This is a genomic window from Burkholderia sp. F1, from assembly GCF_050813845.1.
GTDB lineage: Bacteria > Pseudomonadota > Gammaproteobacteria > Burkholderiales > Burkholderiaceae > Burkholderia > Burkholderia ubonensis.
The window spans coordinates 56,930-114,600 of the sequence record NZ_CP172423.1 but is presented as its reverse complement, the minus strand read 5'-3'; the positions used below and the strand labels follow the sequence as shown (position 1 = coordinate 114,600).

Here is a 57,671-nt window from a genome sequence, read left to right as displayed (position 1 = left end):
TTTTCCGGAATCACGAGCAGGCGCGTCTCGGTGACGGCGGTGACGGTCGCGGCCTGCTCCTGCCGCAGCAGGCACGCGCGCTCGCCGAAGATCTCGCCCGCGCCGAGCGTCGCGAGCGGATAGTCGTTGCCGTCCTCGTGGCACGACACGCTCACCTCGCCCTGGCGCACGACATACAGCCGGAGGTCGCCGCCCGGCCCCTGCCGGACGATCTCCTTGCCGGCCGCGACGCGCTTCACGCCGACGCTCGACACGTACTCCTCGAGCTCGGCGCGCGTCAGCTTGCCGCGCAGGTCGAACAGCCGCGTCACGAAACCGCCGGCCGAGCTGATCGCGACATAGCTCGTCACGAACGACTGCGCGGCGGGGTTGTCGCGCAGGACCGGCTCGATCGCGCTGCGCGGGATGCACAGCACCTCGGTCTTCTTCGACGCGCGCACCGACACCTCGTGCCAGCAGTCGCGCAGCATCGCCATTTCGCCGAATACCTCGCGTTCCTTGCGCACGCCGACGCTGGTTTCCTTGCCGCGCTCGTCGGCGATCAGGCGCACGGCCCCGGATCGCAGCACATACAGGCCCTCGGCCGGTTCGCCGCGGTTGCACACGGTGTCGCCGAACGCGTAGGTGCGCACCTGCGCATGCGCGGCCATGCGATCGAGTTCGTCGCGCGAGAACAGCGACAGCGGCTCCACCGACGCGAGAAACTCCGCGAGCGACGGGATGCTGGCCGGAGCGGGGGCTTGTGCGTCCATCGGTGCGGTTCTCCGTGATCAGCGTGCCTCGATGATGTGTTCCTGCGCGCGCTCGGCGAGCCACTCCTCGCGCAGCAGGCGGCGCACTTCCGACGCGACGTCGGCGTCGAGCGCGGCCGGGTGCTTCGCGGTGACCGAGAAGATCTCGAAGAACGAGCCGTCGGGCGCCGCGAACGGCCCGAGCAGGTCGCCCACATGCGCGTTGAACACCTTGGCCTCGATATCCGTCTTCAGCGAGCCGCGCAGCACCTTGCCGATCACGCCGCCACGCTCGCTCGTGTCGGCGATCGAATGCTCGCGCGCCATGTCGCCGAAGCAGTCCGGGTCGTCCTCCAGGATCGCCATCATCTCGCGCGCCTTGCCTTCCGAATCCAGCACGATGTGGCTGACCTCGATGCTGTCGAATTTCGGCGAATTGAGCTTGAAGTACGCTTCGACGGCCGCGTCGCTGCACACCGTGTCGAACGTCTTCTCCTGATACAGCGTGTCGGTGATGAAGCGCTCGAACTCGTCGAGACTGATGCCGAACACGTCCAGGTAGCGGTTCATGTCCGCGGCGCGGTGCAGGCCGCGCACGCGGCGGAACTGGTCGGCGCGCTCCTGGATTTCTTCCGGGCTCACCTGCATGCCCATCTTCCGCGCCGCGATCACCGTCAGCCGGTCGCGAACCTGCTGTTCGACGAGGCCCTCGAACTGGCCGGTGAGCTTCAGCACGCGGATGAAGTCGTCGGTGCCGATCACGTCGTCGTCGATACGCACTATTGCCGTCATCTCGTTCCCCTTGGTCCCTTGGTCCTGCAAGCGGCGATCGCCCTGATGCGCCGCCGGCGCCTCGCATCACCGCTTCCCTGCGTTCCACACCACCGTCGTCGTCCCCGTCAGCCCGCGATCTGCCTGAACGGGTCCAGCGCGAACCCGATCAGCCGGCGCTCGCGCACCACGATTTCCGCCGTGGCCGTCATCCCGTAGCGCAGCGGATACTTCGTGCCGGCGATCATGTACGCGTCGCGCGCAAGCGCCACGCGGCCTTCGTAGACGGGTTCCTTCGTCTGCGCCTGCGGCTTCGTCGCCGGCGAGATGTATTCGAGCGTGCCGTCGATCACGCCGTAGCGCTGGTACGGAAACGCATTGAACTTGAGCTTCACGGGCAAGCCTTCGTGAAGGAACGCGCGGTCCTGCTCCGCGATCGCGACCTTCACCACCGGCCGCGCGTCGGACGGCGCGATGCTGCCGAGCGGCGTGTTGGCGAGAATCTTGTCGCCGGGCTGCGTCGTGGTCACGTCGGTGATCACGCCGGAGGCGGGCGCAAGCACGAGCAGGAAATTGTCCTTGTCGATGTTCTCGAAGCGGATGCGCGCGGCGGCATCCGCGGCGAGGCGCGCCGTCTGCACCTGCAGGCGCAGCTTCTCCTCGGTGTTCGCGATGTCGCGCACCGTCGCGTCGTACTGGATGCGCAGCCCGGTCAGCGTCTCGCCGCTGCCTTCGAGTTGCGCCTTCGCCTGCGCGAACTCGTGGCTCTGCTGCGCCTCGAGCTGCGTGAGCCGCGCCTGCGCGACGCGATAGCTGTCCTGGGCCTGCAGGTACGCGCTGCGCTTCTGCTCCACCTGGCTCTGCGACACGCCGCCGCCGCCCGGCAGCGCGAACAGGCGCGCGTACTTGTCCTGTTCGTCCTTCGCGAGATCGAGCGCATGGCGCGCGTTGTCGATGTTGCTGCGCGCTTCGTCGATCTGCGCACGCTGCGATTGCGCGAGCTTGCTGGTGCCTTCGGCGATACGGTTCTGGTGCAGGTGCTCCTCGACCTCGATCTGCTGCTTCAGCGCGTCGGCCTTGCGCTCCATCAGCAGCTTCTTGTCCGGAAACTGCTTCCATTCGCGCTCCGCGTCGTCGAGCTTGAGCCGCGCATCGAGCGCGTTGGTCGCCGCCTCGATCGCGCCGCGCGCGTTGATCCGGCCGATCACGTCGTTCTTCTCGACCGGCTGGCCTTCGGCGATATAGATGTCCACCAGCTCGCCGTCGACGGGCGCGTAGATGCGGCGCACCTCGGACTCCGGCGCGAGCGCGCCCTGCGCGGTCACGATGACGTCGGCGCGGCCGACGAACGACCACAGCAGCGCACACACGACGAGCCCGACCATCGCGATGATGGTCGCCTGCGTGAGCCGCCACGGCCGCGCCGTCAGGATCGCGATCCCTTCGGCGCTGTGATCCTCCAGCGCCTCGCCGAGCGGGCGCGGCGGCTCCGGCGGCGGCGCCTGCCGCGCGCGCTTAAGGAGACTGTCGAGCTTCACCGCGCCCTCCCGAGGAAGCGAGCCGCTCCAGCGTCACGGCGTGTGCCGCGAATGGCGGCGTCGCGAAGCGGAACTGCCTGAGGCGATCCAGTACGGCCGGCCCGCGCGCGGCCCGCGCGTCGCTCTCGAACTGCGTGTACTGCTGCAGATCGGCGCGCACGGCGTCGAGGCCACCGAGGCGCGGATAGCGCTGCTCGTAATCGGCGAGCAGCGCCGGGAGACCGTCGAGCCGGTCGTCGTCGAGCGCCGACGCGATCGCGCGCTGCAGCCGTTCGAGCGCGGCCACATAGACGGAGTTCTCGCTCTGCAGCTTGCGCACCTGGCTGAGCGCGTCGGCATACGGCACGCCGAACGCGGGAACGTATGACGAAATCCGGTCGAGCAGCCGCTGATGCGCGCCCGGGTCGTCGTTCCAGCGGCCGGTCAATGCCTTGATCGGCGCTTCGTCGCGGTAGATGCGGATCGGCGCGTCCGGCCCGCCGCGGCCGGCAACGAACGCCTGCAGCTCGCCGATCCACGCAACTTCGTCGACGAGCGGCCGTGCGTCGGCGTTGTGGCGCGCCAGCGTGCGCATGTCCTGCACGACGGCACGGGCGCGGTCGAATGCGCGCACGTTCATCGCGGCGATCCAGTCCGGTACTTTCGACCGGACGAGCGCCTCGGTACCCAGCGCGAGAAACGCCGTGTCGTCCGGATGGTTCGCGAGATAGCGGTCGGCGAGCTGCGCCGCGTGCACGGTGTCGCCGCGCGCCAGCAGCGCGCGCATCTCGCGCAGCGGCGCGTCCTGGAAATACAGCGTCGCGAGCAGCAGCACGAGCGCGGCGAGCAGCCCGCCGCTCCACCAGCCGAGCCGGCGCAGGTTGACGCGCCCGCTGCCGCCGAACGCCTCGCTCAGCTCCGACAGGAAGACCTCGAACCTGCCGCGCCGGTGGCGCGCGTCATGCGCGGTTTCGGCGGCGCCATGCGCGGCGCGCGGGTTGACCTCGTCGTCCTGCTGAACGGCCGGAACCGTGCAGAAGATGTCGAGGAACGAATGCGCGGTATCGACGAAGGTCGTCCGGTCGGCGTCCGCATTCGCGTCGGCTCCGGGCGACGCGGCCGTCACGGTGGAGTCCGGTCCCGGCTCGCGCTGCACGCCGACGCGATAGACGAAGTGATCGCCGCCGAACGCGAGCATCGCGCCGTCGCCGAGCGGCGCCGCATGCTCGTCGAGTCGCCGGCCGTCGACGAACGTGCCGTTCGTGCTGCCGAGATCTTCGACGAAGACGTCGCCGTCCTGCACATAGAGGTGCGCATGACGCCGCGACAGGTAGTTGACCTGATGCGGATACGCGCTCCGGTAGCAGGCGAACGTGTCGTCGGTCTTGCTCACGAGGAACGGAAACGCGGTAATGATGACCGGTTGCAGGCCGAGATCGCCGCGCTCCGGCGACAGCGTGACGACGGCCGGCCGCGCCGGCTGATGCGTCGCGCGCGGCACGAACGCGACGCGGTACGCCAGCGTGCCGGCGAATCGCAGTTCGTCGCCGTCGCGCAGCAGGTGCGGCTTGTCGCCGACGTCGACGCCGTTGACGGCCGTCCCGTTCTTGCTGCCGAGGTCGGCAACATAGGCCGCGCTGCCTTCGAAGAAGATGCGTGCATGCCGGCGCGACAGGTCGGCCACCAGCTCGGGCCGCGCGGACGCAAACGGCGTGTTCGTCCGCCCGACGGCGAACAGCGCCTTGTCGATCCGGATCTCGCTCAGCTCCGGATGGGAAACCGGCTTGAGCACGATGTCGAACTGCCGGTCGAGCGCGGCCTGTTTCTCGGCAATCGAAGCGGCGTCTGGAACCATGATTCGGCCAACGATCGACATGCGCCCGCCAATGGGCACGCGGCGCAGGAAACGCGACGCGCTTGCGAACCACCCTTGTGAAGCCGCTCCGCCAAGGCACATGGCAGCAAGAGCGTGAAAAAAGTTTAGGCGACGGATGACGGTAGTCAATCGGCTGGCGCCGATCGCGCGGCTGCGCAGGGCTGGCGTGTTCATTGCATTGCTTGGCCGGCCGGCTCGCTGCTTGCATTCGAGATTTCGACCGCGCGCCAGCCGCCGCCGATCGCCTTGTAGAGCGTGACCGTGTCGCTCAGAATCTGCTGATGATTGGCGAGCAGCGCGAGTTCCGCGGACGCCACCGAACGCTCCGATTCGAGCACCTCGAGCTGCGAGACGAGCCCTTCCTTGAGCTGCGCCTCGACTTGCGCGGCGACGGTGCGCAGGCGCTCGTTCTGCTGCTGAAGCTGCACGCGCTGCCGCTTGTGCGCGTCGAGATCGACGAGCGCGTTTTCCACTTCCTTGAACGCGGTGAACACGGTCTGCCGGTACTGCTGCTCGGCCACCCTGGTCTGCGCCTCGGTCGTCTTGATGTGCGCGCGCACGCCCGGGTCGAACATCGGCAGGTTGATGCTCGGCAGGAAGCTGAACGTGAACGCCTTGAACAGGTCCGACAGCGCAAACGCCGCGGTGCCGCCGCGCCCCGTCAGGCTGATCGACGGCAGTTGCGCCACCTTCGCCGCGCCTACTTCGTCATACGATTCGAGCACGCGATACTGCGCGGCGACGACATCCGGCCGGCGCGCGAGCAGTTGCGCGGGCAGCCCCATCGGCACGTCCGGCAGCCTGACGCGCTGCCGGAGATGCCCGGCGGGCATCCTGAATTCGCCGGCCGGCACGCCCAGCAGCGTCGCGAGCGCGTTCTCGGCCGTGTCGCGCGAGCGGTGCAGCTCGATCAGCTCGTTCGCCAGCCCGTTGAGCTCCGCGCTCTGCCGCAGCACTTCCGTCTGCGGCGCGACGCCGTTCGCAAACATCGACTGGTAGATCGCGAGGATCTGCCGGTTCTTGTCGAGCGTGCGCTGTTCCTGCTCGATCTGGTCGTCGAACTGGAGGATCTTGAAGTACGTGCTCGACACGTCGGCGACGAGCGTCAGGTAGCCTGCGCGCCAGTCGGCCTCGGTTGCGTGGTATTCGGCCTTCTGCGCCTGCACGCCTTTCTCGACCTTGCCCCAGATGTCGATCTCCCAGTTCACCTGGCTACCGAGGTTGTAGGTCTTCGACAGCGCCCGATGCGTGTTCTTCTCGAAGTCCACGCCCGCGCCGAGGTCGACGCTCGGCAGCGCGCCCGCCTGGACTTCGCCGACCTGCGCGCCGGCCACGCCGATGCGGGCCGCAAGCACCTTGATGTCGACGTTGCCCGCGATGGCCTTGTCGATGAGCGCGTCGAGATACGGATCGTCGAAGCTCTTCCACCATTCCGGGTTGACCGCGTCCGACGCGGATACCGGGCCGTGCGCGTGCGCCCACGTGGCCTTCGCCGGCATCTCCGGGCGCTGGTAGGCGGGCATGTTCAGGTCCATGCAGCCGGACAGCAGCGCCGCGCATGCTCCGGCGGAACCGGCAAGGCGGGCCAGCGAACGCAGGAGACCACGGCGGTTGCGCGTGGCGGTCGGCGACAGGCGGGTGTTCACGATCGACTCCTTCGGAGGAACGCGGCGACGGTGCGGGATCGGGTGGATGTGTTGGCGTTCGGGCTGCGGCGTTGCACGCTCGCGTCTCATACTGCATGGGGCGTGCCAGCCGCTCGCGGGATCGGCGGAAATCATGCCGGGCGGCTTGCCGATGCGGGTCCGGGCGATGCAGACGGTGGTTGGGGCGATGCGCGGGCGGCACACGGATCAGTGATGCGTGACGGGTCGCCACCGACAGTTCCGGCTCGGGATGTCGGGAAGGCACCGACACTCGCGCCGCTCGCGCAATGGGCGACAGCGTCGTCGCGCAAGGCACGCCCCCGCGCAGGCGTGCGCGACGTCACTTCACGTGGATCGTGATCTTCTTCGAATAGACGGGGGGATTTTGCGGCACGTGGTTGGCGTCGCCCATCAACAGCTGCAACGTGTGCTTGCCCGGAGGAAGCTCCAGCGTGGTTTCGGTCTCGCCCGCGCCGAAATGCAGGTGATTCCGGTCGGACGGAATCGGCTGGTCCATCGGCGGCAGGTCCGTATCGACCAGCAGGTGATGGTGGCCCGTGTTCGGAAACTGCACGTGCGACGGCGCGACCCCCATGTCTCGCAGGCCGAACCACACCCGGAACGGACGTCCGGCCGGCAGCACCTGGCCATCGTTGGGCCAGCCGATGTAGACGACGGCCTTCGGGGAATGCGTGCCGGTCTCTGCGGTCGTCGCACCCGTCCATAGCAGCGCCACGGCGGCGGCGAAGAGGATGAGCTTGTTCATGGCGTCTATTCCCGGTTCGTGCGGCAGGCGCGGCATGGCGCGCTACTTGACCGTGATCGTGATCTTCTTCGAATACACCGGCGGATCGTGCGGCACGTGATCGTAGTCGCCCATCAGCAGCTGCAGCGTGTGCTTGCCGGGTGGAAGCTCGATGCGCGCCTCGGTTTGACCGGCGCCGTAATGGAGGTGATTCCGGTCCGACGGTATCGGCTGGTCCAGCGGCGGGAGATCGGTATCGACGAGCAGATGATGATGGCCCACGTTGGGCCGCTCGATGCCTTTCGGGCAGATGCCCATGTTGCGCAGGCCCATGCGCACCCAGAACTTGCCGCCCGCGATCGTTGCGCCGTCCGACGGCCAGATGATGTATGCCTCGGCGCCGGGCGGCGAAGGCGTACGCCCCGCGGCAAACACGATCCTCGGCGCCAGGACGGTGGCGGCCATGACCAACAGCGTAGCCCTTCTTCGCATCTTGTTGCTCCTCGCGTTGGTGGCGGCGCGCGGCGTCGGACAGTGGAGCGTGTCTAACAGCTTAGGACGTAATCGACAGGAAGGCACATATCGATGGCCCGGGGTGATCGGCCGGCATCGATGCGTGAGCACGCATGTCTGTTTTTTTCAAAAACCGCGGGTGGTTCCGGTGATCGCGCGCTGAGTGCACGTGCTATCTTGAATGTGTCCTGGCCGCGCCCGCGCCCGCCGCAGGCCGGCATTGCGCTCGCCACGGCCGGACACCCGGCAACGGCTGCGCTCCGCCTTCGGCCATCTGATCCGACGGCGCACCATAGGGGCTGAATATGTGGCGAATACTCTTGCCCGCATGCCTGTTTGCGTCGATCTCGGTGACATCGAGCGTCTGCTCCGGCGAGAACCTGCATCCGTTTGCAGCGCCGCCGCCGGCGTCCGCGCGCGCCCCGTCCGTCGAACCGCATCGCGTCGCGCTCGTGATCGGCAATGGCGCATATCGCGACCATCCGCTCGCCAATCCGGTCCATGACGCCGATGCGATGGTCGATGCGTTGCAGGCGCTCGGCTTCGACGTCATCACGCTGCGCAACGCCACCCGGCAGCAGATGTTCGACGGGCTTGCCGCGTTCGAGCGCCGCATCGCTGCCGACGGCACCGGGCTGGTGTATTTTGCGGGCCATGGCGCCAGCGTCGGTGGAACGACGTGGCTCGCGCCGGTCGATGCCGACGTCGGCTCTCCGGCCGGCCTGGCACGAACGGGCATCGACCTGCAAACCGTGTTCGATGCGACGTCGCGGCGGTACGGTGACCGGATTGATCTGATCATTCTGGATTCCTGCCTGAGCGCGCCTCCCGGCGCCGGCAATGCGGCGGCCCGCCGGCCGCCGCCGCACACGCTCGTCGCCTACGCGACAGCGCCCGGCGAAAACGCGGCCGACGGTGCAACGCATGGTGTCTACACGGCGGCGCTGCTGCAGACGCTCGCGTTGCCGGGACTCGGCATCGCACAGGTCTTCGACCGTGCCGGCGCGATGGTCGAAAGCGCCACCGGGCATCGGCAGATGCCGTGGGTCGCCACGTCCCTTTCCGATGCGGCAACGGCGTTTGCATTCCCGGGGGCCCGTCGCGCGGGAACCCGCGCGGCGCATTCCGGCGACGGCATCGGGAAGCGATCCGACGTGCCGGCCGACCTCGGCGTCGTCGTGCTCGACAGTCGTGGCGTGATGCCGAAAGACAGCGCCGAGCAGTACGAAATCACGTTCTGGGAGTCGATCAAGGACAGCAAGGACGCGGGCGACTACGAAGCCTATCTGAAGACCTACCCGAACGGCCGCTTCGCGCAGTTGGCGCAGGCCCGTCTTTCGCGACTTCGCGCGGCCACGCCCAAGGCGCCTGCGGCGTCCGCGCCCGCACAAACGGCAAGCCCCACGCCGGCCCCGGCCCCAGTTCCTGCTCCGGCGCCAGCATCAGCGGCGGCGCAGCCTGCGCACACGCCTGCCTCGCCGGCGAAAGCACCGCCTCCCGCTGCGGCGGCGGCCCCATCGGCACCGCAGCAGAAAGGCGGCGCGACGGCCGCCAATGAAATCCGGGATTGCCCTGCGTGCCCCGCCATGCTGGCGGTCAGTCCGGGGACTTTCGCGATGGGCAGCAATTCGGGCGATCCGTCGGAAAAACCTGCGCATCGCGTCACGCTCGATCATTCCTTCGCGCTCGCGAAGTATGTGGTGACCGTCGCGCAGTGGAACACGTGCCGCGATGCGGGCGCCTGTCCGCGCCTGCCCGGCGACAGCAACACCGCGCCGAATGCGCCTGCGCGCGACCTGAGCTGGGACGATGCGCAACAGTACGTGAAGTGGCTGTCGAAAATCAGCGGCAAGTCCTACCGGCTGCCGACCGAGGCCGAATGGGAATTCGCGGCCCGCGGCGGCACCGCGACGCGCTACTGGTGGGGCAACGAGATGCGCCCGGGCAACGCGAACTGCAAGGACTGCGGTCCGCCGTGGCGCGCCGATGCACCGGATAACGTCGGGTCGTTCGCGGCCAATCCGCTCGGCTTCTACGACATGGCCGGCGGCGTATGGGAATGGGTCAGCGATTGCTGGCACAACTCGTACAAGAACGCGCCTGCCGACGGCCGCTCGTGGGACGAGCCGAGTTGCCAGGTACGCGTCATCCGCGGCGGCTCGTGGCGGGATGGGGCAAGCTACATGCCCGTCTCGACACGCTTCAAATACGACAGCAGCGTACGCTATTCGGCAAACGGGTTTCGGGTGGCCCGGGACATGAAGTAGATCTGACCCTGGCTCATGAAACTGTCCCGTCCGGAAGTGGAAAACGCCGGCATGACGTTGTTATCAAGACGAGGAGGTCATGCCGTGAAGAAGAGCAGGTTCAGCTTGCTGCGCCGCCGCCGGAAACGGCTACGCGGGTTCATCTGACAGAGGCGACATGATCGATAAACGCAAAGAAGGGGTCCACCGTATAGCCGGCCACGAAGGCGATTGCAAGTGGTGATGCCGAAATGGAACCCTCCATGAACTTGTCGAACAGCCCGATCACTGTCCCTACGATCACGGCGACAACGATGCGCGTGCAGTAAGCACATTGAGCATGTGATGCGTGATACGTCTGGTTTTTAGTCCGAGTACACAAGTCACGAAGAATAAAGGCCAAGGTGCCAAGGACCGCATAAAACACCGGCAGCAGATAGACGGCGATGGCGCTCCAGAGAAAATCGCTGGTATGTTGAGCATTCTGTGCCATCGCACGAATGTCCTGATACACCGCGAGTTTCTGGAGGCCATCGTCTATCGAGTGCTCGGGACCTTGGGCTCTTTGATCGTCCTTGCAGTCATCACCTGAATGATCGCGACGCACAAGCATCGGCAGGGTCACTTCGAGATTTTCTCTCCGGGTCGCCTCGTTCTTCATCCACGGCGATTTGTAGGGGTTCTCGTCACGACCGTGAAGCGAAAGCGTTTCCAGCCATCTTGTCTCCGCGTAGAGTTGGCGATTGTTGCGGGCGAACACCTGGAGCTGTTCCTTTATCGTGAGCGCAGGCGATGTCATCGCCTGTTCGTAGTCGATCTCGCGTCTTTCATCGGCCACGGACACCTTGCGTTGGCAAGCTGAGGGGTCCGGGTCAGGCTTTCCCCCTCGCACCAACACCCTATCGGCATCGTAGGCGCCGCGTTGCCTTGCGATTGAGACAATACGGCTTCGCTGCGTCTGAAGTGCCTCGTGGAGAGGAATCGCGATCTTGTCGTTCGCTTCGACCAGTGCTTTCCCGCTCGCGGAAAGCTTTGAGTCGACGAACATGACCATCGACGCGGGAACGATGAGCACGGCCAGGATAGATGTGAGCACGAAGTAGCGTCGGGTCGCCTTCTTCGCGTCTTCCGTCGATTTCGGATCAAGTGTCTCGGCGCTGACCGGCTTTATTACACTGGCCAGACGGCTTTGCGCGCAATACAGTTGCCCTTCGAGTTCGGCCGTCAATTTTCCGCCGGCCACGGCTTCGCGAACCACCGCAATCGTTGCGGGTATATCCGGTTCGATCATTTTTCCGGCGCGAGCCGCGTATGCCAGCATCCTTTCGGAATCCTCCAGCAGATTTCCGACAGATGACCCGACAAAGCTAAAACTAGACATGATGCCCTCCAATTCAACCAATGTTGCCAAGGTTTGCGTCTTGGACGGCTATGCCGACGCATCTATCGTGCCATCGCGCCAACACCGTTTTCCGGCGGACGCGTCAATCGCTTCGCTCAGTCTGGCGCGCGAAAGTGTTGATGCTCGACCAACATTTTCCCGGTCGGAAGTTTGATCGGCGAAGACAGCTATTCAAAAGGACGAGGCAGTCATCCGGGCCAGCCGCGATGCGAACCGAATGCGATCTGCCCGGACTATTGGGCGTCACGCGTCACCCGTACGGCGGATTTCGATGTGTTGCCAACGTTCCGGCATCGGGACCAACTGCCGTAGATGGCCGTAGCCGGAAATCGGCGCCATAACGCGCAACGCCATCTGAACAGCTGATTGGTGTTGCGCGTTACGGCGCGCGGCGAGGCATCGAGGCGACGAGACAAGCAGAGAATCCTGGCGACCTAGCTCGCTTCCGGCAGCGCGAGATCGGGAATCGTGCCGCCCGCGATACGCAGGTTGACTTCGATCTGGCGTGGTCCTTGCTCGGTATGAATGAACTCCATATGAAACATACCGATATCGAGCCCCAGCGCTCGCAGTTCGAGCCGATCCCGCTGCAACTGCTGCTTGTCCGTGGAAAGCAGGAACACGTAGCCGGGGAGATTGGTCATCGCCGTGGTGCGTGCCAGACGACCGCTATCCCGGATGCTTGCGCTATGGAAGCTGGGCAATTTCGTCCAGCTCGAGATATCCGGCGCTCGTACGATTTCGCCATTGGTGTCGCTGACAAGAAATACGCAGCTCGAATGGCATTACAGCGGCAAACGCGCTCGGGTCGTGATTGGGGTGCGGCATGGTTTTTCCGGAAGTGATGCGTCGGAAAAGAGCCCGATCTTGTACATATCCATGTTCTCTGGCAACGACAAGCATTAGAAGTACAAACCATTTTCATTGGTTAGCACGCGGTCCATGACGGGCGTAGAGGAAGATGAAGCTGTCACAACTTCGCCAATAAAGTCGTCAGCTCACGCATCAATGCTGCCGGCGGCCGCCTGCACCGCGCCGATCGCGCCGGCGCCGGCGTGGAAGTCGCGCCATTGTTCCATCGGGGATGCACGCCTGCGTTGATGCGGGCGTGCCTGTTTTCGAGCGCCCGGGCGGAGTCGGCTATCGCGCGGTCTGCTGCCGCTGGATTTCCTTCGCCTTCATCTGCAGGTAGTCCTGCCGGTCCAGCTCGTGGAGCTGCCGCGCGTACTGCTCGGTCGCGTCGAACCAGCGGGCAAGGCGCTGGTCGAGCGGCTTGTCGAGGGTCCCGAGGTAGGCGTCGATCGCAAGGTAATAACGCATCGTGTTGCGCTCCAGCAGCCCGCGCACGCCGCCGATGTACGCGGGCGGCGTCGCGGCGGGCGCGCTCGCGACGGTAAAGCCGACCTTGTCGCGCCCGATGGTGCCAAGATAGGCCTTCATCGCCATGCGGCCCATCGTGCCGAAGCCATACGCGTACGTCAGATGCAGGAACGTGCGCGTGTCGCCGACCGGGATCGCTTCCAGCGCGATGCGGTAATCCTTCGTGCTCATCGGCCCGCTGTCGGCACCGAGATCGACCTGGAAATAGCCCGGCGTCGCGGGCGCCGCACGGTAACGGAACGTCACGCGATAGGTGTCGTCCAGCTTCTGCTCGACCTTCCTGCCGAGGTTGACGTCGAGCGTCTCGCCGTCGCTGTTCGACGATGCGCGGCAATACTTGACGTTGAGGTGCAGGATCAGGACATCGCACCAGTTGGCCGGTCCACGGGCGGGGTCGTTGAGCCTGCCGTTGACCACGGCGAACGGATAGTCGACGACGGCGTAGATGTCGCCCCGCAGCGCCGACTTTCCCTCCGACGATTCGAGGTACAGCGGACGACGGAACGGATTGTGCTTCAGTTGCTCCGACAGGTCGTGGTATCGGTCGAGCAGCGTCGCGGCGGCGTCCGCGCCGAACGACAGCGCGCTCCAGGACAGACACCATGCGGCAAGGATGGCGTGGCATCCCGGCCGGAACAGCCGGAACGGTCGGTTCACTTCGGTATTTTCAGCGGTCGACATGTGCATGCTCCGGCCGGCGGCGCCGGTCGTGAACAAGCTTACCCCTTTTGCGTCAGCGCTTGCGCGGCTTGGGCGGCGGCAACTGCGCAGCCGTGATCTGGATCAGCCGCGACAACCACTCGCGCTCATCCCACCGCTCGCCCGAAATGACGAAACACGGCTTCGCGCCCGGATACGGCGGGCCTTCGTCGCATGCGCCGACAAAAGCCTTGCCTTCGGGTGTCGGCTTGACGAACAGCTGGTCGTCGCAGACGAGCGCCACCATCTTTCCGTCGCAATAGATGCCGTATTCGCCGAACATTTTCCGCGCCGACACGGCGCCGGCCGCCGCCATCTGTTCGACGATGAAATCCACGGTGCTTTGGCTCGATGCCATGCGTTTCCTCGAAAAAACAAGTCAGGTTGATGCGACGCACGATGCGCTTGCGCCGCCGTCACTTTTCCGCCGAGAACGCGTCCGACAGCTGACGCGCCCGTTTCACGTCGTCGCCGTGCAGGTAGATCGACGTGGTCGAAATCGACGCGTGACGCAGATTATCCCGCACGGTCGTCAGCTCGGCGCCGCGCGCGAGCGCGTGGGTCGCGTGCGTGTGGCGCATCCAGTGCGGGCTGGCTTGCCGCAGCTTCGCCGCAAGCGCCGGGTTGTCCGCGTCGACGAGGTCGGCCGTCTGCCCGAAGAAGCGCTGCAGCACTTTCCAGAGCCGCACGCTGGTGATCGCGGCGTCGCCGTCCTCGGCCAGGCTCGGGATCAGCGGCGTATCGGGCCGCCAGCGGCTCGGCGTGACCGGCAGGCGGCGCGCGACCAGATGGCGGTCGAGCGCCGCCCGGGCCAGCGGCGGCAACGCGACCCTGGCCGCCTTGCGCCCTTTCCCGACGACCTTGATCCACGGATCGCCGTGCGCGTCGGTCTCGATGTCGCCGAGCGTCGCGCCGACCAGTTCGCTCGCGCGCAATCCCGTCGCATAGCCGAAGTCCAGGATGAAACGCAACCGGTGCGCCGCTGCCGGCTCCCAGCCGTACGACCATTCGAGCCCGTCGCCGATCGTCCTGACGAGCAGCCATTCCCCTTCGGTAAACGCGTGCGACGTGTCGAGCACGATCGACCGGCGCGTATCGCGCACCTTGACGCCGGCGAACGGATTCGCGAGCAGATAGCGCTGCTCGATCAGCCAGCGGAACAGCGCACCGAGCACCGACAGCGTGTACGCGGCCGAACGCGCCGACAGGCCGCCGGAGAACGGGCGCCAGTCGGCCGCGCCGCGCGGCCGGACCGGCCCGATCCAGCGTTCGGCCGGCGTCGGGCGGCGCAGGAACGCGCGGTACGCGACCGCGTCCTCGGTCGTCAGCGACGACAGCGCGCGGCCGCGCTCGACGATCGCCCACAGGATCAGCCGCTCGGCTTCCTTCCGGTACGCGCGCCGGGTCGCCGTGGATTCGTGCAGCGACAGCCACGCCTGCACCGCCTGGTAGTCGTTGTCCGCGTCGAGCGTGCAGGTGGCGCGCGGCGCGCGGAAGGTCCCGGCCGACCCGTCGACTTCGTGCGGCAGCCGGAGCTGTTCCCACGGCACGATGCCGCTCGGCGGCGACACCGCGACGAGCGCCCGCGCGCGCGCCGTCAGTTCCGGGTGCGCGGCGAAGAATGCCTCGATGCGGCGCGCGCTGGCCAGGCCGAGCCCGGGAATCGCTTTCCACCACTGGCGACGGCGCGGAATCCGCACGGTGAGATCGGCCAGCGTCGCAATGCCGTGCGCCCGCAGCGCGGCAACCGCACGGGCGGGCAGCCAGTCGTCGACGGCGTCGCCGATGTGCGGCGACGGCGCGCGCGCATGCCGCAGGATCTCGATCGCTTCGGCGACAGCCTTTGCTTCCCGTAAACGCTCACCTTCGGGATGCAACAGCACGTTCGCGAGATCGGGTCGGCGCGCCGATTGCGCGGCGCGCACGAGGCGGCGACGAATGCCGCCGAGCACGCCGCGCGCCGAGCGCCGCGCGCCCAGCCGGTCCGGCAGATAGCGTTCCACCGCGTGACGGACCGTCATCCCGGCGTACCACGCGCGCAGCGCGGCAAGCTCGTCGGCATCGGGAAAGCCGGCGGAAGCGGGTTCGGTCAGGAGAGGCAGCGATGGGAGCGGGTTCATGCCGCCAGTGTGACATAGAAATGATGGCATTAAGATAACTATCATTATCTTGATGAGCCGATTCTCATCTAAAACTTACTGAAATGAAAATACGTGTCACATCGGCGCTCTCGCTCGATCCGGATCGCAACGCATCGGATGCCGACTGCCGGATGCGTCAGAATGGATCACCGGCGCGAAGCATTCGCGCTCGACGCATGCGCCGAGCACCATCTCGTCCACGGCGGTTTCGACGTTGAGTCCCTGCACGAGCCGAATGCAACCGTGGCCGTGGATCAACCGACCGCCAAGGCAGACGACACATGAAACCGGGCACTTCGATCGGAATCCTCTGGGCAGCGTTGTGCGCCGCCATCGGCTCGACATGGGTGGAACTGCTGTTGTGGTGGCTCCACGGCGACGACGCCGTTCGGAACCTGTATCGCGACGCGCACCTCACGGCCGCCATCGTCATGGGCCGACGCGCGCTTGGGCCGCCCGCCGGCTTCGAGCCGCTCGTCATGGGCGTGGCGACGCTCGTGCATCTGTTTCTCTCGCTCGCCTACACCGCCGTGCTGGCGGTGGCGATCCACCGTCTGTCGCTTCGGCCGGCGTTGCTCGCGGGGGCCGTGTTCGGGCTTCTTCTCTACGGGATCAACCTGCACGGCTTCACCGGGATCTTCCCGTGGTTCATTCCGGTTCGCGGTACCATCACGCTGGCGGCCCATCTGGCATTCGGGATCACGGCGGCGGCAACCTACCGGCTTGCAGGATGGTCAACACGGCGGCGCCTGTGACGGAGCCCCGGACGAGGACCGAAAGGTCCTGCGCCGGGCGCGTTTGTTACCCCGCTACCACTGGTACGACACACCTCCGCCGTATGTGCTGCCCTGCCCGCTGATCCCCACACCGAGCTTCGCCTTCAGGTTGTCGGAGAACCGGACAGACACGCCGATTGCCGATGCCGAATAGCCTTGATAGCTGCCGGCGCCGATCCCGACCGCAATCGTCTTGCCGGGATCGACTTCCGGGATCATCGTCAATGCGGTGGCGGCCGCCACGCCCGAATAGGCACGGCGTGCAGCTTGATCGACGCTCGATTGCACGCTCCTGAGCTGATTCATGTTCGCCGCATCGGTGCCGCCAATCCCCGGTGCGACGTTCGTGAGCCGACGTTCATGGTCCGGCGAACCGAATGACACCGTGTTCGGCTCGGACGCTACCGAGTTCGCGCCGATCGCTACCGAATTCGCCGCCGACGCCGTCGAATGGGCGCCCAGCGCGGTTGCGTTCGTACCCGAGGCGATCGCCCCCTGGCCGAATGCCGACGATCCGTCTCCCGACGCGCTCGCGCCCTGCCCCACCGCCGTGGAGCCGCTGCCGGACGCGCTCGACGCCTGCCCGAGCGCCGTCGAGTTATCGCCCGATGCATTCGATGCCTGACCGAGTGCCGTTGCGTTGGCTCCCGAGGCCGACGCCGCGCCACCCACCGCCGTGCTGTTGGCGCCCGACGCGTTCGCTACCGGCCCCACCGATACGCCACCCACGCTGTTGGCGTGGATTCCGCCGCCGGATATCGCGGTCGACAGCGACGCGAGACTGTCGTTCGTCGTGCTCAACCCCGTTGAAAGCGATGCGATCCCGCTCCGCGACGTGCTCAAGCCGGTCGAAAGCGACGAGATGTTGCTGCTCGTCGTGCTCAGCCCGGTCGACAGGGAGCTCACGCTGCTGCGCGTCGAACTCAGCCCGGTCGACAAGGAACCCAGGCCGCTTTGCGTCGTCGACAGTGCACTTGCCGTCGAGGTCGACAGCGATGCCAGCGCCTGGGTGACGGCGTTCATCTGCGATCCGTTCACGGCGTCGGTCGACGTCGCGGAAATCCGCCCCGCCGCGACGTTGATGATCTGCCGTTCGGCCCCCGGTGCGCCGACGCTCACCACGCTTGTCGGCAGACCGCCCGCGAACGAATACGTCTGACCGGCAATCGGGGCGCTGCCTGCCGGACGTGCAGCCGCGGTAACGCTGCCCGAGCCCAGCGCCACGTCATTGGCATTGCTTGCGATTGCATTGGCGCCCAACGCGATCGCACCGCCCCCTGCGGCCGTGGAGGTATCGCCGAGGGCCAGCGAGCCCGTTCCTGTCGCAACGTTCGCGTTGCCGAGCGCCACGGCGCCCTGGCCGTTCGCCGAGTTGTTCGCGCCCAATGCGACCGCGCCGGTGCCTGTTGCGACGTTCGGATCGCCGATCGCCACCGCGCCGTCCCCGCTCGCCGTATTCGCAACGCCGATCGACACCGACTGCCCGCCTGTCGCGACGGCGGTTCGGCCAATCGCGACCGCGCCGCCGGTTGACGCGTTCGCGTTATCGCCCATTGCGATGCTGCTTGCGCCCGATGCCGTGGACGCCGGGCCGACGGCGATCGCGTTCGTCCCGATCGCCTGGCTGTCAGGCTGCGACGAGTTGGTGTGGAAGTACTTGGTTCCGCCGCCGTTGACTGCGGTCGACAGCGAACTCAACCCGGTGGACAGCGAAGAGATGTTGCTGCTCGCGGTGCTCAGGCCCGTCGAGGTCGAGGTGGACAGCGAAGCGACCGAGCTGTTGGTCGACGAGAGACCTGTCGACAGTGAGCTGATGCCTGTCGAGGTCGAGGTGGACAACGACGCGACCGCGCTATTGGTCGACGAGAGACCTGTCGACAGTGAGCCAATGCCGGTCGACGTGGAAGTCGACAGCGATGCGATCGAACTGTTCGCCGAGCTGATGCCCGTCGAGGCCGACGTGGACAGCGACGCAACCGAACTGTTCGTCGACGACAGACCGGTGGACAGCGAATTGACGCCGCTTTGCGCGGTGCTGATGCCCGTCGACGTGGAAGTCGACAGCGATGCGATCGAACTGTTCGCCGAGCTGATGCCCGTCGAGGCCGACGTGGACAGCGACGCAACCGAACTGTTCGTCGACGACAGCCCCGTCGAAAGCGACGATATCGAAGTCGTAGCCGAATCGAGCTTCGACGCGACCGCGTACAACTGGCTACCGTTGATCGCGTCGGTGCTGGCGGCCGTGACCTGACCGGCTGCGACGTTGGTGATCTGGCGTTCCGCGCCCGGCGCGCCGACGCTCACGACCCCCACGGGCGCGCTGCCGGCGAATGCGCCGAACGTGGTCGAGCCGACTGCCGCGCTGCCGGTCGGGTTAGCCACGGCCGTTGCCGAGTTCGCGCCGAGCGCGACCGAGTCGTTGGTCGAGGCGACCGCGCCCTTGCCGATCGCGACGGCGTCGGCACCCGTCGCGACGCTGTCCGCGCCCGTCGAGTTCGTGTGGACGTACTTGATGCCGTTCGCGTTGATGTTGTCGATCGCCGAGCCGACGCTGTTGTTTGCCGTCGTCGTGCCGTTCGCGTTGTACGTCGTGTACGACGGCGCGGAGATCGCGCCCGTCGCCGGGTTGTAGGCTGCGCCGCCGCCGAGCGCCGCAGCGGTGCTGCTGCCGAGGTTGTTGGTCGTGGTCGTGATCGTCGACAGACCAGTCGACAACGAGCTGATTCCGGTCGACGTGGAAGTCGACAACGATGCGATCGAGCTATTGGTCGAACTGATGCCGGTCGAAGCCGAGGTGGACAGCGATGCAACCGTGCTATTGGTCGACGACAGACCAGTGGACAGCGAGTTGACACCGCTTTGTGCCGTGCTGATACCGGTCGACGTGGAAGTCGACAACGACGCGATCGAGCTGTTGGCCGAGCTGACGCCTGTCGAGGCCGAGGTGGACAGCGACGCAACCGAACTATTGGTCGACGAGAGACCGGTGGACAGCGAGTTGACGCCGCTTTGCGCCGTGCTGATGCCCGTCGACGCGGAAGTCGACAGCGAAGCAACCGTGCTATTGGTCGACGACAGACCGGTAGACAGCGAGTTGACACCGCTTTGTGCCGTGCTGATACCGGTCGACGTGGAAGTCGACAACGACGCGATCGAACTGTTCGCCGAGCTGATGCCTGTCGAAGCCGATGTGGACAGCGATGCGACCGAACTGTTGGTCGACGACAAGCCAGTGGACAGCGAGTTCACACCGCTTTGCGCCGTGCTGATGCCCGTCGACGTGGAAGATGACAGCGATGTGATCGAGCTGTTGGCCAAACTGATGCCGGTCGAGGCCGACGTGGACAGCGAAGCAACCGCGCTATTGGTCGACGACAGACCGGTGGACAGCGAGTTGACACCGCTTTGTGCCGTGCTGATACCGGTCGACGTGGAAGTCGACAACGACGCGATCGAACTGTTCGCCGAGCTGATGCCTGTCGAAGCCGATGTGGACAGCGATGCGACCGAACTGTTGGTCGACGACAAGCCAGTGGACAGCGAGTTCACACCGCTTTGCCCCGTGCTGATGCCCGTCGACGTGGAAGATGACAGCGATGTGATCGAGCTGTTCGCCGAGCTGATGCCCGTCGAGGCCGACGTGGACAGCGAAGCAACCGTGCTATTGGTCGACGACAAGCCCGTCGACGTCGAAGTCGACAACGACGCAACCGAACTGTTGGTCGACGACAGTCCAGTGGACAGCGAATTGACACCGCTTTGCGCCGTGCTGATACCGGTCGACGTAGAGGTCGACAGAGTATTGATCGCCTGAACGGTTGCAAAAAGCTGCGAGCCGTTCACTGCGTCGGTGCTCGACGCCGTCAGGCTTCCGGCCGCAACGTTCGTGATCTGTCGCTCGGCCCCCGCAGCGCCGACGCTCACGACACTGGCCGGTGAAGTGCCGGCGAACGTATAGGACGTTCCACCGATCGTTGCGCCCGGCGTCGCATTGGGCGCTGCAGTCACGGAGCTCGAACCCAGCGATACGTCATTCGCGTTATACGCGACTGCGCCGGCGCCGAGTGCCACACCGCCATTGGCCACCGCGGTCGAAGCATTGCCAAGCGCAATCGCGCCGGTGCCGGTTGCCATGTTCGAATTGCCGAGCGCGACCGCGCCCTGCCCGTTCGCCACGTTGCTCGCCCCGATCGCAACCGCCCCGGTCCCGGTTGCCGTGTTGGGATCGCCGATCGCAACCGCACCGTTGCCGCTCGCGGTCTGCTGGCTGCCGATCGCGACCGCGCCGGTGCCGCTGCTGGCGCTCGACTGGTAGCCGATCGCGGTCGCACCCGTGCCGGCGGACGCAGCGACCACGTTCGAATCGCCGATCGCGACCGAAGACGACGTGCTGGCGGACGCGCCCGATCCCAGCGCGACCGCCTTGACGGCCGAGCTCGCCGCCCCGCCGATCGCGATCGAGCCGGCGCCGTTCGCGACCGCCGCGTTGCCGACCGACACCGTGTTCTGGCCGCTCGCCGTCGCGGCATGCCCGAACGCCACGGCCGACTGCTCGGACGTCCCGGATGTGATGCCCGAGTTGGCCGCCGATTGCGCGCCGATTGCAACGTCGCCCTGCCCGCTGGCCTTCGCAAGCGCGCCCACCGCATAGGTGTCCATCGCCGACGCGACCGCGCCGATCCCGAACGCGATCGCACCTTGACCCGACGCGGTCGCATACACCCCAACCGCGACCGCCCCGGCTCCACTCGCATTCGCGCCCCATCCGAATGCCTGCGACGCCCAGCCGTTCGCATGCGCGTCGCAGCCCATCGCCGTCGTTTGCAGCCCGTATGCAGTCGTGCCTGCAATTCCGTTGGCGCTCTGCTGGACATTGCCCGTCACGCTGTTGTTCGCGGTCCAGCCTTGCATTCCGGTCGTTTGTCCCGCACCGGCGTTCGTAGGATCGTTGTAACTCGTTGCGGTGTTCTGAACGCCGAAACCGTAGATGCCGCCGGTGAAATTCGCCCCCGTACCGTAAACGCCGGCTACGGTGAATGGCCCTGAAGTCAACCTGTTGCAATCCCCGTCGCCCACCATCGCGATCGAGTTTGCCGATGCCGTCGCGCCAAGCCCTCCGGCACTCCCCCCCGCATGCGCGGTACCGCTAGCGTTCGACACGAAACCGTTATCCGACGCCGTGACCGACGCGTAGGCACTGGACGACAGCACCAACGTCGCAAGCAGCGACACCGCGCTCCCGACGGCCGCCACCAAGCCGGTTCCGCGCGACGCGCCGCCAGGCGAGTTTCCGGATGACCGTTCGGAAACGACCACAATCTGGCCCCGCGACCTGTTCCAGACTTTTCTATATATCTTGTTCATAATCAGTCACCCATCAAACAAACGATACGCAGTCCAAATCAAATGACAAACGACATCTCTTCGGATTTATATATTTCACCGGAACCAGGCTCCCGAAACATCAACAACGGAATCGGCGCACGCTATCCGCGGATTTCCTCGCAAGAAGAATTCCGCAAAGTGGATGCCAATGAGTCAGATCAATCCCCAGCTTGAAATTGACCTCACCAACCTCATCGCATTTTTCTGACGAGAGACTGACCGGAAATCGCCGTGACAAGAAAAATCAGTGATCGCCGACTCAACTGCTTCTGCATCGTCGCCTTAAAACAAGTCAACAAGCTAGCCGACCAAGACTGATCATTAAAAGAGCACCTCTTTTGCGCAACACACCCGATCTTCGACTCGGCCGCCGCACATCACCAACCGGTTCACACAGTCTATATTCGATTTCAAAAAAATGACGCGAATCGACACCACGACAGTGTTAATTTTATATAAATCAATATCGCCAGATAAAACACGAAATCCGTTTTTTATTCACCAAAACAAAACCCGTAATTCATATGATTATCCGTATTGGCAAATGAAACATCTCGCCCTGCGAAACCGAATGATTGAAATGCAGGCGTCTTTCCTGAAGTGTTTTCGCAGGATCGTGTCGGCCGTCCTCGAGCCGTTGTCTCCGCCAGTACAAAGCGCGCACGTCGCTGCCAACGGCAGGAACGTCGAGTCGGGCCTGGTCCGACTCGACGCGAAGGCAACCGCCCAATTGCCGGTATGCGCGTCGAGGTTGCCGGCGCACGTGCGTGCATCCGCTACTGCTCGTCGTCCGGGCTCGGAATCAGAAATTGACGCAGGTCCTGGCCGACCAGCCACTTGGGCACACGCCCCCGTCCCGACCACGTGGCGCCCGTCTGCGGGTTCCAGTATTTCGGCGAGACTTTCCGCCCGCGGAGCGGCGACTTCGCCATGTCCCGAACGTCCACACCGCTTTCGGCCAACAGTTCAAGCACTCGCTGGGCGATGCGTCGAGCCTCGTGCTCCCTCGCGATTTCGATCTCTTTCTTCAGAAAATCGAATTGCATCATGAGTTCGCTATACGTCTTCATTACGTTCCCCCGCTCCCAGCTTCTCGCCAATCGTCGATGCTCAATCTCGCCGCTGCGGTCGATTCTTCCGATTCGCATCGACGCGTCGCGTGGCTACGACTGGCGCCGAAAGACGAAGCGTCAAAGTGATGCGGATGATCGGCCGTCATCAGGCATCGAATCGAAGTCCATTACGTCGCGGCACGCGTCGAGATCTGGCTGAGTTCGACAGAGATCGCATGGCTGCAAGCCTGCAGCCGCGCGAGATAGTCTTGAACGTTGACGCGACTGATCCGTGCCTCCGGCCCCGTCACGCTGAGGGACGCGATCGCCGTGCCTGTCCGGTCGCAAACCGGCACCGCGATCGCGACGACCCCCGCCGTCACTTCGCCGACGCTCACCGCGTAGCCTTTGCGCGCGATCGCGTCGAGTTCCTCGGCAAGCTTGAACGGATCGCCCTGCGCAGTTCTTCGCACTTTCGCGAAATAGGTGTCGCGCACCTCGCCGGGCGCGAACGCGAGCAGCACCTTGCCCGATGCGCCCAGGCTGACCGGCCGTCGATTGCCGACGGCGCCGATCGTCCGGATCTCGCGGGTCGTCTCGCAGCGCATGATACAGACGGTTTCGAATCCCTCTCGCACGCGCAGCACGACGGTCTCGTTGATCGCCTGGCTGAGCGCAAGCATGTGGCACTGTGCGGCGTGCACGAGCGCGGTCTGTCGCAACGCGGCGACACCGATGACAAACGCCTGCGTTCCAAGCGCATAAGTCGACGTGCGCTCGTCCTGCACGACGTAGCGATGGATCTCGAGCGTGCAAAGCATGCGGTACGCGCGCGATTTGTTGATGCCGAGCTTCAACGCAAGCCGGGTCACACCGAGATGTGGATGCTCGGCCACGCAGTTCAAAAGCTTCAGCGCGCTGTCAACCGCGTCGACGATGTAGTTCATTACAGTTCCCCCACCCTGGGCAACTCAGATAATTTCGAATGCATGGCAGGCGAGCAGGCATTGGCGCAAACATCCGGCAACGCATGTCAATGCATTGAACGACGACGAAATTGCTGCTTCGCACCGCAATCACGCGCTCAGAACGAGCCCCTCAAGTCTGCGCCGTGTTTGATGCCGATATGGCGCAGACTTTCCAGCTGATCGCATGTCCATTTTGAATTTCCCACCGGACAGAGCGGCGACATCGATGATATTTCCACCAGGTCGTAATAGCTCAACGCAACGGACGATCCGTAAATACTCTTCGCCTGTACATCCCCGGGCGTGATTTCATTGGATGCGCAGCGCTCGATGATCATGTTGCCACGCAGCACGCACCGCTGCGCCCAGACAACAGGGGGAAGATATTGATCGATCGGAAGCGGGCAATTTGCGAGCAGCCACAGACATAACCGTGGCGTCCGCCAACGTTCCGGCAACCAGCGCAGAATGCTCACCACAACCCCCGATCCCCGAACCAATGCCAACAATACCGTTATCTCCCCGACTTCCCGCGAAAATGTTATTTCAGCGCAAGACACCTGCTTTCACCACACGAATTCGCCACCTCGTTTTATCAGGCGACACACGGACAGCATCACATATCGTCACACAATAAACCGCCCGCACATCATTATTTCGAGACGCAGTCTAACTCGACTCTTTATTGATTTATCAATGCGCGTGACACGAATTTGTTAAACTTGTAAAAACTGTTTTACCTATCGAAAATCGCTTCATTTTGTTTTTCCTGTCGAAACACCAAATGGATTTCCGCCGGCCATATATCGACAGGTAAAACATTTCGTCGGGCGAGCTTGATGCCGGCAGGTGAATCGCGTTGCCGACTGAAGTTTTCCTGATGCCCTGACGCGGTGTTCTTCGGAAAAACCGGCAGCGTGCAGAGCGGGATTGTCAGGTAGTGGTCAATCCGCCGCCCGCCTGGCAACTTGTCCGACGAGACGATTGCGTTCAACCGTTCGCGCGCCGCGTGTTGAATTCGACGTCGGCCTGCACTAGCTTGTTTAAATGCCCGAATGATGCTGCGACGCCTCGCCGGACGCGAATCGACGCGCTATGGCGCGAAAGTTCCGGCCGCGCTCGCGCGTGTCGATCGTCACCGGGCAATCCGATGGAGCACCTGCGATGCGCTGCCGCGCAGCATCCCTCTTGATCCCGCTGCTCTGCACCGCCGGATTGGCGGCGCAGGGCGTCGCCGAGGAGCACGCCATGACCTTGACCCTGACTTCGCCGGTCTTTCGCGAAGGGGGCGAGATTCCCCGCCGCCACACCTGCATGGGCGCGGACGTGTCGCCGCCGCTCGCGTGGTCCGGGGTGCCCGCCAACGCAAAGAGCCTCGCGCTGATCGTCGACGACCCTGACGCGCCGGACCCGGCCGCGCCACAGATGACATGGGTCCACTGGGTGCTATACAACATCCCGCCCACGGCGCCCGGGCTGCAGGAGGCGCTCACCGGCAGCGCGCTGCCGCCGGGCACGCTCGAAGGCATCAACGACTTCCGGCGCGTCGCGTATGGCGGCCCCTGCCCGCCTGTCGGCCGCCACCGTTATTTCCACAAGCTGTACGCGCTCGATACGGTGCTGCCCGATCTCCACAAGCCAACCAAGGCCGCGCTGGAGAAGGCGATGCAAGGGCATGTGGTTGCGCACGCGGAACTGCTCGGCACGTTTCGGAAGTAAAGGAACAAGGCAGGCAGACGAACCCGGCCGCGACGAACACATGAAGCATCGCGCGATCGGGTCGCGCAGGCCCGGCCCTGCGCCCGATCGCGCGCGTCGCTTCACGCAAGCGTCACGTCGACGCGAAACCGCTCCGATTCGACCATTTCGAACTCGCCGATATGCCCGGCGTCGCGCAGATCCCTTTGCGCTTGCCGCAGCAGCGCAAGGCGCTGCGCCGCATCACCGACCGTCACGATCGAAGCGGCCGCCTTCATCGACACCTTCGCGTCCGACTTTGCGCGACGAATCTCGCGCAGCACATCGGAAGCGACGACGCTCATCGCGCTGTCCGCCTCCGCTCCGGCAAGCATCCGCAGCGATGCGACGTCGGGCCACGCCGAACGATGGATCGACCCCGTTTGCCACCATGACCAGCACTCTTCCGCGGCAAACGGCAGGAATGGCGCGAACAAGCGCTGCAACACGGACAGGGACGCGGCCAGCGCGCGGTGCGCGGAGAAGGCGCGCGCATCGCCTCCCCGCGCGCGGTTTTTCACCAGTTCCACATAGTCGTCGCAATACCACCAGAAAAACGCCTCGACATGCTCGATTGCCTTGCTGTAGTCGAGCGACTCGAATGCCGTGGTCGCCAGCGTCACGACCTGCGCGAGACGCGCGATCATCGCGCGATCGAGCGCCTCGCAGAGCGGCGCGGCGGGCGCATGCGCGAAGCCGAGCGCAAGCTTCGAGACGTTCAGCAGCTTCAGTGCGAGACGGCGGCCGTTGCGCATCTGCGTTTCGTCGAAGGCCGTGTCCGTGCCCGGGCGTCCGAGCGCCGCCCAATAGCGCACGCCGTCCGAGCCGTGCGCGTCCAGCAATGCGGCGGGCGTCACCACGTTGCCTTTCGATTTGGACATCTTCTTGCGGTCCGGATCGAGAATCCAGCCCGACAGCATCGCGTGCGTCCACGGCAAGCACGCGCTCTCCAGATGCGAACGCGCGACCGTCGAGAACAGCCATGTGCGGATGATGTCGTGCCCCTGCGGGCGCAGGTCCATCGGGAACACACGCTCGCAGCATTCGTCCGGCTCACCCCATGCGGCGGCGATTTGCGGCGTCAGCGAACTGGTCGCCCAGGTATCCATGATGTCGCTTTCGCCGGTGAAGCCGCCGGGCTTGCCGCGCTGCTCCTCGCCATAGCCGGGCGGAACGTCGGTTTGCGGATCGACCGGCAGCGCCGGCTCGGCGGGCTGGATCGGCGTGCGGTAATCGGGCTGCCCAGCCGCGTCGAGCGGGTACCACAGCGGAATCGGCACGCCAAATATTCGCTGGCGGCTGATCAGCCAGTCGCCATTCAGGCCGCCCACCCAGTTCGCATACCGGCTGCCCATGAATGGCGGATGCCAATGGAGCTCGGCGCCGCGCGCCAGCAATTCGCCGCGCAGCGATGGATCGCGTCCACCGTTGCGCAGATACCATTGGCGCGTCGCGACGATTTCCAGCGGCCGATCGCCCTTTTCGAAGAACTTGACGGCGTGACGGGTCGGTCGGGGCGCGCCCATTAGGGCGCCCGCCGACGCAAGTTGAGCCACGACCTCGCGGCGCGCGTGGGGTAGCGGCGCTCCCGCAATGCGCGCATAAGCGGTTCTGCTTTCATCCGACGGAAGCCATTCGGGCGTCTCGTCGCGCAAGCAGCCGTCCTTGCCGACGATCGCGCGCGTCGGCAATTCAAGTTCGCGCCACCAGATCACGTCGGTCAGATCGCCGAACGTGCAGATCATCGCGATGCCCGTCCCCTTGCCGGGATCGGCAAGCGCATGCGTCATCACGGGAATGTCGATGTCGTACAGCGGGCAGCGCACGCGCGTGCCTGCGAGTGCGCGAAAGCGCGCATCGTCGGGATGGACGACGAGCGCCACGCATGCGGCAAGCAGTTCGGGCCTCGTCGTGGACACGATGACGTCGTTTCCCGCGTTATCCAGGAAGCGGAGATCGTGCCATGCACCGTCGATCTCGCGGTCTTCGAGCTCGGCCTGGGCGACCGCGGTCTGGAACGTGATGTCCCACAGGCAGGGCGCTTCCTGCTGGTAGAGTTCGCCGCGCCGCAGGTTGCGGAGCAACGCCCGCTGGCTGACGCGCTGCGCGCGTGCGCCGATGGTCGCGTAGTTGAGCTCCCAGTCGACCGAGATGCCGAGCCGCACGAACAATTCGCGAAACGCGGTTTCGTCGATGGCGGTCAATCGATGGCACAACTCGATGAAATTGCGCCGGCTGATCCGCTTGAACGATGCACGCTGCGTCGGCACCGCGTCCGGCGCGCGAAAGCCGGGATCGTATGGCGCATGCGGATCGCAGACGACGCCATGGAAATTCTCGACGCGACGCTCGGTCGGCAGGCCGTTGTCGTCCCAGCCCATCGGATAGAAAACCGTCTTCCCCGTCATGCGCTGATAGCGGGCGATGATGTCCGCGTGCGTGTAGCTGAACACGTGACCGACATGCAGCGAGCCGGAGACGGTCGGCGGCGGCGTGTCGATCGAGTACACCGCGTCGCGCGCGGCGGCGCGGTCAAAAGCGTAAATACGCTGCGTTTCCCATCGGGTGCTCCATTTCGCTTCGAGTCCGTCGAGACCCGGTTTCTCCGGGACGGAGCGGTTGATGGGCTGTGTCGTTTGTTGAGACATGGTGGCGCTTCCCTGTCGTCGTCATGATGTGTGGAAACCGGATGGCACGGAATGGGTGCAAAACGGGCGCGAGCGCGGTCCGTCCGCGGGCCATGCGGATGCTTGATGAGAATCGCCGCGTTCAACGGCGATGCCGGCGGCTGGATGAAGTGTCGCGGCGGCTGCCCGATGGGCGCGCGAGACGGAGCCGGTTTCCTCGCAGGTCGTCGGGGGCTGGCGACGTGGGAACGCGCCATCCGAGCGGACGGACTGCATCAAATCCGGGAATGCGTTCGGGGGAAGCGTGACGAGGGTGCGCGCAATGGCGCAAGCGCTTGAGGCGGGATACAGCGATTGAACGGATTGCCGTTGCGGCGATCAGCGCGGCGTTACGTTTAACGGTGACATAGCATCCTCCATGGATAAGGGGAATGGAATTCCGGACTCGTAGCCCGGACAGCAATTTATAGACGAATATCGGAGCGCTCGCAATAGCTGCCTGGAGGTTCGGGCGAGAGCGTGCACGCCGGATCGCAAACTGCCGGTCGTGCAATGGAAACACGCATGGCTCGTCCGGCGCCGATGGCGTATTTTGAGCGTGGATGCGACCTTGCTGGCCGGTCACGTTCCGTTGATCCGACGAGTATCGGCGACACCGTGGTTACGGGATCGACACATCGTGCAACTTGATGATTCAAGGAGAGTGTGATGCGAACTCATCTCATTGCCCGCGGCCTGGTGATTTCCGGCTTGATAGCCGGCGGCGCGGCGAAGGCCCAGCAACCGGCCGCCGACACCCGCACGTCAATCGAATACATCCGTCCGGGCGGACAGTTCGTCAACCCCGTACCGTACTCGCCGGCCGTCAAAGCCGGCCATTTTTTATTCGTCGCAGGCACCCCGGCCCTGGACAAGGATGGGAAGGTCGCCGTCAACGACTTCACCGCCCAGATGAATCAGGTAATGGAAAACATCGGTGGCGTGCTGAAGGCTGCGGGTGTGGGCTGGGATCGTGTCGTCAAGGTGACCGTATTGCTCGTGCGGCGTCAGGATTTCAAGGAGATGAACCGCATTTACGCAACACATTTCGCGCCGGGGAAATATCCGGCCCGCACCACTGCGATCGTGAGTTCGTTGCCGAATCCGGACTTCCTGCTGGAAATCGATTGCGAAGCCGTCGTTGAATAGCCTGGAAGTCGATGTCGGCTTTGGCATCGTGTGACGGACGCGATCCGTCATGCCGCGGCACGCGCCCCCGCGACGCGACGCAGCACCGCCATCGGGCCGAGCGTTCTGATGACCTGCATCTGCGCGGCGTCGCGCACGAAGAGCGATCCGGCAAAGCCCAACGCGTTGATCGAAATGCCGTCGACGCACTCCATCGATCTTGGAACGAGCAGCATGCCTTGCGGCATCACGAGCAGGTTATAGGGCGCAGACTGATGCGCTGCGCCGGCGACATCGATCGCATGCAGCCCCGTGGCGTCCAGCAGATCGCGATAGACGCCGAGCGCGCGCTGCGCGCAGTCGCTCGGCGGCGCACCCGGCGACAACGCCAGCCTTGCGAACGCGTGCGGAAACGCGAGACCCGCAATGGCGCAGACCGAACCGTCGTCGCGCGCGGAAGCGAGAAGCGGCGCGATCGGCGGCATGGGTTCGCCTTGCGCAAACGGCAGCGGCACGATCTGCAGATGTTTGTGCGGCTGGCTCGCACCGGCCGCCGCCCCGCCGTTGTAGAAACCGAGGCCCTGGAATTCGGCCATGCAGGCGAACAACGCGGTGAAGTCCGCCAGGTTCAACAGCGCTTCCTGCGACTCGAAGCGACGTGTGACGACCAGCAGATGACGATCGATCACGTTGAACTTGTTGAGCAACGCGAGATGGGTGTCCGTGATGTCGGCAACGAAGAGGTCCGGATCGTAGGGCAGGAACGGATCGATCGACGCGTGTTGCGGGGGCTGCCCGGCTTCCCGCTTCCGCCCCTCTTCGTCCTTGCGCACCAGGCTCGAAACCTGGCGCACGAGAAAGCGTACGCCGCCGTCTTCGATCGTAGTCCGGATGGTTTCCACCGGTCTCAGCGCACCGCAGGCCAATGCGTGTTCGGTCTGGCGCAGGACGGCAGGCCAGAGCATGCCGGGCTGAAGACACACGGAGTCGCACATGGGAATGCCTCGCCACTTGACCGGCCTCATCGAGCCGGCAGTCCCGGACCGCTTCTTGCGGGCGTGTCACGCACGGACATATTCACGGTGCTCACCGCCACATACTAGTCTCTTTGGCAGGCATTCGTCGTACTCCCGCCTCATCGCGCTTCGCCACTCCCTCCGATGGTCGAACCCGTCGTGCAAACAGTGCCGTGAATCTACCGAGCCGTTCGAGCGGGCGGCAGATGGAATATTCGAGATGGCGCGAACGTTTAGCTTCCTCGGGCGCTCACGCACGGAGCGATTTCTCACCAGTCAGGCTGAGGAGCACATCATGTCCCAGGTCTCGTGGGGTCTCAAGGCGGCGGCCGTCATTGTCCTCGCCGCCGGTTACACCATTGCGCATGCCGCAGACAATGATGCTTACGTCGTCACGCCACTCGTGTCCAATCTGGCTGGCTCGGCCCCGAAGGTCGACCCCGTGCTGCAGAACGCTTGGGGTGTTGCCTTCAGTCCGGCAGGCAGCCCATTCTGGGTCAACGACAATGCCACCGGCTGCTCCACGCTGTATGACGGCCAGGGAACCAAGGTGGCGCTGCAGGTTTCCATCCCGCTGCCAGGCAATGTGATACCGGCCAGCGCCTGTCATCCCGTCTCTTCCATCAATCCACCGAATCCCGCGCCCGCGGCGCCGACCGGAATAGTGTGGAATCCATCGTCGGCATTTCTCGTGCCCGGTACCAGGATTCAGGCCGCATTCATCTTCGCGACCGAGGACGGCACGCTTTCCGCCTGGGCCGGTGGGTTGAATCCGGCGGACCACGCCGTGCTCGCGGCCGATAACTCGTCCACGCCATCCGCGGCCAGCGGGGCCGTCTACAAGGGTCTCGTCTTCGGCGTGAACGCGAAAGGTCCCTTCCTGTTTGCGACGAACTTCCGCTCGGGGCGGATCGATGTATTCGGGCCTAACGGTGCGAACGGCCTGTTCACGCCCGCGACAACGGACGGCGGCTTCATCGACCCGCACATCCCGGCCGGCTACGCGCCGTTTGGCATCGCGAACATCGATGGCGATCTTTTCGTCACCTATGCGCAACAGAACGATCAGAAACATGACGACGTTGCGGGCAACGGTCATGGATTCGTCGACGTATTCGATACGGACGGCCACCTGCTGCGCCGCTTCGCCAGTCACGGCACGCTCAACTCGCCGTGGGGAATCACGCGCGCTTCGTTTGCATTCGGCCGCTTCAGCGGCAAGATCCTGATCGGCAACTTCGGCGATGGCCGAATCGGCGTCTTCGACGATAACGGCAGGTTCGTCGAGCAGCTGGAGAACGCGTCCGGCAATCCGCTGGCGATCGACGGCCTGTGGATGCTGACACTCGGTGGCGGCCGCAACTCGAGCCCGGACACGCTGTACTTCACTGCAGGCCCTAACAGGGAGACCAATGGTCTGTTCGGCACCATCGCGCCATTGAATGGCGCCAAGGGACGAAGGTCCGATCAGAACGAGCAATAGCCGGCAGTCGCGCGTGGCCGGTGGCGTGGTCTGCCGGCCCGCCCTCAACGATCGACGCGCTGCTGCAGATGCGCCGGATAACGTTCCCCCACGATCCTGATCTGCGTCAGCGCCGCCTCGATCGCCGCGAGATCATCGGTCGTCAGTTCGACCGCGGCCGCGCCCACGTTTTCATCGAGCCGATGCAGCTTCGTCGTGCCCGGAATCGGCACGATCCACGGCTTGCGCGCAAGCAGCCACGCGAGCGCCACCTGCGCGCGCGTCGCGCCCTTGCTGTCGGCGATCCGGCCGAGCAATTCGACGAGGCCCGCATTTGCCTTCCGGTTCTCCTCCGAGAAGCGCGGCACGACATTGCGGAAATCGCTCTTGTCGAACGTCGTGCGCTCGTCGATCGCGCCCGTCAGGAAGCCCTTGCCGAGCGGGCTGAACGGCACGAAGCCGATGCCGAGCTCGTCGAGCACGGGGAGGATCGAGTCCTCCGGCTCGCGCCACCACAGAGAGTATTCGCTCTGCAATGCGGCCACCGGCTGGACCGCGTGCGCACGTCGGATCGATCGCTCGCCGGCCTCGGACAGGCCGAAGTGCAGCACCTTGCCTTCGCGGATCAGCTCCTTGACCGTGCCCGCCACGTCCTCGATCGGCACGTCCGGATCGACGCGATGCTGATAGAACAGATCGATGCGATCGGTCTTCAGCCGCTTGAGTGCCGCCTCCGCGACCGCGCGAATGCGCTCCGGCCGACTGTCGAGCGGCTTCGTCGCGTCGCCGTCGCGGAAGCCGAACTTGGTGGCGATCACGACCTGATCCCGGAACGGCATCACGGCCTCGCCGACCAGCGCTTCATTGACGAATGGCCCATAGGCCTCGGCCGTATCGAAGAATGTGACGCCGCGCTCGAACGCGGCGCGAATCAGTGCGACGCCGCTTGCGTTGTCGGTCGCGGGGCCGTATCCGTAGCTCAATCCCATGCAGCCGAAGCCGATCGCCGACACTTCTGGACCGCTCTTGCCGAGTTTGCGTGTTTGCATGCCGCTCTCCTTTCGCTCGTTCATCGCCGGCTGGGCCGACATCGACGGAAAACAGTTTAGGTTGCTGTCGTCGACTCAACAATCGGCGTACGATTGCATGCGGTATTGAGGAAAATTCACCAATGTCGCGCGCAGGCCTGACCGAACTGACGACTTTCATCACGATCGCGGAGCAGCGCAGCTTCAGCGGCGCGGCACGCATCCTGGGCGTATCGCCGTCCGCGCTCAGTCACGCGATGCGCAATCTCGAGGCGCGGCTCGGTGTGAGACTGTTCAACCGCACGACGCGCTCGGTGGCGTTGACCGAGGCCGGCGAACAATTGCTGCGCCGCGTCCGGCCGGCTGTCGCCGACCTCGAAGACGCGGTCAACGAGGTCACGTCGAGCCGTAACCGTCCTTCCGGGACGATACGGATCAGCGCGTCGGAGAGTGCGGCGAAGCCGCTGGTGCGTTACGTGCTGCCCGCGTTTCTCGCGCAGTATCCGGACATTCACGTCGAATTCGTCACGGATTCGCGGCTCGTCGACATCGTCGCGGAGGGGTTCGATGCAGGCATTCGCGTGCTCGACGACGTTCCGCGCGACATGATCGCCGTCCGCTTCGGGCCCGACATGCGGTTCGTCGCGGTCGCTTCGCCAGCCTATCTGGAACAGCATGACGCTCCGCAAACGCCGAACGATCTCGCAAAACATCGGTGCATCCGCTTTCGCTTCGACAGCGGCACCCTGTTTCGCTGGGAACTGACGCGCAGGGGCAAGAGCGCGAGCCTCGACGTCGCAGGCCCGCTGACGCTCGGCAATCTGAACCTGATGGTCGACGCGGCATTGGCCGGCGTCGGCATCGCGTGGGTGCCGGACACGCATGTCGCCGCGAAACGGCTGATCCCGTTGCTGCAGGCTTGGAGCCCGACGTATCCGGGGCTGTGCCTCTATTACCCCGCGAACCGGCATCCGCCGACGGCGCTCAGGCTATTTGCCACGGCAGTGCGGGAATGGGCCGAGCGGGAAGCGGGCCGGTCGGTCGCGGCAAGTGGCCCGCCAAGCGACGAGCAGCCGGTTGCGCGGTCAAGGCGTTCGACGAAGAAGGACGTGCGGCGCTGATCGTCCGGCGCATGGGCATCTGCAGGCCGTATGTCGTTCTTCAAGGCGGATCGCGTTTGCGATCAGGCAACCGGGGGAAAAAACAGACAGGCTAACGTGCGAATTGAGACGACGACTACTGAAAGCCGGGGACACGATGCACGAAGATGATCGAGCAGTGGTGATCGCCGCCATGCGCCATGAATTGCATTGTCATGCGGCTGCCCGGCACATTCGTCCACGCCGGGCTTCCGCAAGACTCCCCCGTCAGAACCGATGCCGCAGCCCCAACGCGACAATCACCTGGTTGTCGTTCGCGGACGGCGCCAGCGTCCATACCGTCGCGTTGAATGCCGGATTGCCCCGGCCTCCGCTCACGCTCTGGTAAACGCCTTCGAGATACACGTCCGTCCGCTTCGTGAACGCGTAATCGGCCTGCGCGACCACCTGATTCCACTTCGGCCGGGTTTCGCCCGCACGCGATTCGAAGCGGCCCATCGTGTACGTATACGCGGCGGCAAGGCTGAACGCCCGCGTGACGAAGTAGCGCCCGTCGATCGAGAAGTTGTCGAACACCAGCGAATTGCCCTTGAGCGCGGCGATGCTGCCGCCCTGCAGCACGCCGGTCACGCCATCGGTCGCCGAATGCGACCACCCGAGGCCGACCGAGTGCAGGCCGAACGCGTAGCGTCCCGCGAGGGACCAGATCTGCTGGCTGCCGCCGGTGATCGTCGCCGAGCCGTCCACCGTGCTCAGCGCGCCGTTCGGGTTGGCCAGGTTCCGGTCCCGGTTGATCTTCAGATACCCCGCGCCGAGCTTGAGCGGCCCGTTCGCATAGGACACGCCCGCGCTCCACGCCGCGTTGTTGCCGAACTGGCCGGCCGTGTTCGAGAAGCCGTACATCAGGCCGAACGTCAGCCCGTGGTACGTCGGGCTCGTGTACTTGACCGAGTTGTTGATGCGGATGTTGCGGTTGGAATCGTCGTTGTCGTACGGATGGACGGCGAGGTTCCCGCCCCAGCCGGGACCCGACGCGCCCAGCGGCGTCACGAAATCCAGGATGAGGTCGTACTGGCGGCCGAACGTGAGCGACCCGGCCGTCTTCGAATTCAGCCCGACCCACGCCTGGCGGCCGAACATGTCGACGCCCTTCTGCGACAGCGCGCCGGTGGTGCCCGAAAAACCGTTCTCGAGCGCGAAGATCGCCGACATCCCGCCGCCGAGGTTCTCGGTGCCCCGGATCCCCCAGCGCGACGCGTTCTGTGCGCCGCTCGTCATCGACCAGTTGCTGCTGCCCGGCGAACCTGCGCCGTGAGTGCGCTGGTTGTTCGCGTAGGTGATCGACGTATCGATCAGGCCATACAGCGTCACGCTGCTTTGCGCGTGGGCCGCGCCCGCGCCGAAGCCCGCCAGGCAAGCCGCCACGACGGTCCCGGCGAGGCCGGACGCCCGCCGGCCACCGAAAGTTGCTCCATGCGCGCTGGCGCGGGTCTTGTCGCGCGTGTTCTTGTTTCTATCGCAGTACATATATTATTTTTTCAGGTTGCTTTGGCGAGAACGCCGGCGTGTCACCGCGGTGGGTCGACCGACGGATGGGCGGCCATTATTGGAGATGGCACGACAGTCGATTAACGCGTTGCACAGGAAAGGTCTTCTGCAAAATCCGGACTAATCTCGCTATGCCCCGGCTCGGCCCGTCTCCTCGCCGCGCGTCCGCTCCCCGGTGCGGTTGCGCGCACAACTTTCATCGCACTGTGTGCCGCGTGCGAGCAAGTACAGACATTTCGAACATCCCAGGTTTCGCCGCCCCCAAAACGAAAAAGCCCGGTGCAGTTCAGCACCGGGCTCGTTGCATCGCCGACGACGCGGCGAGACCTTACTTCCTGTCGAGCGAATACTTGCCCGGACCGGTCAGCGCGAGCAGCAACAGGCCGCCCACGATGCTGACGTTCTTGTAGAAGTGGATCATCGCCATGTACTGATCCATCCCTTGCAGCGCCCAGTAGCGATGTCCGATGAACGCGGTGGCTACCGTATAGGCCGCGAACAGCAACGCGATCGGCCGCGTGTAGAAGCCAATCGCGATCAGCAGGCCGCCGACCAGCTCGACCGCGACCGCGATCACCGCCGACAGTTCGGGCGAAGGCGCCCCGGTCGACGCCATGTAGGCGACGGTGCCCGAGAAGCCGGTCAGCTTCTGCCATCCGAACAGGATGAACAGCACCATCATCAGCACGCGGGCGGCGAGCAGCAGCCCATCCTTCTTCGATTCCAGTGATACGTATCGCATGGCAAGCCTCTTTCAATTGACGGGTCGATGCGTCCGTCGACGGCCGCGTCCCGATGCGGCGGGACACGTGGACGGCGGACTGCTTCTTCGCTCGATCGACCGGCAAACCGGAGCGGATCTCGCGAAGCACAGGTGCAGTTTACTGTCTCATCGAGATTCATCAATCTACTGAAATCGGATTTGCTGTCACATTATGGTGGACAATTGCTGCGCACCGAACCGTGACCGGGGCCCGCTGGCTCATCGCCGACGGGCCCGCCGGCAGCTCTACGCCGTGCCGGCCTCGCGCGCCGAGCGCGCTTCGTAGGTCTTCAGATGGTTGTATGCGATGCGCAGCAGCGAGATCCCGGCGTTCGCCGCCGGCGCGTCGCCGCCGCGCGCGAGCAGATCGCCGATCACGTGGTCCGCTTCGACACGCGCGCCCTGCTCGACATCGCGCAGCATCGACGCAGTCAGGCTGGACGGCGTGAACAGCATCTTCTGCGTGCGGGCATCGAATTCGCCGCTCGGCGCGTAGCCGTTGTGCCGGGCGATCGCCACGCATTCGCCCAGCAGGGTTTCGAGCAGGCGCCTGCCGTCCGGCGCGGCCAGGATGTCGCCCACCGAGCCGCGAAACAGCGACGTGCCCGCCGCGAGCGTGGCCAGAAACACCCATTTCTCCCACATGCGCGCAACGATCGCGTCGCTCAACGTGACGTCGAAACCGGCATCGCCGAGCACGTCGGCGACCGCCTGCGTGCGGGCGGACACGCCACCGCCCAGTTCGCCGAACGACACGCCGTGCGTGTCGTTCAGGTGCACGACGTGCTGCTGCACATCGAGCGTCGCGGCGATCACGCACAACCCGCCCAGCACGCGGGACGGCCCGAACTTCGCCTGCAGCACGTCCAGGTGACGCATCCCGTTGAGCACCGGAAGGATCAGCGTGGCCGGGCCGACGAACGGCGCGATGGCAGCGATCGCGTCATCGAGGCTGTACGCCTTGCAACTCAGGAAAATCAGGTCGAACGGCTCGGCCGGATCGCTCGCGCTGACGGTATTCACGTCGGTAAGCGTCAGATCGCCCCGCGGGCTGCGGATGACCAGGCCGTCGCGGTCGAGCGTCCGCGCGCGGGAATCGCGCACGAGGAACGTCACGTCGCGCCCCGCCGCCGCGAGGCGACCGCCGAAATAGCCGCCCGTCGCGCCTGCTCCAAGTATCAGAATTCTCATCGTCGCCTCATCCTCTCCGTATCGTCATTGCATCGACGACGTCGACGTCGCGATGCACGTGAGCGCAAAGGTAGCGCAAATTGCGATGGCGTGCCGACGGCCCGGCGCGCCGCGTCGGGCTATCGGAGTCGCGCCGCCCGATTCACGGCGCGCGCACGCGTGCCGCGGCGCGCGGAGACCGCCTCGATGCCGCGCCCGACGATCCGCGCAGTAGCGTCGCGCATCTCGCGCGGCGCCGCATGAAATGCGCGCAGCCGCGCGTGCCCGACCAGCAACGCCTGGAGGAAATAGGCGTCGACCTCGGTTTCGCCCGCCGACGCCTTCGCGCCGTGTTCGCCGGCGTCGTCGGGTTTGTTCAGGATCGCGACGAGCGTCTCATGCATCTCCTGAAACAGTTCGATCGCAAGGTTCGCCGTCAACGGCTCGGCGAGGAAAATCTCGTCGTGCGGGGACAGCTTGCCGCCGGGCGGGCAGATCGCCTTCGCTTCGACACCGCGTGCCCCGCCCGACAATAACAGGCGGCAAAACGCCCTGATGCTCCCGCGCCGGCTGCCGCGCCGCGCGAGCGCAAGCAACTGGTCGCGAAACGACTCGCGCGCGCGGACAAAGAGCGCCAGCAGCAAATCGCTCTTGTCCTTGAAGTGCCAATACACCGCGCCGCGCGTGACACCGGCTGCCTCGGCGATGTCCTCGAGCGACGCGGCGCCATAGCCGCATGCGTCGAAAAGGCGCTCGCTTGCATCGAGAATGGCTTCCCGGGTCAAGAGCGCCGCTTCCCTAGTCTTGCGAACCATTCTTCGGCATGCTTGCGGTCAATTCGCTCGCGCTGACGCGGCTGATGCAACCGGTGCGCCAACCTTGCCGTAGTCGACCGGCTGGTCGGCCGGACGCGGCGTCTCGCCGGCCCGCTCGATCCAGCCGCCGCCCAGCGCGCGGTACAGGTCGACGAGGCTGGTCCAGCGCGCGAGCCGCGCGGTGATCAGCGTCTGCTGCGCCGAGTACAGGTCGGTCTGCGCGGTCAGCACCGACAGGTAGCTGTCCACGCCGTTCTTGTAGCGCAGGTCCGACAGGTCGTAGCGACGCTGCTGCGCATGCTCGTTGCGCTGCAACGCGGCGATCTGCTGGTCGTACGTGCCGCGCGCGGCCAGGCCATCAGACACATCCCGGAACGCCGACTGGATCGCCTTCTCGTAGCTCGCGATCTCGATGCGCTTCTGCACGTGCGCGAGATCGAGATTGGCGAGATTCGCGCCGCCCTCGAAGATCGGCATCGCGATCTGCGGCGCGAACGACCATGCTGCGGTGCCGGCCTTGAACAGCCCGCCGAGCGTCGGGCTCGCGGTGCCGAACGCGCCCGTCAGCGAGATCTTCGGGAAGAACGCCGCGCGCGCCGCGCCGATGTTCGCGTTGGCCGCGAGCAGGTTCTGCTCCGCTTCCATGATGTCCGGACGGCGCGTCAGCAGGTCCGACGGCAGCCCGGCCGGGATGTCGGTCAGGAAGTTCTGCGCGTCGAGCGGCATGCCCGGCGGCAGGTCGTCCGGCAACGGCTGGCCGATCAGCAGCACCAGCGCGTTCACCGCCTGCGCGCGTGCACGCGCCTGCGCCTGCTGGTTCGCGAGCGCCGTCTCGACCACGGTCTGCGCCTGGCGCAGGTCGAGCTCCGAGCCCGTGCCGTTGTCGAACTTCAGCTTCGTCAGGTCGTACGATGCCTGCGCGGACTTCAGCGTGTTTTCCGTAACCTTCAGCAGGTCGTCGGTCGACAGCACCGTCAGGTACTGGTCCGCGACCTGCGCGACGAGGGTGATCTCCGTCGCCTTGCGCGCCTGCGCGGTCGCGAAATATTTCGCGAGCGCCTGGTCCTTCAGGCTCTGGATCCGGCCGAACAGGTCGAGCTCCCATGACGCCTGCAGCCCGACGTTGTAGGTCGTCGAGATGTTGCGTCCCGGGATCGCCGTCAGCGCGTTCGGCGTACGCGTGCGGTTGCCGGTGCCGACCGCATCGAGCGACGGCATCAGGTCCGCGCGCGTGATCTGGTACTGCGCGCGCGCGGCCGCGACGTTCAGCACCGCGACCCGCAGGTCGCGGTTGTTCGTCAACGCGATCTCGATCAGCCGCTGCAGGCGCGGATCGACGAAGAACTCGCGCCAGCCGATGTCGGTCGCCGCCTGGCCGTTCGCACTGCGCGCGCCGGCCTTCACGGCCGGCTGCGTCGCATAGACGCCGCTCGACGGGAACGCCTGCGCGACGGGCGCATCGGGCCGCTTGTAGTGCGGCGCCATCGTGCAGCCCGTGGCGAAGAGCGCGACCGCGATTGCAGTCAAAGCATGTTTTTGCATCATCACTGCCCCTTCTTCTCGTCGTCGCCGTGGTCGCCCTTCTCCGCCTGGTGCATGTGATCCTGCGCAAGACGCAGCGCGACATCGACATCCTCCTGCTCGCCGCTGAAGATCTGGCGTACCTTCACGAAGAACATCGGGATCATGAAGATCGCGAGGAACGTCGCGGTGATCATCCCGCCGATCACGCCGGTGCCGATCGCGTGCTGGCTCGCCGAGCCCGCGCCGTTGCTGATCGCGAGCGGCAGCACGCCGAGAATGAACGCGAGCGACGTCATCATGATTGGCCGCAGCCGCAGGCGCGCCGCTTCCAGCGCGGCCTCGATCGGCCCCATCTTCTCCGTCACCTGCAGCTCGCGCGCGAACTCGACGATCAGGATCGCGTTCTTCGCGGACAGGCCCACCGTCGTCAGCAGGCCGACCTGGAAGAACACGTCGTTCTCGAGGCCGCGCAGCGTTGTCGCGAGCAGCGCGCCGATCACGCCGAGCGGCACGACCATGATCACCGAGAACGGAATCGACCAGCTTTCATACAGCGCCGCGAGACACAGGAACACGACGAGGATCGAGACCGCATACAGGATCGGCGCCTGCGAACCCGACTGGATTTCCTGGAACGACAGCCCCGTCCACGAGTAGCCGACGCCTTCCGGCAGCTTCTTCGCGAGCGCTTCCATCGCCGCCATCGCCTGGCCGGTCGACTTGCCCGGCGACGCCTGCCCCAGAATCTCGAACGACGAGACGCCGTTGTAGCGCTCCAGCTTCGGCGAACCGTAGGTCCAGTGACCGGTCGCGAACGCGCTGAACGGCACCATCCCGCCCGAGCCGTTGCGCACGTACCAGACGTTCAGGTCTTCCGGCGTCGTCCGGAACGGCGCATCGGACTGCACGTAGACCTTCTTGATCCGGCCGTCGGTGTCGAGGAAGTTGTTCACGTACTTCGACGCCCACGCGATCGAGAACGTCTGGTCGATCGCATCCGGCGTCACGCCGAGCGCATCCGCCTTCTCCCGGTCGATGTCCACCTTGTACTGCGGCGTGTCGTTCAGGCCGTTCGGGCGCACCAGCGCGAGCAGGGGGTCCTTCGACGCCATCTCGAGCAGCTGGTTGCGTGCGGCGATCAGCGCGTCGTGGCCGAGACCGCCGTTGTCGGTCAGCTGGAAGTCGAAGCCCGACGCGTTGCCGAGTTCCCGGATCGACGGCGGGTTGAACGGAATCACCATCGCATCCTTGTACTTCGCGTAATGCGCGGCAGTCCTTCGCAGCAGCGCCTGCACCTTCTGGTCCGAACGCTGGCGCTCCGAGAAGTCCTTCAGCTTCACGAACACGAGACCCGAGTTCTGGCCGCGGCCCGCAAAGCTGAAGCCGTTCACGGTGAACACCGCGCCGACCACGTCCTTTTCCTGGTTCGTCAGGTAGTCGTTGATGTTCGCGAGCGTCTTCGCGGTGGTTTCCTGCGTCGAGCCGGACGGCGTCTGCACGATCACGAACATGTAGCCCTGGTCTTCGTCCGGCAGGAACGATTTCGGCAGGCGCGCGAACAGCAGGCCGACCGCGACGAGCACGGCCAGATAGATGACGAGCCAGCGGCCCGAACGCTTGATCACGTGGTGCACGCCGACGTGGTACTGGTCGCGGCTCTTGTCGAAGGTCCGGTTGAACCAGCCGAAGAAGCCTTTCTTCTCTTCGTGGTGGCCCTTCGGGATCGGCTTGAGGATCGTCGCGCACAGCGCCGGCGTCAGGATCAGCGCGACGAGCACCGACAGCACCATCGCCGACACGATCGTCAGCGAGAACTGCCGATAGATCGCGCCGACCGAGCCGCCCGAGAACGCCACCGGCACGAACACCGCCGACAGCACGAGCGCGACGCCCACCAGCGCGCCGGTGATCTGGCCCATCGCCTTCTTGGTCGCCTCCTTCGGCGACAGGCCCTCCTCGACCATCACCCGCTCGACGTTCTCCACCACCACGATCGCATCGTCGACCAGCAGGCCGATCGCCAGCACGAGACCGAACATCGACAGCGTGTTGATCGAGAAGCCGACCGCCGCCATGATCGCGAACGTGCCGAGCAGCACCACCGGCACCGCGATCGTCGGGATGATCGTCGCCCGCAGGTTCTGCAGGAACAGGTACATCACGAGGAACACCAGCACGATGCCTTCGAGCAGCGTCTTGACCACTTCCTCGATCGACAGGCGCACGAACGGCGTCGTGTCGAACGGATAGTGGACGACCAGCCCGTGCGGGAAGTATCGCGACAGCTCCGCCACCTTCGCCTGGATCGCGTTCACGGTCGCCAGCGCGTTGGCGCCGGTCGCGAGCTGGATGCCGAGCCCGGCCGTGGGTTGCCCCATGTACTTCGTGTCGAAGTTGTAGTTTTCCGTCCCCAGGGACACCTTGGCGACGTCCTTGACCCGCACCTGCGAACCGTCCGGGTTGACCTTCAGCAGGATCTTGCCGAACTGCTCGGGCGTGCGCAGCAGCGTCGCCTCGGTGATGGTCGCCTGCAGCACGGTGCCCGGCTTCGCCGGCGTGCCGCCGAGCTGGCCGCCCGCGACCTGCACGTTCTGCGCGAGGATCGCGGCCGTGACGTCGGACGGCGTGAGGCCGTAGTTCGTCAGCTTCGTCGCGTCGAGCCAGACGCGCATCGCATATTGCGAACCGAGCAGCAGCGTCTGCCCGACGCCGTTGATGCGGCTGATCGGATCGAGGACGTGCGACGCGACGTAGTTCGTCAGGTCGTCCTTCGACATGCTGCCGTCTTCCGAGTTGAACGCAATCCACAGCAGCCAGTTGCTGCTCGATTTCGTCACCGACATGCCGAGCTGCTGCACGACCTGCGGCAGGTTCGGCGTCGCGAGCGACAGCTTGTTCTGCACCTGGACCTGCGCGATGTCCGGGTTCGTGCCCGGCGCGAACGTGATCGTGATGGTTGCGTTGCCCGAGTCGTCGCTCGTCGACGACATGTACAGGAAGTTGTCGAGACCGCTCATCTGCTGCTCGATCACCTGCGTCACCGTGTCTTCCACCGTCTTCGCGGAAGCGCCCGGATAGTTCGCGGTGATCTGCACGGCCGGCGGCGCGATCGTCGGATACTGCGCGATCGGCAGCGTGAAGATCGACGCGACGCCGGCCAGCATCAGCACGATGGCGATCACCCACGCGAAGATCGGGCGATCGATGAAAAACTTTGCCATGAAACGGACTCCCTGTTAGTGCGCGCTCGACGCGGCTGCGGCGCCCTGCGCCTGCGCGAGCTGGGCCGCGACGGTCTTCACGGTCGCGCCCGGACGCACCTTGTCGATGCCCTGCACGATCACGCGGTCGCCCCCCTGCAGGCCGCCTTCGACGATCCAGTTCTGGCCCCGCATGCCGGTCGTCGTCAGCGGACGCGGCGCGACCTTGTTGTCCGCGCCGACCACCAGCGCGACCGCCTGACCCTTCTGGTCATGCGTGACGCCGATCTGCGGCACCAGGAACGCGTTCTCGTTCACCCCTTCCTCGATGCGCGCGCGCACGAACATCCCCGGCAGCAGCACCTTGTTCGGGTTCGGGAAGATCGCGCGGATCGTCACCGAGCCCGTCGCCTGATCCACCGTCACGTCCGAGAACTGCAGCCTGCCCGGCTCCGAGTACGTCTTGCCGTCCTCCAGGATCAGCGACACCTTCGCCGCGCCCGGGCCGCTCGTCTTGATCCGGCCGCTCTGCACGTCCTGGCGCAGCTTCAGCCCTTCCAGGCTCGACTGCGTCAGGTCCACGTACACCGGATCGAGCTGCTGCACGGTCGACATCAGCGTCGCCTGGCTCGCCTGCACGTACGCGCCCGGCGTGACCTGCGAGATGCCGACGCGGCCGGTGATCGGCGACACCACGTCCGTATAGCCGAGGTTGATCTGCGCGGTGTCCACCGCCGCCTTGCCGGCCGCCACGTCCGCCGCCGCCTGCCCTTGCGCGGCGACCGCGTTGTCGTAGTCCTGCTTGCTGATCGCGTTCGCGCCGACCAGCACCTTGTAGCGCGCGACCAGTGCGTTCTGCGTCGCGAGGTTCGCCTGCGCCTTCGCGAGCGATGCCTTCGCGCTGTTCAGCTGGGCGATATACGGTGCGGGGTCGATCTTGTAGAGGCGCTGGCCGGCCTTGACGTCGGTGCCTTCGGTGAATTCACGGCGCAGCACGATGCCGTCGACCCGCGCGCGCACTTGCGCGACGAGGAACGCGTTGGTGCGGCCCGGCAGTTCGGTGAAGACCGGTACGGTTTCCGGCTGGACGGTGACGACGCCGACTTCCGGCGTTTGCGGCGGCGGTGCCGATTCTTTTTTCCCGCACGCGGCCAGGAAAACGGCGGCCGTCGCGACAGTGATTAAGCGGTATGGAACCCGTTCGACGCGCATGGAGCAACCCCTCACAAACAATGAATAACAACCAATCGGTTCTAGCTTTTCTTCAACAACGCCTATGCCTGCCGGTTCCGTCCGGAACCCTGCATGCGAATTTCCCTCTGGCACATCCCTTTCCGGAGCGCATTGCTCACGCGACCCGGCCAATTCCGTCGCGGAACCGGGCGAGTCCAATCACGTCTCTTATGTTTTTAGTAATCCTGATGTAATAATCAGCGTCGCTTCAGTTGCCTTACTCACGAGCATTCGTCTGTCGGAGTCGACGCGTTTCGATATCGGCGTATGAAGCAGCCGTCGCGTGTCTTTGCCCGGGCACCGGGCCTTCGCGTAATCGCTTCTGCTTAGTCAGGTTGCACCGCAGCATTTTGACTGATGTGAACCGATTGATAAATGGGGCACGCTGAGCACAGAATTCGGCCAGAACGAACAATTCATCCGGATGACGCCTGCCTCCACCCGGTGTGCCGAAGCAACGTGATGACCGGTGCTGCCGGCACCAGCGAAATCACCACGTAGCGCACCATGAAATACAGCGACGTCACTTCGCCGCGCAGACCAGCAGCCGATGCGCCGCCGCGTAGGGCACGCGCATCGGCCATGGCAGCCATTCGACGGGCGGGCTGCATCGCCCGGCATCGCTCAGCCCCGCTTCATCTGCTCGAGCAACGCATGCGCAACGCAGCGAAAATTGACGTTGCCGAAACGACGGTGCTACAGTTGCCACACCTCGAAAGGACGCAACACGACACGTCCTCGCCCATCACACAGGCAGCGCCCGAACTGCCTCTCCCCGCATCCGTTCCCGTTGCCCGGCACGCCGGGTATCCGCACGTCGCCCGGCCGATGCATCAACGCCCGCGCCGGCCGCACGTTGCACCGTCAATTTTCACGGAGACGCGATGACACGCCGAATCGACCGACGAGCCTTTCTGATGTACGGCGCATGCAGCGCGGTATTGCCGCTTCTCGCCGCCTGCGGCGACGACGCCGGCGCACCGGCGGCGGGACCGCGGGCCGCGGCGGCCGGGTTCGCGAAGAGCATGTCGCCGCCTCACGCGTTCGACGCAAACGATCTGCTGGTCCCCGGTTTCAAGATGAAGCTCGGCGACATCAGCGCGCAAATCGAGCAGTACCAGCCGGCGACGATCGCGATCGTGAATGTCGTCAATGCGGCGCTGTCGGCGGATACGCTGCCGGGGCTCATCGCGTTCGGCGAAGTCACGGTCAAGGCGCTCGCATCGTTCATTCCGGTCGCCGGCCCGCTCGTCGGCGAAGTGCTGAGCCTGCTGTTCAGCCGGCTCAACACGCTGTTCGAGCGCGCGCCGGACGAAGACGCGATGATCCGGCGCATCGCGACGGAAGAGATTTCGAAGAACAACGTCGAGATCATGCGACAGGTTCTGACGGGCATCCATCGCGTGCTGCAGGACCTCACCGCATTCGTGCGAAGCGCGACCCCGCCCTATTCCACCTCGATGATCGACAACGTCACGGCGAAGTTCGAAGCGTTCGCGAGCATCTGCACCGCGCAGATTCCGCTGTTCCTGATCAAGGGCTCCGAGCATCAAGGGCTGACGATGCACGCGCTCGCGGCGAGCGCACAACTGTCGATGTACAGCGCGTACTTGTCGATGCGCCGCGAGCTCGCGCTCGCACCCGACACGATCACCGCACTGCTGCGCGAAATGCACGCGAAGATCTTCCAGTACCAGAACGACATGCAGGCGGTGCTCGTGAAACACCTGGGCACGCTGTCCGATCCGGCGAAGAAGAACGATTATGTTCGCAATTTCTATACGCTCGGTCATGCGAAATTTCTCGCGGCGGCGAAGACCTACTTCACGACGCTGCATGAGACGAAGATCGACTTTCGCAACTCGATGGAGATCTACACGAACGACGTCGTTCGAAAAACGGCCGACGCGACGCTCGCGTCACGGACGTCGTACCTGACCGACCTGCTTGCAATTTGCCACTGCGGCTACGGCGGCGATCCACTCGTCGTCCGACTGAATCAGGCCTTCGTCGACGGCGACGGACGCGTGACGCACATCGACACGCAAGGCTGCACGGGCGGCTTCGACGGCGTGTCGGGCAAATTGCGCACGATTCAGCGCTCGTTCGCTGCGAATCAATCGAAGGGAGAATTGACGGACGGCCGCGACTGCATATGGAAGGCGGCGACCCGCGATACGCGCAACCTGTTTCTCACGATACAGATGCTCGGGGCGCTGCAAGTGCAGGACGGCACCGGCGCACGCTACTCGGCTGCCACCGACGGGTATGGCAACGCGCTCGATCTGATCGACGATTCGAACGCGACCCAATCGTACTCGCCCGGCAACGCGGCGAAGCTCGAGCCGGGTTATTTCGTTTCGGCGTTCCTGACCCAACCAGGCACGCATTCCGGCAAGACCTGCCGCGAAGATTCGGGCTACGGGTTTCCGTACGGCGGCATGGCGTTGCGCCACTACACGTCGGCCGCGCAGCTTGCGGAATTGCGCAGCGCCGATGTCGGCCTCGAACTCGACCTGACCTGCGGTTTCAGCCTGTCGGATTCCTCGACGCTCGGCGCACCGACAGGCCATGCGGACGTCATGATCGGCAAATCGATCCTCGTCGGCAAGAGCTTCACCTTCGTCGTGACGAACCGAACCACCGCACCCATCGCATGCCGCTTCATTCCATTGCTCGCAGACGTCAAAACGACCTCGGACGCGTTCGTCACGCTGACGCTGCTCGCGCAAGACAAAACGCAGGTGCTCGGCTCGACGACGCTCGCCGCGCGCGACGGCGAGCCGGTGCTGCTGGGCGAGGACGGCCGTGCGTTCGCTTACTACGAAACCGGCGATGTCTTTCCGTTCGCGCCCGGCGTGAACCACGTGCGCATCGCACGCAACGCGGATCTCGGCGACAACGCCTTTCGATTCGCGAGCCTGCTGGTCGTGCCGACGCGCACGTGACGAACGCACCTGACGAGCGCGCGACGCGCTAGCCCGACGCGCGCGGCCCCAGCCGTTCGGCGAGAAACGCGACGAACGTGCGCAGCGTGACGAACCCTTCCCGGTGCTGCGGAAAGATCGCATTCAGCTGCAGCACAGGCGGCGCGTAGGCATCGAGCACCGGCACGAGCGCGCCGCTGTCGAGCGCCGCGCCGACGATGAAGTGCGGCAGCAGCGCGATGCCGAGCCCGGCGATGGCCGCGTCGCGCACGACTTCGCCGTTGTTCGCGACGAGCGGCCCCTGCACGTCGAAGGTCCGCGCCGAGCCGTCGACCCGGAATTCCCAGCCGACCCGCCGTTCGCGCCCGTACAGCAGGCACACGTGCTCGCCCAGGTCCGCCGGCGTCGCCGGCGCGCCGCGTCGGCGCAGGTAGGCCGGGCTGCAGCACGCGATCATCCGCGACTGCCCGAGCGGACGCGCAATCAGCGTCGAATCCTCGAGCGGGCCGATGCGCAGCGCGACGTCGAAGCCTTCGCCGATCAGGTCGACGCGCCGGTCGGTCAGGTCGAGATTGAGCCGCACGGCCGGATGCGCGGACAGGAACTCGGCGATCAGCGGCGACAGGTGCGTGATCCCGAACGACAGCGGCGCGCTGATCTTCAGCGAGCCGTAGAGCTCGGTGCTGCGCGCCACCATCGCCTGCTCGGCGTCGGCCACTTCGGCGAGGATCCGCTGCGCGCGCTCATAGAACTCGTGCCCCGATTCGGTCACGGCCAGGTTGCGCGTGTTGCGGTGAAGCAGGCGCACGCCGAGCGCCGCCTCGAGCGCCATCGTCCGCCGGCTGACGAACTGCTTCGACAGCATCAGCTGGTCGGCGGCCGCGGTGAAGCTGCCCGCATCGACCGTCGCCACAAAAATCCGGAGATCGCCCAGTTCCATATTGTCCACCTGAATGTGACAGTGATTATCCCCCATGCGATTTATTTGTCAATTCGATTGACTTAAGCTTCATCTCAACGATCGGCCGAGCCCACTTTCGCGGTTCGGCGACTTTGAGGACAAACAAAATGATTGAGATCCGGGCAGCAAACCAACGCGGCCGCGCCGAACATGGCTGGCTCAGTTCCCGTCACACGTTCTCGTTCGCGAACTACTACGATCCGCAGCAAGTCGGCTTCTCGGACCTGCTCGTGATCAACGACGACCGCGTGATGCCGGGCCACGGCTTCGGCACGCATCCGCACCGCGACATGGAGATCCTGTCGTACGTGCTCGACGGTGCGCTCGAGCACAAGGACTCGATGGGCACGGGCTCGGTGATCGTGCCGGGCGACGTGCAGCTGATGAGTGCGGGCACGGGCGTGCGCCACAGCGAGTTCAACCACTCGCGCGAAGCGCAGGTGCACTTCCTGCAGATCTGGGTCGGGCCGTCGGAGAAAGGCGCGCAGCCGCGCTATCAGCAGACGAACCTGCCGGCCGAAGACAAGCGCGGCAGGCTCGTGCTGGTCGTGTCGCCGGATGGCGCGGCCGGGTCGCTGAAGATCCGGCAGGACACGCGGATCTACGCCGGCCTGTTCGACGGCGACGAACGCGCGACGCTCGCGCTGCCGCCCGACCGGTTTGCGTACGTGCACGTTGCACGCGGCAGCGTAACGGTCAACGGCGTGACGCTCGGCGAAGGCGACGGGGCGCGCGTGCGCGGCGAAGAAGCGCTGGCGTTCGCGGACGGCAAGGACGCCGAGGTGCTGGTGTTCGACCTGCGTCCGGTCGAAGCGACGGCCGAATGGGCGTGACGTCGTGATGCGCCGGATGCCGGCTTCCGGCGCAGGCCCCGCAGCGATGCGGGGCCTTTTGTCTGGCTCTCCGTGGATGCCGCTTACCGGCCCGAGGGAGAGAGTCACGATTTCGCAAAGCCGCCATTCGTAACCGGCCCCGGGTTGCCGTTGACCATCGCGCAAAATGGCCACTCTAGTGATCTGCGCGCTTTATCACAAATCCCGACTTCCACACGGGCGCCCAGCTGACGATCGCCATCAGTCCGGTATCGGAATAGAGAGGGGGATGGGTTAGCGACGAAATCAGCCCCCCGTCCGGATGGAAAACGAGCCTATGGCCGTCGAGGCTTCGGATCAGAACGAACCCGGGGCGACTTCTGTCCCCGCCGCTGACGCAGCGGATCACCTCCGAGGCGCGGGGCTCATCGCTGTGGGCGAGGCCGTGCGCGATGCGGTCGCCCGGATAGCCGCAATCGTCCAGGCGGTATTGTTGCACGCGCTCGCCATCGTAAATCGACAGATCCGCCCGGGTCTTGCCCTGCGCGTCAGGCGGCAGGAAGTGGATGTCGATGCGCGTGGCGTGCGTGTTCTTATACGAGAACTGGTCGACGACGTCATACGAACCTTGCAGGTCCGCAAGGGTATTCGGGTCCGAGGGGACGTTGGCGCAACCAGCCAGTACGCAGGCGACGCCGGCCAATGACGATAAACACAACGCGAAGCGTTTCTTCAACACCTTCTCCTTTTAATGGCTTGAGTGGAAAGTTTTGTTCTTCACTGCCCTCCCAGCCCTTCCCCGGAGCGGGCGTGTTTTTTCGCAGGCTCTCTGGCGGGCGGCAGTCAAGCTGCGCTTGCGCCAAGGTCTCCAGTTGCGGATTGCATCGCTTGAGGGTGAGACCAGATCGCGCGTCTCCGGGCAAGGACTATTGTGCGAAGTTGAACGCGCAACCTGGTCCGTCAAATGTCAACGACCTGCCCCGCCACGTCGAACGTCGACTTCCGGCTGAACCCTGAAGTCCGTCCGGGGCAGTTCATCCGCTGGTGCCTGGTCACGGTCATTCCTCTTTTGCCGCTTTCAGGCATGCGATGTAAGCGGTTCTTGTGCCGAGTTGGTCTGCCGCCTGCGGATGTGCGCCAAACATGGTTTGCAGGTATGGAGCGTAGTTGCGTACGTAACATGCGTCGACGCGCTCGACAGGGGCTCCAATGATCTTCGCGACGCAGGCATCGTGCCTTTGTCGAATCTCGTCAGGAATCGCGGTTTCTTTGAGGCCATAGAACCTGGCGATGAATCCGTCGATCTCGGGATTGCTTGCCGACTGATCCGCAAATTCTTCACGCAGCTGGTTCAGGGTTACGCCGTCCGCACGTTGCCTCGCCAGGCCCTGTTCAAGGATTGACCTCTCGAGACAGGGGGTGATGTGGACCCACAGTGGATCGACGCCGGTCATGCGGCTTAATTCCTCCTCCGTCATATCAGTACTTTGCGCAAATGCCGGGGGCACGATCAGGCAGATGGTGCAAGTCCATAGAGCGAGAAGCAAGCGAGCGTGACGCATGTCTTTGTATGGCGCGTAATGAGGATTGGCAGGGATTCGCGAGATTGTCGCCAAAGCACCGAACACTGCAATCCGCGCATGAGCCTCCGGATGTCGGGGCTTCGATAATCGAAATCAGTTGTGTGCCGTTCGTCCTTCGCCGGAAACGCGAAGGGCGTGCTTCAACGCTAAGCGATATCTTGGCCTAACGGCCGTTGCGACGGAAACTTGAGCCAATTGGAGCACTGCATCCCCGAAGGGAGGGCGGCGTCCATTCCATCCCGGCCGGATGCTGTCTCACGAGATCGCCACCGCCTTTTCGTATAGCGATGCGACATAGCCGCTAGGAAATGGCCTAACGTCGACGCGCACGAACCCGAAAGACTCGTAGTATGCGCACAGCTTCGTATTTCTCGGATCGCAATCGAGCCTGAGGTAACGTCGATCTTTGGCGCGCACCTGGCGGACACACCAATCGATTGCGAGGCCGCCAAGCCCACGACCATGGAAATCGTTGGATACGGAGAGTCGATGCAGATAACCCGCAACCGGGTCCTGGGGGCCCCAATACGCTTCGTCCTGCCATGAAAGCGAGAACGTCGCGACCGGCACGTCGCTCTGATCGATCACATACACTTCGCTTTGCCAGAGACTCTGCCGGATCTTCGTATCGGTCCACTCTCTGTGAGCCCAAGCGGAATCGCCGTGTTTGAGCTTGTAGGCGGTTGCGTCGTTCAGTATTTGTGCGAGGTGTGGAACGTCCTCCACTGTCGCTCGGCGTAGAGTGGGCATCGCCTGTTCCGTCATTCCGGAGCTGAGGGGTTCCGTCAAAATACGGATGCCGCCGCAGATCGTCAACGATGTTGTGGGAGATGCCGAACGGCCGGAACTGGCCGCCGATCCCCGACGCTCTGCCCCGCGCTCCCCGCAATTCCGCGATGAACCTTTCGTTTTGACGCGAACGCGAACGCCCGCGCTACGCCGCGACGCCGGATTCCGACGCCGCCGGCGCACCGGCCATCCAGTCCCGCGCCGCCGCGAGATGCCGCGCAAACACCGAGCGCAACACACCGCCGCCGCGCAGATACCCCCACTCGGCCGCCGTATCGATGCGCAGCGTCGCGGCGACGCGGGCCAGCTCCGCGCCGTCCCGCGACACGACGACCGTCGCCGGCGGACGCAGCGCGGACGTTCCCGCATCGAACTCGATGTCGATGCGCTCCGCGCCGGTCCACGCGATCGCATCGAGCGCGCTCGACGCGGGCACCTCGACCGGCAACACGCCCAGCAGCGCGAGATTGCTGCGATGAATCCGCTCGAAGCCGCGCGCGATCACGGCCGCGATGCCGAGCAGCGCGGTGCCGCGCGCGGCCCAGTCGCGCGCGCTGCCTGAACCGTACGCGTCGCCCGCGACGATCACGCTCGGGACGCCGTCCTGCTGGTTCTCGACCGCGACCTCGAACAGGCTGCGGCTCGCGCCGTCGCGCGCCGAGCGCGCGAAGCCGTCGCCGGTCACCCGATTGCGCAGGCGCGGATTGGCGAACGTGCCGCGCATCATCACGTGATGATTGCCGCGCCGCGCGCCGTAGCTGTTGAATTCGTGCGGCGCGACGCCTCGCGCGCGCAGGTATTGCGCGGCAACGCTGTCGTCCGCGATGTCGCCGACGGGGCTGATGTGGTCGGTCGTCACGCCGTCGCCCAATACGCCGAGCACGCGCGCGCCCCGCACCGGCGCCGGGCCGGGCGCGCCGTCAAGCGGCGCAAAGAACGGCGGCTCGACGAAATAGTCCGACGCATCGTTCCACGCGAACAGCGCGCCGCCGGGCGCCGCGATGCGCGCCCACTCGCCGGCGGCGCCGCCCGCGTCGTGATACAGGCCGGCGTACGCACGCTCGTCCACCACCGCCGCGACGAGCGCATCGAGCTCCGCCGCGCTCGGCTGCAGGTCGGCAAGGAACACCGGCGCGCCCGCCGAATCGCGGCCGAGCGGCTCGACGTCGAGATCGCGCGTGACCGTTCCCGCCAGCGCAAACGCGACGACGAGCGCCGGGCTCGCGAGATAGTTGGCCTTCACGTCTCGATGAATGCGGCCCTCGAAATTGCGGTTGCCCGACAGCACCGCGGCCACCGTCAGGTTGCGCGCCCGGATCTCGTCCTCGACGCCGGCGGCCAGCGCACCGGTATTGCCGACGCAGGACGCGCATCCATAGGCGGCGACAAAGAACCCGAGGTCTTCAAGCGGCTTCAGCAATCCGGCGCGCTCGAGATAGCGCGCGACCGCGCGCGATCCGGGCGCAAGCACGGTCTTCACATAGCGAGGCGGCTTCAAGCCGCGCGCCGCCGCGTTGCGCGCCAGCAGCCCGGCGGCCAGGATCGCCGACGGATTGGCGGTGTTCGTGCACGACGTGATCGCGGCCAGCACCACCGCGCCGTGGTCCGGGCGCGACGCGTCGGGCGGGTTCGCATCCGGCGCTTGCTGCGCATTCGGCAGGCTGGCCGGCACGTCGGCCAGCGCGATTTTCTGTTGCGGCCGCGCGGGCCCCGCGAGCGTCGGCCGCACCGCCGACAGGTCGATCGTCAGAACATCTGAATAATCCAGCTCGTTCGCATCCGGAATGCCGAACAGGTCCTGCTCCGTGTAGTACGCGCGAATCTGTTCGACGGCTGCGGCCGGGCGGCCGGTTTGCAGCAGGTACGCGAGCGTCGCGTCGTCGACGCTGAAATAGGCGGTCGTCGCGCCGTATTCCGGCGCCATGTTGGCGATCGTCGCACGGTCGGGCAGCGACAGCGCGCGCGCGCCCGGCCCGACGAACTCGAGAAACTTGCCGACGACGCCGAACCCGCGCAACGCATGCGTGAGATGCAGCGCGGCGTCGGTGGCGCACACGTCAGCGCCCAGCCGTCCGGTCAGATGCACCGCAACCACGTCGGGCGCGCGCTGGTACAGCGGCTCGCCGAGCAGCGCGATTTCCCCTTCGAGCCCGCCCACGCCCCAGCCGAGCACGCCGAGCCCGTTGATCATCGTCGTATGGGAATCCGTTCCGACGACTGAATCCGGGAACACGAAGCCGTCGCGCTCCGCGATCACGCCGGCGACGAACTCCAGATTGATCTGATGCACGATGCCGCTGCCCGGCGGAAACACGCGCAGGTTGTCGAACGCCTGCGTCGCCCATTTGACGAACCGGAAGCGCTCGTCGTTGAGCCGGTATTCGGTCGCCAGATTGGCCAGCCGCGCCTCGGCGTCGCCGTATGCGTCGACGACGACCGAATGATCGATGACGAGATCGATCGGCAGGCGCGGCCGGATCGCGCCGGCCGGCACGCCAGCGCGCACCGCCGCCGCGCGCATCGCGGCGAGGTCGCCGAGCAGCGGGATGCCCGACGCGTCCTGCAGCAGCACGCGCGACACCCAGACCGGGATTTCGGCGTGGCTGCCCGGCCGCCAGTCGAGCAGGCCGCCGGGCGTCGCCGCGCCCAGCGGATCGTCCGCGGCATGGCGCAGCGCTGCCTCCAGCAGGATGCGCACCGTCACCGGAAAACGCGCGACGCGCGGATAGCGGCGCGTCACGTCGCGCAGGGAAACGAAACGGAGATTCGTGTCATCCGAGCCCGGAAAGCGCCGGATGAAGTCGCGCAGATTGACCATGATGTCGTGAACAGGAAAAACGAAATGCCGCGCGCGAGCGCGCACGGACGCATGAACCGATGGACCGGCGCTCAGGTCAGGCCGGCATAGCCCGCCAGCCCGCCCGCAAACACGAACCAGAGCGGATTGACCCGGCTCTTCAGGCACAGCAGCACCGCCGCGCCGCACAGCACGAGATCCGCGAGCCGGTTGTCCGCGTGGACCGTGCTCGCGGCGAGCACGTAGCCGGTCGCCAGCAGCAAGCCGATCGTGATCGGCGCGAGCGCGCTGCGGACGACCTTGTACCAGCGCTCGTCGCGGTAGAGCGGCGCGTATTTCTCGACCAGCAGCGCCAGCAGCGACGACGGCCCGCACATCGCGAACATCGACACCAGCGCGCCGGCGACGCCCGCCACCTGCCAGCCGAACAGCGCGACGAACAGCATGTTGGGACCGGGCGCGGCCTGCGCGATCGCGTACAGCGCGGTGAACTGGTCGTCGGTCATCCAGTGCATGACATCCACCAGGTACCGGTGCGTCTCGGGCAGCGTCACGTTGCCGCCGCCGAACGCGAGCAGCGACATCAGCAGGAAATGGCGCGCGAGGGAGAGGAGCGTATCCATGGCGCTCACCGTCGCTGTGCGCGTGCTTCGAACGCCACCGCGGCCGGCACGAGCACCGCCATCGCCGCGAACGGCCAGTGCAGCACGCCGATGACGACGAACGTCAGCCCGCCGAACGCGAGCACGCGCCACAGCCTCGGCTGGCCGAGCGCGAGCCGGATGCCCGTGGCGAGCACGAGCCCGGTGCCGACCAGCGCCATCCCGTGCAGCGCGCCCTGCACGCCGGGCACCGTCATGTAATGCCGGTACGCGGTCGCGAGCAGCAGCACGATCGCGATCGGCAGCGCCAGGATTCCGAGCACCGCCGCCAGCGCACCGGACACGCCCTGGCAGCGGTAGCCGAAGATGACCGACAGGTTGGTGACGGTCGCGCCCGGCAGGATCTGCCCGATGCTCAGCAGTTCGGTGAACTCACGATCGTCGAGCCAATGCTTCTGGTCGACGAGCGTACGCCGCACCCACGGAATCACGCCGCCGAAACCGCACAGGCCGATCAGCGAGAACGTGACGAACAGCTCGGCGGCGGAGATCGATCGGCGCCCCGACGCACTGGCCGGTTCCGCGACGTTCGTGACATTGGTGTGGTCCATGTGCGGTCTGCGGGAAAGGGATATCGTTGGAGGAAGCGCCCTCGATTTTCGGTCAGCGGCTGCGTTCGGCGCCGCCGTTGACCTGGATCACCTGGCCCGTGACATGCAGCGCGTCGGGCGACGCGAGCCAGCCGATCGTGCTCGCGATATCGTCCGGCGTGCCCGCGCGACCGTTCAGCGATTCCGCCACCTTGTCCTTGCGCTGCGCGTCGGACAGCGCCGCGCCGAAGAACTCCGTGTCCGCGACGAAGCCGGGCGCCACCGTGTTCACGGTCACGCCTTTGGGCCCCAGCGCCTTCGCGAGATCGGCGGTATACGGATGCAGCGCGGCCTTCGACGCGCCGTAGCAGCCCACGCCCGAGCCGCGAAACGCGGCGATCGAACTCAGGAACACGATGCGCCCGCCCGGTTGGCGCAGATGCGGCAGCAGCGCTTCCGTCAGCAGCACCGCCGACAGCGTGTTCTTGCGGAAGTTGTCGGTCCAGCGGCGCGCGACGCCCGCGAGGCCGTCCGCATAGGCGTCGGGTGGAGATTGCCGCAGCACGTGCCCGCCCGCCGCGTTGACGATCGCGTCGACCGTCGGGAATCGCGCGGTCAGCGTGCGCACGATCGCTTCCACCTGCTCCGGCACCGCCAGGTCCGCGACCAGCGGCACCACGCCCGGCGCATCCGGAAATGCATTGCCGATCTGTTCGGCCGCGCGTGCGAGCACGTCGGCGCGACGCCCGACGATCGCCACCTGCGCGCCGCGTTGCGCGAAATGGCGTGCGGTCGCGAGACCGATGCCGGTACCGCCGCCGCTGACTACGACTACCTGACTCATGTTCATGCTCCGTGTTGAAAGTAAGAGATCCGTATCGATTGATGCGGTTACCACGTCGCGCTCGAAAAACCCAGCGCGCGCGCCGGATGCGCCCAGCGCATCGGTGCGCCGTCGACCCGCGCCGGCGCCCGCACGCGTTGCGCGTTGCCCCAGCTCGTCTCCTCGATCCATGCGTCCAGGTCGACCGGCTGCTCGGGTGCGAGCAGCGCGCGCTCCGGCGCCTGCAGGCCGCCCGACGACAGCAGCAGCGACGTTCTCGCCAGCGATCCGCGCGTTCGCGTGCCCGCGTTCGTCGCCAGTCGGCGCGTCAGCCCGCGAAGCGCCGCGGCGGCGAGGAAATAACCGGTGCCGTGATCGAGCGCCTGCACGGGAAGCGGAACCGGACGATCCGCGCCCTTCACGCGCATCGCCGTCTCGACGAGGCCCGTGCTCGTCTGCAACAGGCTGTCGAAGCCCCTGCGCCCGCGCCACGGCCCGCTCCAGCCGTACGCGTCGAGCGACACGTCGACGAGCCCCGGATTGATCCGCCGCCGCTCGTCGGCGTCGAAGCCGAGGCGATCGAGCGCATCAGGCCGGTAGCCGTGAACCATCACGTCGGCGTCGCGGATCAGGCGCCGCAGCACCGCGCGCCCCTCTCCCGATTTCAGGTCGACGCGCGCGGAGCGCTTGCCGAGCACGACTTCGGGGACCGTGTTCGGTTCGTCCCAGTGGATCGGATCGATGCGCAGCACGTCTGCGCCGAAGCCCGCGAGAAAGCGCGTTGCGACCGGCCCCGCGAGAATGCGCGTCAGGTCGAGCACACGCACGCCCTGCAGCGGCCGCGCGGCCGGCACGGTCCACAGAGGCCGCGGCCCTTCGACGCTCACCGTGTCGTGAATCAGCAGGGGCTCGGCCCGCACCGCGAGCCCCTGCGGATGGCGGGCCCATTCGTCCTGCGTGTGCATCGCCGCCGCACAGCCGCCCTGTTCGACGACCGCGGCTTCGAGTTCGTCCTTCCGCCAGCGCGCGACCGCCTGCGCGACGGCCGTCTTGTCGAGCGGCGTGCGCAGCACCGCGAGCACGGCGTCGCGATGGTGCGGCGCATTGGTGTGCAGCCGGATCCAGCCGTCGGACGCACGGTAGTCGCCCGCGATCACGTCCCACTGCGGCGGCACTTCCCAGCCGCGCGGACGCAAGGACGTGCCGAACCACAGCGACACATAGCGCCGGTCGACTTCGACGGCAGGCAACGCGCCGTGTGCCTGCTGCACGAGCTCCGCGAGCGCGACGCTCGCCGCGCCGACCGCGGCGGACGCGAAATCGGTGACGGGAAAGGCGGACGGCAGCACGCCCGTGCCGGTGAACTTCAGTGTGTTCAGACGATCGGCATCTCCGTTCAGCGCCTGCCAGATGTCACGCAGATATGCGTCCGTGCATGCGCTGCCGGCCTGTTCAAGCGCCGATGTCGAAGCGTGTTCAGACATGACTCTTCCTGATTCATATATAGGGTAAAAAAAGTCTATTCGTCGGCAACTTTGAGCGTCAA

45 protein-coding genes and 2 pseudogenes (1 of these 47 cut by a window edge) are annotated in these 57,671 nt (G+C 65.5%); 10 read left to right on the top strand and 37 right to left on the bottom strand.

What is annotated here, in order from left to right:
- The 7 genes from ACFIMZ_RS35140 to ACFIMZ_RS35110 all read right to left on the bottom strand — a co-directional run.
- Window positions 1–752, bottom strand: partial view of a peptidase domain-containing ABC transporter gene (locus ACFIMZ_RS35140; protein WP_431825863.1) — the beginning only. The gene continues 2,320 nt to the left of window position 1, outside the view; 752 of the gene's 3,072 nt are visible here — the first part of the coding sequence; its start codon is at window positions 750–752; the stop codon falls past the left edge of the window.
- A gap of 18 nt (window positions 753–770) precedes the next feature.
- Entirely contained in the window at window positions 771–1,523 is a 753-nt protein-coding gene (locus tag ACFIMZ_RS35135) for a peptidylprolyl isomerase (RefSeq protein WP_431825862.1), read from the bottom strand.
- A 107-nt stretch (window positions 1,524–1,630) separates the two neighbouring features.
- Window positions 1,631–3,040, bottom strand: a complete 1,410-nt coding sequence (locus tag ACFIMZ_RS35130; RefSeq protein WP_431825861.1) for an HlyD family efflux transporter periplasmic adaptor subunit — start codon at window positions 3,038–3,040, stop codon at window positions 1,631–1,633.
- On the bottom strand, window positions 3,018–4,874 hold the full coding sequence (locus ACFIMZ_RS35125) for an FHA domain-containing protein (RefSeq protein WP_431825860.1): 1,857 nt from the start codon (window positions 4,872–4,874) through the stop codon (window positions 3,018–3,020). Before ACFIMZ_RS35125 ends, ACFIMZ_RS35130 begins: the two co-directional genes overlap by 23 nt.
- A 191-nt stretch (window positions 4,875–5,065) precedes the next feature.
- Window positions 5,066–6,631, bottom strand: a complete 1,566-nt coding sequence (locus tag ACFIMZ_RS35120) for an efflux transporter outer membrane subunit (RefSeq protein WP_431825859.1) — start codon at window positions 6,629–6,631, stop codon at window positions 5,066–5,068.
- Between the two features lie 250 nt (window positions 6,632–6,881).
- Complete coding sequence (locus ACFIMZ_RS35115; RefSeq protein WP_431825858.1) at window positions 6,882–7,307, bottom strand: DUF4399 domain-containing protein; 426 nt, start codon at window positions 7,305–7,307, stop codon at window positions 6,882–6,884.
- Window positions 7,308–7,349: 42 nt separating this feature from the next.
- Window positions 7,350–7,778, bottom strand: a complete 429-nt coding sequence (locus ACFIMZ_RS35110; protein WP_431825857.1) for a DUF4399 domain-containing protein — start codon at window positions 7,776–7,778, stop codon at window positions 7,350–7,352.
- A 326-nt stretch (window positions 7,779–8,104) separates the two neighbouring features.
- Between ACFIMZ_RS35110 and ACFIMZ_RS35105 the strand changes: the two are divergent.
- Window positions 8,105–8,806 (top strand): annotated as a pseudogene (locus ACFIMZ_RS35105) (caspase family protein); the annotation flags it as partial.
- The gene (locus ACFIMZ_RS35100; RefSeq protein WP_431826032.1) at window positions 8,807–10,066 is read left to right on the top strand and encodes a formylglycine-generating enzyme family protein; all 1,260 of its coding nucleotides are present in this window, start codon (window positions 8,807–8,809) and stop codon (window positions 10,064–10,066) included.
- A 139-nt stretch (window positions 10,067–10,205) separates the two neighbouring features.
- Here the strand turns inward: ACFIMZ_RS35100 and ACFIMZ_RS35095 are convergent, their stop codons facing one another.
- From ACFIMZ_RS35095 to ACFIMZ_RS35075, 5 genes are all read right to left on the bottom strand, one after another.
- A complete protein-coding gene (locus tag ACFIMZ_RS35095; RefSeq protein ID WP_431825856.1) occupies window positions 10,206–11,426 on the bottom strand; it encodes a hypothetical protein in 1,221 nt (406 codons plus the stop codon).
- A gap of 455 nt (window positions 11,427–11,881) precedes the next feature.
- On the bottom strand, window positions 11,882–12,091 hold the full coding sequence (locus ACFIMZ_RS35090) for a hypothetical protein (protein WP_431825855.1): 210 nt from the start codon (window positions 12,089–12,091) through the stop codon (window positions 11,882–11,884).
- 496 nt (window positions 12,092–12,587) lie between these two features.
- A complete protein-coding gene (locus ACFIMZ_RS35085; RefSeq protein WP_431825854.1) occupies window positions 12,588–13,508 on the bottom strand; it encodes a hypothetical protein in 921 nt (306 codons plus the stop codon).
- Window positions 13,509–13,560: 52 nt separating this feature from the next.
- On the bottom strand, window positions 13,561–13,884 hold the full coding sequence (locus ACFIMZ_RS35080; RefSeq protein ID WP_431825853.1) for a TfoX/Sxy family protein: 324 nt from the start codon (window positions 13,882–13,884) through the stop codon (window positions 13,561–13,563).
- A 58-nt stretch (window positions 13,885–13,942) separates the two neighbouring features.
- A complete protein-coding gene (locus tag ACFIMZ_RS35075) occupies window positions 13,943–15,646 on the bottom strand; it encodes a phage integrase family protein (RefSeq protein WP_431825852.1) in 1,704 nt (567 codons plus the stop codon).
- Window positions 15,647–15,808: 162 nt separating this feature from the next.
- Between ACFIMZ_RS35075 and ACFIMZ_RS35070 the strand changes: the two genes are divergently transcribed.
- Both ACFIMZ_RS35070 and ACFIMZ_RS35065 read left to right on the top strand, forming a co-directional pair.
- Window positions 15,809–15,952, top strand: a complete 144-nt coding sequence (locus ACFIMZ_RS35070; protein WP_431825851.1) for a hypothetical protein — start codon at window positions 15,809–15,811, stop codon at window positions 15,950–15,952.
- Entirely contained in the window at window positions 15,949–16,422 is a 474-nt protein-coding gene (locus ACFIMZ_RS35065; RefSeq protein WP_431825850.1) for a sodium:proline symporter, read from the top strand. The genes ACFIMZ_RS35070 and ACFIMZ_RS35065 overlap by 4 nt, the downstream gene beginning before the upstream one ends.
- A gap of 54 nt (window positions 16,423–16,476) precedes the next feature.
- Here ACFIMZ_RS35065 and ACFIMZ_RS35060 read toward each other — a convergent pair whose 3' ends face one another.
- The 5 genes from ACFIMZ_RS35060 to ACFIMZ_RS35040 all read right to left on the bottom strand — a co-directional run bounded on the left by ACFIMZ_RS35060 (window position 16,477) and on the right by ACFIMZ_RS35040 (window position 24,845).
- On the bottom strand, window positions 16,477–21,810 hold the full coding sequence (locus tag ACFIMZ_RS35060; protein WP_431826031.1) for a YadA-like family protein: 5,334 nt from the start codon (window positions 21,808–21,810) through the stop codon (window positions 16,477–16,479).
- A 797-nt stretch (window positions 21,811–22,607) separates the two neighbouring features.
- The gene (locus ACFIMZ_RS35055) at window positions 22,608–22,901 is read right to left on the bottom strand and encodes an H-NS histone family protein (RefSeq protein ID WP_431825849.1); all 294 of its coding nucleotides are present in this window, start codon (window positions 22,899–22,901) and stop codon (window positions 22,608–22,610) included.
- Between the two features lie 170 nt (window positions 22,902–23,071).
- Entirely contained in the window at window positions 23,072–23,830 is a 759-nt protein-coding gene (locus ACFIMZ_RS35050; RefSeq protein ID WP_431825848.1) for an IclR family transcriptional regulator, read from the bottom strand.
- A 137-nt stretch (window positions 23,831–23,967) separates the two neighbouring features.
- A complete protein-coding gene (locus ACFIMZ_RS35045) occupies window positions 23,968–24,327 on the bottom strand; it encodes a hypothetical protein (protein WP_431825847.1) in 360 nt (119 codons plus the stop codon).
- 260 nt (window positions 24,328–24,587) lie between these two features.
- Window positions 24,588–24,845 carry a hypothetical protein gene (locus tag ACFIMZ_RS35040; RefSeq protein ID WP_431825846.1) on the bottom strand — a complete coding sequence of 86 codons (258 nt, stop codon included), beginning with the start codon at window positions 24,843–24,845 and terminating at the stop codon, window positions 24,588–24,590.
- 254 nt (window positions 24,846–25,099) lie between these two features.
- Between ACFIMZ_RS35040 and ACFIMZ_RS35035 the strand changes: the two genes are divergently transcribed.
- Entirely contained in the window at window positions 25,100–25,570 is a 471-nt protein-coding gene (locus ACFIMZ_RS35035; protein WP_431825845.1) for a YbhB/YbcL family Raf kinase inhibitor-like protein, read from the top strand.
- Between the two features lie 101 nt (window positions 25,571–25,671).
- On the opposite strand, the gene valS is transcribed toward ACFIMZ_RS35035, so the two are convergent.
- Window positions 25,672–28,236 (bottom strand): valine--tRNA ligase, encoded by a 2,565-nt coding sequence (gene valS / locus ACFIMZ_RS35030; protein ID WP_431825844.1) that lies wholly within the window; start codon window positions 28,234–28,236, stop codon window positions 25,672–25,674.
- 687 nt (window positions 28,237–28,923) lie between these two features.
- Here valS and ACFIMZ_RS35025 point away from each other — a divergent pair.
- A complete protein-coding gene (locus ACFIMZ_RS35025; RefSeq protein WP_431825843.1) occupies window positions 28,924–29,403 on the top strand; it encodes a RidA family protein in 480 nt (159 codons plus the stop codon).
- A 47-nt stretch (window positions 29,404–29,450) separates the two neighbouring features.
- Here ACFIMZ_RS35025 and ACFIMZ_RS35020 read toward each other — a convergent pair whose 3' ends face one another.
- The gene (locus ACFIMZ_RS35020; protein WP_431825842.1) at window positions 29,451–30,377 is read right to left on the bottom strand and encodes an ATP adenylyltransferase family protein; all 927 of its coding nucleotides are present in this window, start codon (window positions 30,375–30,377) and stop codon (window positions 29,451–29,453) included.
- A 316-nt stretch (window positions 30,378–30,693) separates the two neighbouring features.
- Between ACFIMZ_RS35020 and ACFIMZ_RS35015 the strand changes: the two genes are divergently transcribed.
- A complete protein-coding gene (locus tag ACFIMZ_RS35015; protein WP_431825841.1) occupies window positions 30,694–31,881 on the top strand; it encodes a TIGR03118 family protein in 1,188 nt (395 codons plus the stop codon).
- Between the two features lie 44 nt (window positions 31,882–31,925).
- Here the strand turns inward: ACFIMZ_RS35015 and ACFIMZ_RS35010 are convergent, their stop codons facing one another.
- Entirely contained in the window at window positions 31,926–32,909 is a 984-nt protein-coding gene (locus tag ACFIMZ_RS35010; protein WP_431825840.1) for an aldo/keto reductase, read from the bottom strand.
- Between the two features lie 122 nt (window positions 32,910–33,031).
- Here ACFIMZ_RS35010 and ACFIMZ_RS35005 point away from each other — a divergent pair, with 122 nt between their 5' ends.
- Window positions 33,032–34,009: a LysR family transcriptional regulator gene (locus tag ACFIMZ_RS35005; RefSeq protein WP_431825839.1), complete on the top strand. Its 978-nt coding sequence runs from the start codon at window positions 33,032–33,034 to the stop codon at window positions 34,007–34,009.
- Window positions 34,010–34,255: 246 nt separating this feature from the next.
- Here ACFIMZ_RS35005 and ACFIMZ_RS35000 read toward each other — a convergent pair whose 3' ends face one another.
- From ACFIMZ_RS35000 to ACFIMZ_RS34965, 8 genes and pseudogenes are all read right to left on the bottom strand, one after another.
- Window positions 34,256–35,515 carry a porin gene (locus tag ACFIMZ_RS35000; RefSeq protein ID WP_431825838.1) on the bottom strand — a complete coding sequence of 420 codons (1,260 nt, stop codon included), beginning with the start codon at window positions 35,513–35,515 and terminating at the stop codon, window positions 34,256–34,258.
- A gap of 349 nt (window positions 35,516–35,864) precedes the next feature.
- Window positions 35,865–36,278: a DoxX family protein gene (locus tag ACFIMZ_RS34995; protein WP_431825837.1), complete on the bottom strand. Its 414-nt coding sequence runs from the start codon at window positions 36,276–36,278 to the stop codon at window positions 35,865–35,867.
- 267 nt (window positions 36,279–36,545) lie between these two features.
- The gene (panE, locus tag ACFIMZ_RS34990; protein ID WP_431825836.1) at window positions 36,546–37,490 is read right to left on the bottom strand and encodes a 2-dehydropantoate 2-reductase; all 945 of its coding nucleotides are present in this window, start codon (window positions 37,488–37,490) and stop codon (window positions 36,546–36,548) included.
- A 119-nt stretch (window positions 37,491–37,609) separates the two neighbouring features.
- Window positions 37,610–38,284 carry a TetR family transcriptional regulator gene (locus tag ACFIMZ_RS34985; RefSeq protein WP_431825835.1) on the bottom strand — a complete coding sequence of 225 codons (675 nt, stop codon included), beginning with the start codon at window positions 38,282–38,284 and terminating at the stop codon, window positions 37,610–37,612.
- Between the two features lie 18 nt (window positions 38,285–38,302).
- Window positions 38,303–39,829, bottom strand: coding sequence for an efflux transporter outer membrane subunit (locus tag ACFIMZ_RS34980; protein ID WP_431825834.1), 1,527 nt, complete (start codon window positions 39,827–39,829; stop codon window positions 38,303–38,305).
- A complete protein-coding gene (locus tag ACFIMZ_RS34975; protein WP_431825833.1) occupies window positions 39,829–43,029 on the bottom strand; it encodes an efflux RND transporter permease subunit in 3,201 nt (1,066 codons plus the stop codon). Before ACFIMZ_RS34975 ends, ACFIMZ_RS34980 begins: the two co-directional genes overlap by 1 nt.
- Before the next feature lie 21 nt (window positions 43,030–43,050).
- Window positions 43,051–44,220 (bottom strand): annotated as a pseudogene (locus ACFIMZ_RS34970) (efflux RND transporter periplasmic adaptor subunit); the annotation flags it as partial.
- A gap of 437 nt (window positions 44,221–44,657) precedes the next feature.
- On the bottom strand, window positions 44,658–44,825 hold the full coding sequence (locus tag ACFIMZ_RS34965) for a hypothetical protein (RefSeq protein WP_431825832.1): 168 nt from the start codon (window positions 44,823–44,825) through the stop codon (window positions 44,658–44,660).
- A gap of 300 nt (window positions 44,826–45,125) precedes the next feature.
- Between ACFIMZ_RS34965 and ACFIMZ_RS34960 the strand changes: the two genes are divergently transcribed.
- Window positions 45,126–47,189 (top strand): insecticidal delta-endotoxin Cry8Ea1 family protein, encoded by a 2,064-nt coding sequence (locus tag ACFIMZ_RS34960; protein WP_431825831.1) that lies wholly within the window; start codon window positions 45,126–45,128, stop codon window positions 47,187–47,189.
- 28 nt (window positions 47,190–47,217) lie between these two features.
- Here the strand turns inward: ACFIMZ_RS34960 and ACFIMZ_RS34955 are convergent, their stop codons facing one another.
- Window positions 47,218–48,108: a LysR substrate-binding domain-containing protein gene (locus tag ACFIMZ_RS34955; RefSeq protein WP_431825830.1), complete on the bottom strand. Its 891-nt coding sequence runs from the start codon at window positions 48,106–48,108 to the stop codon at window positions 47,218–47,220.
- 128 nt (window positions 48,109–48,236) lie between these two features.
- Here ACFIMZ_RS34955 and ACFIMZ_RS34950 point away from each other — a divergent pair, with 128 nt between their 5' ends.
- The gene (locus ACFIMZ_RS34950; RefSeq protein WP_431825829.1) at window positions 48,237–48,962 is read left to right on the top strand and encodes a pirin family protein; all 726 of its coding nucleotides are present in this window, start codon (window positions 48,237–48,239) and stop codon (window positions 48,960–48,962) included.
- Between the two features lie 175 nt (window positions 48,963–49,137).
- On the opposite strand, the gene ACFIMZ_RS34945 is transcribed toward ACFIMZ_RS34950, so the two are convergent.
- From ACFIMZ_RS34945 to ACFIMZ_RS34910, 8 genes are all read right to left on the bottom strand, one after another.
- The gene (locus ACFIMZ_RS34945; protein WP_431825828.1) at window positions 49,138–49,677 is read right to left on the bottom strand and encodes a hypothetical protein; all 540 of its coding nucleotides are present in this window, start codon (window positions 49,675–49,677) and stop codon (window positions 49,138–49,140) included.
- Window positions 49,678–49,999: 322 nt separating this feature from the next.
- Window positions 50,000–50,395 (bottom strand): hypothetical protein, encoded by a 396-nt coding sequence (locus ACFIMZ_RS34940; protein ID WP_431825827.1) that lies wholly within the window; start codon window positions 50,393–50,395, stop codon window positions 50,000–50,002.
- 384 nt (window positions 50,396–50,779) lie between these two features.
- Entirely contained in the window at window positions 50,780–51,274 is a 495-nt protein-coding gene (locus ACFIMZ_RS34935; RefSeq protein WP_431825826.1) for a GNAT family N-acetyltransferase, read from the bottom strand.
- A gap of 184 nt (window positions 51,275–51,458) precedes the next feature.
- The gene (gene acnA / locus ACFIMZ_RS34930) at window positions 51,459–54,131 is read right to left on the bottom strand and encodes an aconitate hydratase AcnA (RefSeq protein ID WP_431825825.1); all 2,673 of its coding nucleotides are present in this window, start codon (window positions 54,129–54,131) and stop codon (window positions 51,459–51,461) included.
- Window positions 54,132–54,202: 71 nt separating this feature from the next.
- Complete coding sequence (locus ACFIMZ_RS34925; protein WP_431825824.1) at window positions 54,203–54,733, bottom strand: chromate transporter; 531 nt, start codon at window positions 54,731–54,733, stop codon at window positions 54,203–54,205.
- Window positions 54,734–54,738: 5 nt separating this feature from the next.
- The gene (locus tag ACFIMZ_RS34920) at window positions 54,739–55,323 is read right to left on the bottom strand and encodes a chromate transporter (RefSeq protein WP_431825823.1); all 585 of its coding nucleotides are present in this window, start codon (window positions 55,321–55,323) and stop codon (window positions 54,739–54,741) included.
- A gap of 52 nt (window positions 55,324–55,375) precedes the next feature.
- Window positions 55,376–56,146 carry an SDR family NAD(P)-dependent oxidoreductase gene (locus tag ACFIMZ_RS34915; protein ID WP_431825822.1) on the bottom strand — a complete coding sequence of 257 codons (771 nt, stop codon included), beginning with the start codon at window positions 56,144–56,146 and terminating at the stop codon, window positions 55,376–55,378.
- A gap of 47 nt (window positions 56,147–56,193) precedes the next feature.
- The gene (locus ACFIMZ_RS34910) at window positions 56,194–57,609 is read right to left on the bottom strand and encodes a CoA transferase (RefSeq protein ID WP_431825821.1); all 1,416 of its coding nucleotides are present in this window, start codon (window positions 57,607–57,609) and stop codon (window positions 56,194–56,196) included.
- Window positions 57,610–57,671: the final 62 nt, after the last annotated feature.

Excerpts from the sequence above, each read along its gene's own strand:
- ACFIMZ_RS34995 (WP_431825837.1), bottom strand. The coding sequence starts at position 36,278 with ATGCGATACGTATCACTGGAATCGAAGAAGGATGGGCTGCTGCTCGCC.
- ACFIMZ_RS34950 (WP_431825829.1), top strand. The coding sequence starts at position 48,237 with ATGATTGAGATCCGGGCAGCAAACCAACGCGGCCGCGCCGAACATGGC.
- ACFIMZ_RS35100 (WP_431826032.1), top strand. The coding sequence starts at position 8,807 with ATGGTCGAAAGCGCCACCGGGCATCGGCAGATGCCGTGGGTCGCCACG.
- ACFIMZ_RS35060 (WP_431826031.1), bottom strand. The coding sequence starts at position 21,810 with ATGAACAAGATATATAGAAAAGTCTGGAACAGGTCGCGGGGCCAGATT.
- ACFIMZ_RS35055 (WP_431825849.1), bottom strand. The coding sequence starts at position 22,901 with ATGAAGACGTATAGCGAACTCATGATGCAATTCGATTTTCTGAAGAAA.
- ACFIMZ_RS35095 (WP_431825856.1), bottom strand. The coding sequence starts at position 11,426 with ATGTCTAGTTTTAGCTTTGTCGGGTCATCTGTCGGAAATCTGCTGGAG.
- ACFIMZ_RS34960 (WP_431825831.1), top strand. The coding sequence starts at position 45,126 with ATGACACGCCGAATCGACCGACGAGCCTTTCTGATGTACGGCGCATGC.
- ACFIMZ_RS35000 (WP_431825838.1), bottom strand. The coding sequence starts at position 35,515 with ATGTACTGCGATAGAAACAAGAACACGCGCGACAAGACCCGCGCCAGC.
- ACFIMZ_RS34985 (WP_431825835.1), bottom strand. The coding sequence starts at position 38,284 with ATGGTTCGCAAGACTAGGGAAGCGGCGCTCTTGACCCGGGAAGCCATT.
- ACFIMZ_RS35110 (WP_431825857.1), bottom strand. The coding sequence starts at position 7,778 with ATGCGAAGAAGGGCTACGCTGTTGGTCATGGCCGCCACCGTCCTGGCG.
- ACFIMZ_RS35135 (WP_431825862.1), bottom strand. The coding sequence starts at position 1,523 with ATGACGGCAATAGTGCGTATCGACGACGACGTGATCGGCACCGACGAC.
- ACFIMZ_RS34910 (WP_431825821.1), bottom strand. The coding sequence starts at position 57,609 with ATGTCTGAACACGCTTCGACATCGGCGCTTGAACAGGCCGGCAGCGCA.
- ACFIMZ_RS34915 (WP_431825822.1), bottom strand. The coding sequence starts at position 56,146 with ATGAGTCAGGTAGTCGTAGTCAGCGGCGGCGGTACCGGCATCGGTCTC.
- ACFIMZ_RS35025 (WP_431825843.1), top strand. The coding sequence starts at position 28,924 with ATGCGAACTCATCTCATTGCCCGCGGCCTGGTGATTTCCGGCTTGATA.
- ACFIMZ_RS35115 (WP_431825858.1), bottom strand. The coding sequence starts at position 7,307 with ATGAACAAGCTCATCCTCTTCGCCGCCGCCGTGGCGCTGCTATGGACG.
- ACFIMZ_RS35010 (WP_431825840.1), bottom strand. The coding sequence starts at position 32,909 with ATGCAAACACGCAAACTCGGCAAGAGCGGTCCAGAAGTGTCGGCGATC.
- ACFIMZ_RS34980 (WP_431825834.1), bottom strand. The coding sequence starts at position 39,829 with ATGATGCAAAAACATGCTTTGACTGCAATCGCGGTCGCGCTCTTCGCC.
- panE (WP_431825836.1), bottom strand. The coding sequence starts at position 37,490 with ATGAGAATTCTGATACTTGGAGCAGGCGCGACGGGCGGCTATTTCGGC.
- ACFIMZ_RS35120 (WP_431825859.1), bottom strand. The coding sequence starts at position 6,631 with ATGAGACGCGAGCGTGCAACGCCGCAGCCCGAACGCCAACACATCCAC.
- ACFIMZ_RS35005 (WP_431825839.1), top strand. The coding sequence starts at position 33,032 with ATGTCGCGCGCAGGCCTGACCGAACTGACGACTTTCATCACGATCGCG.
- ACFIMZ_RS35125 (WP_431825860.1), bottom strand. The coding sequence starts at position 4,874 with ATGGTTCCAGACGCCGCTTCGATTGCCGAGAAACAGGCCGCGCTCGAC.
- ACFIMZ_RS35080 (WP_431825853.1), bottom strand. The coding sequence starts at position 13,884 with ATGGCATCGAGCCAAAGCACCGTGGATTTCATCGTCGAACAGATGGCG.
- ACFIMZ_RS35090 (WP_431825855.1), bottom strand. The coding sequence starts at position 12,091 with ATGACCAATCTCCCCGGCTACGTGTTCCTGCTTTCCACGGACAAGCAG.
- ACFIMZ_RS34935 (WP_431825826.1), bottom strand. The coding sequence starts at position 51,274 with ATGCCCACTCTACGCCGAGCGACAGTGGAGGACGTTCCACACCTCGCA.
- acnA (WP_431825825.1), bottom strand. The coding sequence starts at position 54,131 with ATGGTCAATCTGCGCGACTTCATCCGGCGCTTTCCGGGCTCGGATGAC.
- ACFIMZ_RS35065 (WP_431825850.1), top strand. The coding sequence starts at position 15,949 with ATGAAACCGGGCACTTCGATCGGAATCCTCTGGGCAGCGTTGTGCGCC.
- ACFIMZ_RS34965 (WP_431825832.1), bottom strand. The coding sequence starts at position 44,825 with ATGGCCGATGCGCGTGCCCTACGCGGCGGCGCATCGGCTGCTGGTCTG.
- ACFIMZ_RS35050 (WP_431825848.1), bottom strand. The coding sequence starts at position 23,830 with ATGAACTACATCGTCGACGCGGTTGACAGCGCGCTGAAGCTTTTGAAC.
- ACFIMZ_RS35070 (WP_431825851.1), top strand. The coding sequence starts at position 15,809 with ATGGATCACCGGCGCGAAGCATTCGCGCTCGACGCATGCGCCGAGCAC.
- ACFIMZ_RS34940 (WP_431825827.1), bottom strand. The coding sequence starts at position 50,395 with ATGACCGGCGTCGATCCACTGTGGGTCCACATCACCCCCTGTCTCGAG.
- ACFIMZ_RS35035 (WP_431825845.1), top strand. The coding sequence starts at position 25,100 with ATGACCTTGACCCTGACTTCGCCGGTCTTTCGCGAAGGGGGCGAGATT.
- ACFIMZ_RS34920 (WP_431825823.1), bottom strand. The coding sequence starts at position 55,323 with ATGGACCACACCAATGTCACGAACGTCGCGGAACCGGCCAGTGCGTCG.
- ACFIMZ_RS35075 (WP_431825852.1), bottom strand. The coding sequence starts at position 15,646 with ATGAACCCGCTCCCATCGCTGCCTCTCCTGACCGAACCCGCTTCCGCC.
- ACFIMZ_RS35015 (WP_431825841.1), top strand. The coding sequence starts at position 30,694 with ATGTCCCAGGTCTCGTGGGGTCTCAAGGCGGCGGCCGTCATTGTCCTC.
- valS (WP_431825844.1), bottom strand. The coding sequence starts at position 28,236 with ATGTCTCAACAAACGACACAGCCCATCAACCGCTCCGTCCCGGAGAAA.
- ACFIMZ_RS35085 (WP_431825854.1), bottom strand. The coding sequence starts at position 13,508 with ATGTCGACCGCTGAAAATACCGAAGTGAACCGACCGTTCCGGCTGTTC.
- ACFIMZ_RS35020 (WP_431825842.1), bottom strand. The coding sequence starts at position 30,377 with ATGTGCGACTCCGTGTGTCTTCAGCCCGGCATGCTCTGGCCTGCCGTC.
- ACFIMZ_RS34975 (WP_431825833.1), bottom strand. The coding sequence starts at position 43,029 with ATGGCAAAGTTTTTCATCGATCGCCCGATCTTCGCGTGGGTGATCGCC.
- ACFIMZ_RS34955 (WP_431825830.1), bottom strand. The coding sequence starts at position 48,108 with ATGGAACTGGGCGATCTCCGGATTTTTGTGGCGACGGTCGATGCGGGC.
- ACFIMZ_RS34925 (WP_431825824.1), bottom strand. The coding sequence starts at position 54,733 with ATGGATACGCTCCTCTCCCTCGCGCGCCATTTCCTGCTGATGTCGCTG.